The organism is Pseudomonas sp. NBRC 111138 (genome assembly GCF_001320835.1).
In the GTDB taxonomy this organism is placed as follows: Bacteria; Pseudomonadota; Gammaproteobacteria; order Pseudomonadales; family Pseudomonadaceae; genus Aquipseudomonas; species Aquipseudomonas paracarnis.
On sequence record NZ_BCBO01000063.1, the window covers coordinates 1 to 56,332 of the forward strand.

Genomic DNA, 56,332 nt, shown 5'->3' on the forward strand with positions numbered 1-56,332 from the left:
ATTCCCAAGTTGATCCAGGCCACGGGGACGGGTACCTCAGTTACCCTGGCGCCGCTGAATGCACAAAACGGTGGCACGGTGTCGGTGGAGTACACACCGATGTACACCACAGAAAGCATCAAGGTGACGATGGTGGGAACAGCCGGAGCGGGTTCTCCGGTGATCCCGGCCAAGAATGGGGTAGCGACGGGCAAGGTCACGTTCGATATTACCAAGGCCGCGATTGCCGCCAACGTCGGCAATGCCAACAAGACGCTCACGCTTAAGTACGACGTGACCCGTAGCGGCAAGGTGGTTGCGTCCAAGGTGTTGACGGTGACGGTGACGCCGATACCGGCTGCCAACCTACGACAGCCGTTGATTAATGGTGTTGCGCATACCGGAACTTTAGACGTTCCAAATTTGCCGGCGAACGCCAAACTCACGATTGCTCCATGGCCGCTGCAATACTCAGGCATGAAAATCTGGCTGCTTTATCGCTGTGCAGGCGCCAATCCTAACCCGCATGTCATTTGGACTGGCGCGCAACATCATTCGGCTGATGGGTTGGAGTATGGAGCGCCACTGGCTTGGTTGAAAACTTGCCCGAATGGCGCTACGGTCAGTGTTGAATTCAAGGTCGCCTATGACCCTAATACCGATGAAGCTGGTGCGGTAAGTTTCCCAATTACTCAATATACTGTGTTGAACGTGGATGAACTGATTGTTGACACAAGCCCAGTTTATCTCTCTAGGACGACCTACCTGATCCCCAGCCACCCCACGGTGCTACCGGTATTCATTTCGGGTAACTCTATTCGACGTTCGGTGAGCGGCGGCAAACCGCCTTATTATTTCAGTTCAAGTAAACCGTCTATTGCCCATGTCGATGAAACGGGGCGTGTCACCTCGCGAGGCAATGATTCGGCAATCATCACAGTGACTGACAGCTCTCAACCGCCACAGAGCAAAAGTTACAGTGTGACTGTCAGCAATGTCATTAACTGTCATGCATTAGCAGGCAAGGCGACGTGGTCGGCCACCGTATCCAACGCAAGCAGCCGTGGCCTGCGAGTGCCAGATATTTACGAGTTGCGCGCATTGAGCCGGGAGTACGGGAATCGATGGCCACTTGGAAATGATCTTTATTGGTCAAGCTCGCTATATGATTTTGTCACTTCTTACCAATACCTGAGAAATATCATTACTGGCGGGGAAATAGTGCTTAAGCCGGATATATCTACTCTCGCTCTTGGCGTCGGGTTCAACTAGAGAAAACAAGGGGCAGACTTGTCACTATGTTGATTAAGGAAATACGGAGCGAAATACCGAAATACGGGGCAGATTTATTTAAAAATTAAATCTGCCCGATCTGGCGCCCCTTCAACGATCAACACGGGCCGGCGTATTATTGTGCTGGTACCAAGGGGTTGGTCACCCCACCCAGTATCAATCAAACGACTTCCAGATAAGAACTCTGCACCGCCCGCGCCAACTTCCGCACAGCCTCAATAAACTCCGTCAACCGACTATGCAACCCATCCTCCAGAATCTCATCAATCCCCGTATACCGCAGCCGCGCTTCAAACTCGGCAGCCAAGCGCTGCGCCGTGCGCCCATAACTACCCGGCAGATCCGCGAGAATATGGCTCAACTCCTCGATACACGCATGCAGCGAGCGCGGCACGTCACTGCGCAACAGCAGCAGTTCCGACACCGAGCGGGCGTTCAGGGCATTGGGGTACAGCTCGGTATACGCCTCGAATGACGACAACGCGCGGAGCAGGGCGCTCCACTGGTAATAGCCGCGGGCCGACAGGTCGCTGACTTCTTCGGACTCTTCGCCGAACATCTCGTAGCGTGCATCCAGCAGGCGCAGGGTGTTGTCGGCGCGCTCGACAAAGGTGCCGAGGCGGATGAAGCGATAGGCGTCATTGCGCATGATGGTGCCCGAGGTCGCGCCGCGAAACAGGTGCGAACGTTGTTTGACCCAGTCACAGAAGTGGCTGATGCCATGTCGCGCCAGGCCGCCGGCGGCAATGCTGCGCATTTCCAGCCAGGTGGCATTGAGGTTTTCCCACATGTCGGCGGTGATGCGTCCGCGCACGGCGTGGGCATTGCCCCGGGCGGCGCGCAGGCAGTTGTAGATGCTCGCCGGGTTTTCTTCGTCGAGGGCGAAGAAGTGCAGCATGCGCTCGGCATCCAGGGTGTGGTGGCGTTCGAGGTAACTGTCCAGGGTGCCGCTGCTGAGCAACGACATGGCCAGTTCATCCAGGCCATCGCTGCGCCCGGCCTGGGGCATCAAGGACAGGGAATAACTGACTTCCAGCATGCGTGCCAGGTTCTCGGCGCGCTCCAGGTAGCGGGACATCCAATACAGATCTGCAGCGGTTCTACTCAACATAGTCAGCCCTCCACCACCCAGGTGTCCTTGGTTCCGCCGCCTTGCGACGAGTTCACGACCAGCGAGCCTTCCTTCAGCGCCACGCGGGTCAAGCCGCCGGGCACCAGGCGGGTTTCCTTGCCCGAGAGTACGAATGGGCGCAGGTCGATATGCCGGGGCGCAATGCCGTTTTCGACGAAGGTCGGGCAGGTGGACAGGCTCAGGGTGGGTTGGGCGATATAGGCATGGGGACGGGCCTTGATGCGCTGGCGGAAGTCTTCGATCTCGGCGGCCGTCGACGCCGGGCCCACCAGCATGCCGTAGCCGCCGGAGCCCTGGGTTTCCTTGACCACCAACTGCTCGAGGTTGGCCAGCACATGAGACAGTTCATCGGGCTTGCGGCATTGGAAGGTCGGCACGTTCTGCAGGATCGGTTCCTCGTCCAGGTAGAAGCGGATCATCGCCGGTACATAGGGATAGATCGACTTGTCGTCAGCCACCCCGGTGCCGATGGCGTTGGCCAGTACCACATTGCCGGCGCAGTAAGCCGCCACCAACCCCGGCACGCCGAGCATCGACTCGGGGTTGAACGCCTGGGGGTCGAGGAAGGCGTCGTCGATGCGCCGGTAGATCACGTCCACGGGCTTGGGGCCGTCGGTGGTGCGCATGAACACCTTGAGATCGTGCACGAACAGATCGGCACCTTCCACCAGCTCCACGCCCATTTCCCGGGCAAGGAACGCGTGTTCGAAGAAGGCGCTGTTGAAGCGCCCAGGCGTCAACACCACCACATTCGGGTTATCGAGGCGGCTGGCGCTCTTGAGGGTCTTGAGCAACAGGTTGGGGTAGTGGTCCACGGGTGCAATGCGCTGCTTGGCGAAGACTTCCGGGAACAGCCGCATCATCATCTTGCGGTCTTCGAGCATGTAGCTCACGCCGCTGGGGGTGCGCAGGTTGTCTTCCAGCACGTAGTAGGTACCGTCGCCGTCGCGCACCAGGTCGACACCGGAGATGTGCGAGTAAATGTCGCGGTGCAGATCCAGGCCGACCATCGCCTTCTGATAGCCCTCGTTGCCCAGCACCTGCTCTGCCGGAATGATCCCGGCCTTGATGATGCGTTGGTCGTGGTAGATGTCGGCGAGAAACATGTTCAGTGCATTGACCCGCTGGATGCAGCCACGCTCGATCAGGCTCCATTCACTGGCGGGGATGCTGCGGGGAATGATGTCGAAGGGAATCAGGCGTTCGGTGTCTTGTTCGTCGCCATACAGGGTGAAGGTGATCCCGGCGCGATGGAACAGCAAATCCGCTTCACGGCGACGCTGGGCCAGCAGTTCCGGCGGCGTATTGGCCAGCCAGCGAGAGAAGTCCTGATAGTGCGCACGGCATACGCCGTTTGCGTCATTCATTTCATCGAAGAAAGATCGAGCCATTCCAGTACCTTGTCAGTGCCCAGTGTGGCTTTGGGTGGCACTGCCGCTTAAAAAAACGCATGTTTTTATGAGCCCGTGGCTGAAGGTGCCAACAGGCCTGGTCCTTACTTTCTTATGGGGGCGGCTCTGGGTCGGGGGGTAACGTATGCTCCTGTTTTCCGGGTGGTGAATGGATATAGCAATGCCTGTGCCGGAATGCGAACTAGGCATCAATAACCTGTGGCGAGCGAGCTTGCTCGCGCCGGGCTGCGCAGCGGCCCCAATAAAAGCGGGAGCGCTGCGCACTCCAGCGCGAGCAAGCTCGCTCGCCACAGGAGGGGGCTCACCACAATGGGGCGCGGCGTGTTTCAGATTGGTGCGTCAACCCACTTGAACTTCACCGAGCCCCGATTCTTCTAAGGAGTTTCGTCACCTTGTGGAGCACCGTCGTGTCCAGAATCATCTCACCCCACACTCCGGAAGCGGCCCTGAATGACCACAGCGAACACAACGCAAAGATTTTCGGCTCGCCCAAGGACCGCCTCGACTTTTACCGGCGCGAGATCCAGTACGAAACCAGCATCCTGGCCAACCGCACCGACGCCTACCTGACCGCGCAATCCTTCCTGGTGATTGCCTTTGTCTCCGGCATGGGCAACCTCAACCCGGAATGGGGCAAGCTGTTCACGCTGGTGGTGCCGATCTTCCTGGTCTCGCTGGGTATTCTCAGTTCGCTGAATGCCTGGCCCGGTATCCGTGCGGCGTATGAAATCATCGACCACTGGCACTACAAGCAAAGCGAATTGCTGCGCAGCGAGCCGGTGATGGGCATGGCCTACGATGAGTCGCCACTGTTTTCCGAGGTGGAGTCGAGCCACAAGGGCTATCGCAAGTCGTTGTTGTTTTCCATGCGCGCGCCGTGGTTGTTCATGGTGTTCTGGCTGGTGCTGGGCATCTATGCGTTTTATATCCAAGTGGACAATCCACTGCGCTGACCACGCGGACGGAACTTCAGCCGTGGCCGTGACGCCTTAGCTCTATGCGGTACAGATTTTTCACCGGCCTGCAGAGAGGTGCCTCATGACCCAATCTAACGATCCACAGACTAACAATCGCAACGACCCCGCCATCGACGGCGGCGAGCCGGCCCCTGGCACTGCCGCCGATGCGCCCAAGGATCCAACGCCTGCGAGCGACCCCAAGGCCAAGGAAAACGACTACAGTCCAGACTTCAGGCCTGAGCGTGAGCACAAGCCTGAAACCGATGCCGATATCGATACCCAAGGCGGTTAGAGGAGACGCACATGTCAAAAGAACTGGACGATGAACTCAACGACCCGGGCAACGAAGACCCGGGTTCGCTGATGGACGATGCCGAGGTACCGCTGAACGACCTGGATGAAGCGGCGGACGTTGGCAACACTGAAAATCAGGACTGATCCGGCGGCGGGCCCGAGGGATTGCTGAGCTTGAAGTAGACGTCTTCCTCGGCCCCGCCGTCCAGCGACACCTCCTGGCCCACCACGCGGTTATCGATCAGCGTCTGCGCCTGATCGCGGCTGATATTGACCACTGTGCTGCGCTTGCCAGTGATCACATACACCACATCCACCCCATGCTCGGCCAAAGCTGCCAGGTAGTTGGCATGGGGCAGGTCTTCGCCCAGTTCATATTGACGTTGCTCGCGTGTGGTCACGCCGCCTGCCTGCGCCAGGTATTGCTGCGAATATCCCAGGCGTTGGCGTTCCTCAAGCAATCGTTGGGCGATGTTTTTCATTAGTTGACTCGCACTGTGGGTCCTGACTGTTTGAAACCCCGGCGCGGTGCAGGATTCAATTTTTTTGCGCAGCCTGACGCTCATACCACGCCAGCATGGGCTGGGTACTCAACCCGTGGGCCAGGATGCTCAACGCGATGACCGACAACGTCAGGTTGACCGCCACCGCACTGCTGGTGCCCACCAGCCCGTGGTTGAGCGCATAGAACAGGTAGTAAATGCTGCCGATCCCACGAATGCCGAACCAACTGACCAGGCTGCGTTGCCGCCGGTCCAACAGGCGGCCCCAAGGCATGGCGAATACACTGGCGGGGCGAATCACACAAAACAGCAACGGTGCCACCGCCAACGCGGCCCACTCCCAGTGGCTGACCAGCACGATGCCCAAGACTGTCACCAGGAACACCTCCATGGCCCGCTCCACCAGGCTGCCGAAGGCCAGCATGTCGCCCATCATCACGCCTGCCGCGATCTGGGTGTCCTTCAACTGGCTGACGTCACCATGCAAGGCTTGCTCGGGCTCGATTTCAAGGTGGCCCACCACCGGTTGCGCCAGGTGCTCGGCGGGTGTCTGGGCGTTGCCGGTGGACTTCACCTCGGCCTGGCGCAACCCCAGGCCCGCCGCGAATACCGACAGGAAGCCATAGCCGCCCACGGCTTCGGCGGTCACATAGGCAAGGGCGATCAATGCCAGTGTCAGGTAATCATTGGGCGAGAGGGTGCTGTCGGCATTGATCAGGCGCAGGCGCAACGTCACCCGGCCAATACCTCGGCCCATCCAGTAGCCGATCAATAGCCCGACCGGCACCGCCCATACCAGGTTTTTCAGCACCCAACCGCCGACCCAGTCGCCATCGAAGCCGCCGTGTTGCATGAACAGCAGGCCGAAGATCACAAACGGGAAGGCGCTGCCATCGTTCAGCCCCGCTTCGCCTGACAGACCGAAGCGCAGCGCGTCGTAGTCCTGGGCATTGTTGACCTGAACCAGGCCCGCCAGCACCGGGTCGGTCGGCGCCAGGATCGCGCCCACCAGCAGAGACACCCCCCACGATAGATCAAGCAGGTAATGCAGCAACAGCCCGGTGCCGAGGATGGTCAACAACATGACCGGGCCGGCCAGGCCGAAGGCAATGCGCCAGGTGCGATGCTTGAGCGGCAGGCGCAATTTCAGGCCGCTGACAAACAGCGAAAACAGCACTGCCACTTCGGTCAGGTGCTCCATCCAGCGCGCCGAGCCCTTGATGTCCAGGTGCAGCAGGTCCACACCCAGAGGGCCGATGGCGATACCCAGCAACAGGCACACCGCCGAGGTGGTGACCGGCATCCAGCGCAAGTATGAGGAGGTGAGGGCCAGGGTAAGCAGTACGGCGCCCAATACGGCCAGCCATAGAATGAAAGTCATTGTGCGTGTTCCAGGGCCGTGGTCTATGCAGCTTTGAGAACGGCGACCGGAAGGGGGTTCAATGTGATTGCCTGCCATGGGGGCAAGGCCTTATTTAGCCATTGAACGAAGGTTTGCCATGCACTAAGTTGGCCGCTTGTCGCCCGCGCATCTACGGATCTGCGTCTTTCTTCTTTCACCAGAGGCTCTGGCATGAAGTTTTCCCCCTTCGTCGAGCGAATTGCAGGGCAGGGCGTTGCCGCCTGGGACATCCACCACGCCGCGTTCGACGCCGCCAGCCAGGGCGAAGACGTCATCATCCTCAGCGTCGGCGACCCGGATTTCGCCACGCCGCCCTTTATCACTGACGCCGCCGTCAATGCCTTGCACGCGGGAGATTCTCACTACACCGAGATCGCCGGTCGCCCCGCACTGCGCGAGGCGATCGCCGCCCGTTACAGCCGAACCCTTGCCCGGCCGTTGGCCGCCGACAACGTGATCATCGTGCCCGGTGCGCAGAACGCGCTGTTCATCAGTTCGCTGTGCCTGTTGCAGGCCGGCGACGAAGTGCTGGTGCTCGACCCGATGTATGTCACCTACGAAGCCACGCTCAAGGCCAGCGGCGCCACTCTGGTGCGGGTGCCCTGCAGTGCTGAGGCCGGCTTTCGCCTGAATCCGCCCCTGCTCGCGGCCGCGATCACCCCGCGTACCCGGGCGATATTCTTTTCCAATCCGAACAACCCCACTGGCGTGGTGCTTGACCTGCAGGAGCTGCAAGCCATTGCCGACTTGGCCATCGCCCATGATCTGTGGGTGGTGGTGGATGAGGTCTACGAAAGCCTGGTGTTCGACGGTCAATACCACAGCCTCGCGGCATTACCGGGCATGGCGCAGCGCTGCATTGTGATCGGCAGCTTGTCCAAATCCCACGCCATGACCGGCTGGCGTATCGGCTGGCTCATCGCTCCAGTGCAAATGGTGCAGCACGCCGAAACCCTGCTGTTGAGCATGATGTACGGCTTGCCCGGCTTCGTGATGGAGGCGGCGACCGCCGCGGTGTTGGCCCACGATGAAGTCACTGAAGGTATGCGGGAGACCTACCGACGCCGACGTGACCTGGTAGTGACCGCCTTGAGCACCTGCCCAGGCATCCGGGTGCAGGCGCCGCAAGCCGGCATGTTTGTGCTGGTGGATGTGCGCGGCACGGGGCTGGGGTCGCTGGATTTTGCCTGGCGCCTGTTTCGTGAAGCGGGCGTGTCGGTGCTGGACGCAGCAGCCTTCGGCGAGCCGGCCCAGGGGTTCGTTCGACTGTCCTTTACCCTGGGCGAAGAGCGCCTGGCGCAGGCCTGTCGGCGGATTGTGGGGTTTGTGGAAAAGCTGACCAGTGAGCGCGCCGTGCACTGGGCATGAGTACCTGAACAACCCATTTAGTCAGCCAACGGCGGCAAACGCCGTTTCACCGGGGTTTTCTTGACGATAGCGGTGTTGGTTTCGGCATAGGTATTCAGCCGGTCCAGCAGCGTGTCGAGGTGCTCCATGGTGCGTACATGCAGGCGTGCGATGAAGCAGTCGTCCCCGGTAACCTTGTCGCACTCTGTGAACTCGGGGATCGCCTGGATCTGGCGCTCCACTTCCTGCAATTTGCCGGGCAGGGGGCGGATGCGCACGATGGCCTGCAGCAGGTAGCCGAAGTGCTTGGGGTCTATGTCGACGGTGTAGTGGGTCAGCACGCCGCGTTCTTCCAGGCGGCGCAGGCGTTCGCTGACGCTGGGTGAAGACAGCCCGGTGATGCCTGCCAGGGCTTTGAGGGACAACCGCGAGTCGTCCATCAAAGCGGCGATCAGTTGCTGGTCGATGGTGTCGATCATGGTCTGTGCCTAATAAGAAAAGGTGATTTCGGGCTTTTGCCTTTTTTAGTCGCTGTAGCCGTCGCCAACAGATTGCCATACTGGAGCCTCACTTGAGGAGCCTCAATCATGGATTCATCCATCCGTCGTGGGTCGTGGGAAATGGTCGCCGCCATGCTGATCTCGGGCAGCATTGGCTGGTTTGTGCTGGTGTCTGGCGTGTCGGTGATCGAGGTGGTGTTCTGGCGCTGCGTGATCGGTGCGCTGACGCTGGTACTGGTGTGCGCCTGGCTGGGTTACCTGCGCCTGGACCTGCTCAGTTGGGCAAAACTGGGGCTGGCCGTGCTCAGCGGCGTGGCCATTGTCGGCAACTGGTTGCTGCTGTTCGAATCCTATTCCCGTGCCTCCATCGCTATCAGCACCGCGGTGTACAACGTGCAGCCGTTTATCCTGGTGATGCTGGCGGCGGTGTTTCTCGGTGAAAAAATCACCGTGCAGAAATTGGCATGGTTGAGCGTGGCGTTCCTGGGCATGTTGGCGATTGTCACCGCCCATGGCGAGCAAACGGGTGGAGGAGATTACCTGGTTGGCATCGCGCTGGCCCTGGGTGCGGCATTTTTGTATGCGGTCGCGGCGTTGATCATCAAGCGCCTCAAGGAAGTACCGCCGCATTTGATGGCATTGATCCAGGTGACGACTGGCGCGCTATTGCTGGCGCCACTGGTGCCCTGGAATGGCCTGCCAGCATCCACCACGACGTGGGCGGCCTTGGTCACCTTGGGGGTGGTGCACACAGGTTTGATGTATGTACTGCTGTATGGCGCGATCCAGAAACTGCCGACGGCCATTACCGGCGCACTGTCGTTCATCTACCCGATTGCGGCGATCTTTGTGGATTGGATTGCGTTCGGGCATCGCCTGGGGTGGCTGCAATGGCTGGGCGTGGCGGCGATTCTGTTGGCAGCGGCAGGGTTGCAGCGGGGCTGGTGGTGGCCCCGCAACCTCGGTAGGCGCGAGCTTGCTCGCGAAGAAGGTTAACGATGACGCCGCGTATCAGGGTTGAAACGCGGCGTTCTCTCGTTCTTCGCGAGCAAGCTCGCTCCTACAGGTGAGGGTTAGTGCGTGCCCTGGTAGATAAGGTTTTCCGGGTTGAAATGCTCCACCGCACTGCCAGGCTGCGGCAGACCGAGGATATGCCCCTTGATCTTGCCCACCACATGCATTTCGCAGGGTTTGCAGTCGAACTTCAGGGTCAGCACTTCGTCACCGTGGATCAATTGCATGGGTGCCACCTTGGTCTTCACTCCGGTCACGCCCTTGGCCTGTTTAGGGCACAGGTTGAACGAGAAACGCAGGCAGTGCTTGGTGATCATCACCGGCACTTCGCCGGTTTCTTCGTGGGCTTCGAAGGCCGCATCGATCAGCTTCACGCCGTGACGGTGGTAGAAGTCCCGGGCCTTCTGGTTGTAGACGTTGGCCAGGAACGACAAGTGCGCCTCGGGATACACCGGCGGCGGCGAAGTTTCAGCCTTGCGCCCACCCCGCGGATGTGCGGCGACGCGTGCGGCGGTCAGTGCTTCGATCACTTCACGGCGTAACGCCTTGAGCTGCGAGTTGGGGATGAAGAACGCTTGCGGCGCATCCAGTTCGATACGGGTGGCGTGGTACTCGGTGGTGCCGAGCTGGCCGAGCAGGTCGCGCAGGGTGTCCAGCGCCTGTTCCGGCTTGTTGGCCACGCCAAACGGGCCGGGCAGGGTGACACTGGCGCTGATGCCTTCTTCGCTGGTCGCGGTGATTTGCAGCTGCTCTTCACGCAGGCGCGCGACCCATGACAAACCGATACGGCGCTCGGCCGAGGTCTTGAGCAGGGCCTGTTGCCAGTTGTGGTCCAGGTTGCGATTGAGCGGGTGATGCGGGCGCAGCTGGTGCAAGCCGGCGGGCATTTCGTTGGGCTCGACGCGGTAGCGGTAGCGCTTCTCACCGTCTTCCTCGAACTCACCCTTGGGCTCGGCGATATTGGCGCGAAAACCCACCACTTCACGCTTGATCAGCACATTGAGGCCGTCGCCGTTGGACAGTGGCTCATGGGTGACCACCTGCAAGTCGCGCTTGCCGGCTTTTTCCACGGTGCCCACGGGCAGGCCGGTAAAGGTCGGGGTGTCAAAGGCACCGATGTCGATCTTGCGGTCGCTGACAAAGTAATCGGTGCTGCCACGGTGGAAGGTTTTTTCCGGGTCGGGCAGGAAGAAGTGCGCGGTACGGCCGCTGGAAGCGCGGGCCAGGTCCGGGCGGTCTTCGAGGATCTCGTCGAGGCGCTGACGGTAGTAGGCGGTGATGTTCTTCACATAACCCATGTCCTTGTAGCGGCCTTCGATCTTGAACGAACGCACGCCCGCTTCGACCAGGGCACGCAGGTTGGCGCTCTGGTTGTTGTCTTTCATCGACAGCAGATGCTTTTCAAAGGCCACCACGCGGCCCTGGTCATCTTTCAGGGTGTAGGGCAGGCGGCAGGCCTGGGAGCAGTCGCCACGGTTGGCGCTGCGGCCATTTTGCGCGTGGGAGATATTGCACTGCCCGGAGAACGCCACGCACAGGGCGCCGTGGATAAAGAACTCGATGGCGGCATCGGTCTCGTCGGCAATGGCGCGGATCTCTTGCAGGTTCAGCTCGCGGGCCAGTACCAACTGCGAGAAACCGGCCTTGTCGAGAAACCTGGCCCGGCCCAGGGTGCGGATGTCGGTCTGGGTGCTGGCGTGCAGCTCGATCGGCGGAATATCCAGCTCCATCACGCCGAGGTCTTGCACGATCAACGCATCCACACCGGCATCGTAGAGCTGATGGATCAGCTTGCGCGCAGGTTCCAGCTCGTTGTCATGCAGGATGGTGTTGATGGTGGTGAAGACGCGGGCGTGGTAACGGCGGGCGAATTCCACCAGTTGAGCGATATCGCTCACCTCGTTACACGCATTGTGGCGGGCGCCAAAGCTCGGCCCGCCGATATAAACGGCGTCGGCGCCGTGCAGGATAGCCTCGCGCGCAATGGCGACATCGCGGGCAGGGCTGAGCAATTCCAGGTGATGCTTGGGCAAGGACATAGTTTTTTTAGTCAGGCTTGTCACGGTCGAGGCGCGCATTGTAGCCGTGAAATGCCTGGGCGGCATCTACCGCAGGGCTGTCGGGCCTAATGCAAGTCCGTTAAGCGAACGCATTCCTCAACGCAACGAAGCCCCAATGTGGGAGCTGGCTTGCCTGCGATGGCGATTGAACATTCACCACCGCTATCGCAGGCAAGCCAGCTCCCGCCTTTTTGACCGCGTTCAACATTCCGATCAGTTCGGTTCTAAAAACGTCACAGATTCAAGCCTTGGCAGCCATCGCCGTCACTTCCACCCGCATACCTTCCACCGCCAAGGCGGCAACGCCCACTGCCGCCCGCACTGGCCAGGGCTTGGCGAAAAAGCGCTTGTAGACCTCGTTGAACGCAGCACGGTCGGCCATGTCGGTGAGGTAGATGGTCAGGTGCATGACCCGGTCCATGGAACTGCCGGCTTTTTCCAGCGCGACTTTCAGCGCTTGCAGGGTGCACTCGCTTTGCAGGGTGATATCGCCCAGTTCCAGGCTGCCATCGGCATGGGTGGGAATCTGGGTGGAGACCAGGATGCCGTTGAAGCCGATTACGTCGGAGGAGATGGAATCGGCGTCCGGGTCAGGGGTATAGGACAGGTCGTGGTTGGCCATGGGCACCTCGTGTTGGCAGGAACAGAAAGGCGCCATGGTCGGTGAAATTCACTCCAGGGGCAAACCCCGGCTTATATCCAGCGTCGGAACAGCACGCTGGCGTTCACGCCGCCAAAGCCGAAGCCATTGGATAGCGCATATTCAATCGGCATGGGACGCGCCTCATCGCGCACCATGTCCAGGCCGTCGGCGAGGGCGTCCGGGTTTTCCAGGTTGAGTGTCATTGGCGCGATCTGGTCACGCAGGGCAAGCACGGTGAAGACGGCTTCGATGCCCCCCGCAGCACCGAGCAAGTGGCCGGTGGCGGATTTTGTCGAGCTGATCGCCGGGCTACCGCCAGTACCGAATAGCGTCCTGATTGCCGCCAGCTCGCCTTTGTCTCCCACAGGTGTGGAGGTCGCGTGGGCATTCAGGTACTGCACCTGCGACGCCTCGATGCCCGCCTGGCGCAACGCTTGAGTCATTGCCCGGCGCGCACCGTCACCGTCTTCAGGCCCTGCGGTCATGTGATAGGCGTCTGCACTGGTGCCATAGCCCACCAGTTCGGCAATCGGCTGCGCGCCCCGCGCCAGGGCATGTTCGAGTTCTTCAATTACCAGAATGCCGGCGCCTTCGCCCATCACAAAGCCGTCGCGCGCCTGATCGAAGGGTCGCGAAGCGCGCTGCGGGGTGGCATTGAAATCGCTGGACAGCGCCCGCGCTGCGGCGAAGCCGGCAAGGCTGACGCGATGAATCGCCGCTTCGGCACCGCCGCATACCGCGACGTCCACTTCCCCGGCGCGAATCATTCGCGCTGCGTCGCCGATAGCCTGAACCCCGGCGGCACACGCGGTTACTGGCGCACCCAGCGGGCCTTTCAAGCCATAGTTGATCGACACATGCCCGGCGGCCATGTTGCTCAGAAACGATGGAATGGTGAAGGGCGACAAACGACGCGGGCCCTTGCTGTCGGTGGTGCGCACCGCATCGGCAATGGCCGGGAAACCGCCGACGCCGGAGGCGATGATGGTTGCCGTGCGTTCCTGCTCCTCGGGTGTTCTGGGGGCCCAATTGGCCTGCTTCAGGGCTTCATCCGCCGCCGCCAGGGCAAACAGGATAAAGCGGTCCATCTTGCGCTGTTCCTTGGCTGCCAACAGTCGATCAGGATCAAAACCGGCTTCGGGGTCTTGCAACACACTTTGCACCTGGCCGCCGATGGTGACCGCAAGATCACCGATCAATTCTTCCGGCAACCGGCGGATGCCCGACTGCCCGTCCAGCAAGCGCTGCCAAGTGGATTCCACGCTCGACCCCAGCGGCGTCAGCGCGCCCATGCCCGTCACGACGATACGTTTACTCATGCTCAATCGACTCCTGTTGCTTGAAGGATACACAGCGTATGGACGTCACTATCATCATGAAAGTAACATGGCGTCATACAAGTTTGTACTCGCACACAGGAATACTTATGCAGCGCAAATCCCTCATCAGTGCCGAATGCCCCATCGCCCGTAGCCTTGAACGGGTAGGGGAGTGGTGGAGCATGCTGATCATGCGCGACGCCTTGCACGGCTTGCGCCGTTTTGACGAGTTCTCGCGCAGCCTGGGCATCGCGCCCAACATGCTGACGCGCCGCCTTAATGGCTTGGTAGACGCGGGGATGCTGGAGCGCCGCGCCTACAGCGAGCGGCCGCCACGGTACGAATACGTGCCGACGGCCAGAGGCGAAGACTTTCGTATGGTGCTGATGGCGTTGGTGGCGTGGGGCAATCGGCATTACGCCGAGGAGGGCATCAGTGTCGAGGTGGTGGAACGCGAGACGGGCCGGCCGGTGCAGCCGATGATGGCGACGGAGGAAGGTGCGTGGGTGGCGATGGATCAGTGCGTGGTACAGCCCGGCCCGGCCGCCAGCGCAGGGATGCGCCAACGGCTGAGCCGTGAGTGATTGATTACTCTTTTACATCCATGAACTCTTCGGCCCACGCCACATAGCTCTCAGGCAAGGTGTAGGTGTGGGTCAACTCCGTCGCACTGAGGTTCGAGGTGCTGTGGGTCAGTTGGCGCTGGGCACGCAGGCTGTCGTAAGTGGCCTTGATCGCGGCGAAGTAGGCGCCATGCCCGGCCACCACGATGCGTACGCCCAGGCTGGCCAGGCGCTCGCTGTCGTGCAGTTGTGGGTTGCCGTAGGTCACCAGCATCAGCGGAACGCTGAGGTTCTCCGCGATCTGCTCCAGGTGGTCGAAGTCCTTGACGCCGACCATGCAGATGCCGTCAGCACCGGCCTTTTCGTAGGCCTTGGTCCGCGCAATCACGTCGCTGGTGGGCAGCACGCCGGCATTGGTGCGCGCAATGATCGACAGCGCCGGGTCGACACGCGCCTCCAGCGCGGCCTTGACCTTGCCGATGCCTTCTTCGACGGAAATCAGGTCCGTGGATTTACGCCCGAATTGCGCGGGCAAGAGGGTGTCTTCGATGGTCAGCGCTGCGACGCCGGCACGTTCCAGTTCTTCGACGGTGCGCATCACGTTCAGGGCGTTGCCGTAGCCGTGGTCGGCATCGGCGATGAAGGGCAACTGGGCCACACGGCCGATGCGGGTGGCTTGCTCGACGAACTCACTCAGGGTAATCAACGCAAAATCGGGGGCCGCCAGCACCTGCAGGGAGGCGACCGAGCCGCCCAGGATTCCCACTTCAAACCCCAGGTCGGCCGCGATGCGGGCAGACATGGGGTCGAATACGGAGGCGGTTTCAACGCACAGGGGCGTTGCCAGCAGGTCACGGAAGTTACGGCGTAGCGCTGAGTGAGAAATCTTGGGCATGGTCTTTCCTGGCTTTGGTCATCGTCAAGTGACGATCAATGTCTATTCGTGGTGCCGGGAGATTACCACGCAGATGCCCCTGTGATTATGACGTTTGAGCGCGGCGAGGGTTATCGAGCGACTGCACTGTACGACGTACCCAGGTCGCGGGCCCAGCCGTCGAGCACGTCCTTGACGTTGTCGGCGGTCATGACTTGCTTGTCATTGGCCAGGGGGGCGCCGGTGCCTTTACGCACCATGGCCGCCACGACATCGCCGGTCGAACCATCTTCCAATGACAGCTCCGTGGCGATTTCACTGTCTCGATCGCGTATGCCTGTGGCGGCGCTCACGCCCGCTGCGACCAGGGTGATCGGCAGCCACTCATACAACCGCAGTCCCTGTGGGCTGGTGGCGATGCGGGTGATGGCAGGGCGTACTGTGAGGGTGTCAGGGCCAGGTTTTGAGGCCAGGTAAACGTATTTGCCAAGTTCCGAGCGCAGTACCAGGTCGTAGTAGCCGGTGACGTGGGAGAGCGTGCTTTGGGGGATCTGAGCGGTGGGTTCAACAGCCGGGAAAAACTGGCTAGGCGCCAGGTAGACCTGCTTGTAGCGGCCGCGCTTCAAGGCTGGGCTGATCCAACTCAGTACGGTCTGGCCCGACGGGCTCTGTTGTTCTTTAAGCAGGCTGTAGTCATGAAGAAAGCCCGTATATCGCTCGGGTTCGACCTTGTTGCTGCTGCAAGCCATCAGGCTCAGGGTGGCCGCCATCAGTAGCAGGAGTGAGCATTTACGGGCCATCAATGGGTTGCCTGTTCGTTTGGAGTGTCGTGTGACGATTCGATATGCAACTGGCCATGGGTCATGATCCAGTGGATAAGGTCGGCGATGGGAATGGAGTGGGCGTACTCGACCCAGCGCCCGGCGTCGGGGCTGTAGTGTTCGAAGTAGCGACGCAGCACGATACGGTCCAGGTCCGCGTTCAGCCCCAGGCAGGATTCCTGGAACAGCATCGGGCTGTCCTGAGCCGGGGAAGAGGTGCGCTGGCTCAGTACCAGTGGCCGCGCATCGCCTGCTGCTTGCTCGGTGTACCTGCTGCTCGAAACTTTCATAGGCGTCTTTCGTGAGTGGGAGATGTGCAGAATGCCCGACAGGTTTTGCCCAAAGATGTCCGGGTTGTGTCCGTGGCGAAGGAATGTTGCTCGATTGAAATAAATGACCCCGGCGCCGGAATGGTTTTAGATGTCGTTCTTTTTTTGGCCTGGGAATCTGTGAACGTGAGCAGACTGCTGATCGTCGATGACGACGTGGAAGTGCTGGCATTGCTGAAGAAATTCTTCGTCCAGCACGCCTATGAAGTCGACGTGGCTGCCGACGGCGAGGCCATGTGGGCGGCCATCGCACAGCAACGGCCGGACACGATCATCCTCGACCTCATGTTGCCCGGCGAAGGCGGCCTCAGCCTCTGCCAGAAAGTGCAGGCGCAGGTCGGCATCCCTATCATCATGCTCACGGCCATGGGCGAGCTGAGCGACCGCATTGTTGGCCTGGAACTGGGCGCCGACGACTACCTGACCAAACCCTTCGCCCCACGCGAATTGCTGGCCCGCCTGCGCGCTGTGCAACGGCGTGCGGGACAGTCGGTCAGTGCGGCCGACGAGCGCTCACGCCCGGTGATTGCCTTCGCCGGTTGGCATCTGGATATCACCTGTCGCGAGCTGCGTTCGCCGGAGGGCGTCATGATCCCGTTGTCCGGTGGCGAGTTCGACCTGCTGGTAGTGTTTCTTGAACACCCCCAGCGCATTCTCACCCGCGACCAGTTGATCGACCTGACCCACGGCCAGGGCCACGACGCCTTCGACCGCAGCATCGACGTGCAGGTCAGCCGGCTGCGGCGCAAGATCGAGCCCGATTGCAAGCGCCCGGACCTGATCCGCACCGTGCGCAATGGCGGCTATCTGTTCACTGCCCCGGTGACCCGCGCATGATTCGCCGCCTGCTGCGCCGCGACACCCTGAATCGGCGGATCGCCCTGACCATTCTCGCCGCGATGCTCGCCTCACTGGCCCTCAATGCCTTGTTCGTGCAGGTGGCCGGGGTGTGGGCGCGTCCGCCCATCGACCGCACGGGGTTGCTGGAGCAAATGGCCGCGACGTTGAAAGTGATCGAGGCGGCGCCTGCGCCGTTGCGCTCGCATCTGGCTGCAGCGGCCAGCGATGCGCGGTTGCAGGTGACGTGGCATACCGACCCCGTGGATTTCGGCCTGCCCAGCGGCGGCAACGTGCTACAGGCGGGCGAAGTCCCTGGGATACAGGCGTTGTTTGGCACGGGGCGCATCATTCAGGTGTACAGCCCGGACGATTGGCCCCGTGGCAGCCCCGACGCGCATTATGTCGCGCTGGTGCAGTTACTTGATGGCAGCTGGTTGTCCTTCATCCCACCCGAACGCAGTTGGGGCCTGAGCGCACCCACGCGGATTGCGGTGATCATCATCCTGGGGTTGATCGCCACCTTGCTGGTCGCCTGGGTGGCCACCCGGCAATTGGCCAAGCCGTTGCAGCGTTTCGCCAGTGCCGCCAGACGCTTCGGCGGCGATCTGCGCGCACCGCCCATCGACATCGAAGGCCCCGACGAAATACGCCAGGCCACTATCGCCTTCAACACCATGCAGGCGCAGATCCAGCACTTCATCGGCGAACGCACCCAGATGCTGGCAGCCATTTCCCATGACTTGCGCGCGCCTTTGACGCGGATACGCCTGCGCTGTGAGTTCATGGAGGATCTGGACCATCAGCACAAGCTGATTCGCGATGTCGAGGAAATGCAGTCGATGATCAACGCCGCGCTGGCGTTTTTCCGCGACGATACGGTACTGGAGCACAGCACGGCATTCGATTTGTCTGAATTGCTGCAAACCATCATCGACGACTATCGCGACCAGCAGTTGGCGGTCGACTTCCGGGGGCCGCCCCATCTGGTCTATCACGGCCGGCCATTGGCGCTTAAACGGGTGGTGGTCAACCTGCTGGAAAATGCCGCCAAGTACGCCCGGCACCCCAGCATTGCTCTGAGTGTTGACGATCAGCGGGTACGCATCGAGGTCAGCGACGAGGGCCCGGGGATTCCCGAAGCGGACCTGGAGCGTGTGTTCGACCCTTTCTTTCGTCTCGAGACCTCACGCAACCGCAATACCGGTGGGGTAGGGCTTGGGCTCTCGGCAGCGCGGGCCATTGTGCGCGAGCAGGGCGGTGAGCTGAGCCTGAGCAATCGACGTGGGTCGGGGTTGGTGGCTCGGGTTGAATTGCCGCGCTAGCGTGATGCGATATGCGCATTATTAATGAATTAGGTTATGCGTTATCAGTATTTTACATCTCGCCTTCAACACCACGAAAATAGCCCGGAAACCAAAAATCTGTGGCGATTGAGCTTGCTCCCGCTGGGGCGCGAAGCGGCCCTGCTCTTGTCAGGAGCATGGGGCCGCTACGCAGCCCAGCGGGAGCAAGCTCCCTCGCCACAGATAAAAGCTTTTTAAAACCGAGACCGTGCGTGCGGATCGATTTGAATGCCCCACAAGGCATCTGGAGACGAACGTGCGTTACCTCAAAACCCTGGCGGCCGGGTTGGCCGCCTCTTTGCTGTGCCTGACGGCGCAGGCCCAAACCCTGGTGGTCGGCGACCAGAGCTACAACGCGCAGGCCGTGATGGAAGCGGCGGGGGTGCTCGATGACCTGCCTTACACGCTGGACTGGAAGCAGTTCACGGCCGGGTCGCCGGTGGCCGAAGCGCTCAACGTCGGCAGCCTGGACCTGGGCCTGCTCGGGGATGCCCCGGTGTTGTTCCTGGGCGCCTTGGGTGCACCGATCAAGGTGATTGCCGTCAGCCGGCAAAATCTCGACGGCGTAGCCATCCTGGTAAAAAAAGACTCGTCGATCCACAGCCTGGCCGATCTGGCAGGCAAGCGCGCTGCGATCTGGAAAGGTTCCTGGAGCCAGCAACTGTTGCTGACCGCACTGGACAAGGCCGGGGTTGCGCGGGATTCGCTGCAATGGCGCTACCTCAGCGCCCTGGATGCCTCCCACGCGCTGGAAGGCGGTGCAGTTGACGTGATCGCCACCTGGGAACCCTACGTCACGCAACAGGAACGCCAAGGTGCGCGGGTGCTGGCAACCGCTGAAGACTTGATCCCGGCCCAGAGTTTCATTGCCGCCAACGCCAGTGCTGTCGAGGCCAAGCGTGAACCCATCAGCGACTTCCTCCAGCGCCTGAAAAAAGCCCGCGACTGGGCCCGCCAAAGCCCGGCCAACGCCAACGCGTATGCCGATGCCTGGGCCAAGCGCACCCGCGCTGATGCCGACATCGCTCGCGTCTGGTTTGCCCGCGCACGCACCACCGTCGAGCCGCTGACGCCTCAGGCGCCCATCGAGGCGCAAAAGACCGTGGACTTTTTTGCCGGCCTGGGCCTGGTCAAGTCTTACTCGGCCGCCACGTTGTTCGACCCTTCATTTGCAGCCGCCTTGCAGCCCACCGTCGCCACCACCCAGCCCTGACCGCTTGAAGGACTACTGCGCAATGACTAAAAGACAGCTCAAACTGGGCGCCCTGACCATGGGCTGCGGTGGGCCGGGCCGCCATAACCTGTGGCTTGATCCGCAGTTGCCGGCCGATGCCAGCGTCAACGTCGATTGGTACATCGAGATAGCGCGCCAGGCCGAGGCGGCGCTGTTCGACCTGCTGTTCATCGTCGACAGCCAGTTCATCACCGAAGGCTCGCCTTCCCATTACCTCAATCGCCTGGAGCCGCTGACCTTGCTGTCGGCACTGGCCGTGAGCACGCGGCATATCGGCCTGGTCGGTACGCTGACCACCTCGTATAACTCGCCCTATAACGTCGCCCGGCGCCTCGCCTCCCTGGACCTGATCAGCAAAGGCCGCGCCGGCTGGAACGTGGTGACCAGTGGCGATGCCGGTACCGCCGGCAATTACAGCCGCGACGAACATTACGACTATGCCACCCGCTACGGGCGTGCCGTCGAACACGTTCAGGTGGTACAGGGGCTGTGGAACTCTTACGAAGACGATGCGTTTGTGCGTAACCGTGCCACTGGGCAGTTTCTCGACCCGAGCAAGCTGCACAGCCTGAATCACCAGGGCGAACACTTCTCGGTGGTGGGCCCGCTGAATATCCAGCGCTCGCCCCAAGGCCAGCCGGTGATTTTCCAGGCCGGCGACTCGGAGCAAGGCCGCGACCTGGGCGCCGCCACCGCCGATGTGATCTTCACCCACGCGGCCAGTATCGAGCAGGGCCAGGCGTTTTACCGGGATATCAAGGGCAGGGCGGCACAACGGGGGCGCGATCCGGAACAGGTACTGATCATGCCCGGTGCGGAAATTTATGTGGGCGACACCGATGCCCATGCTCGGGAAATCGAGCAGCACTATCATCAGCTCGACCACAGTTTTGCGCTGGCACTCAAGGAGTTCGGGCGCAATTTTGGCTGGCATGATTTCAGCCAATACGACCTGGATGCGCCGTTCCCGCAAGAGAGCCTGGAGGCCGCGCGCAGCAGTTTTTTCACCGCTGCCAAACGCATCGCCGACCAGGCGCGGGAGCAGGGCTTCAGCCTGCGCCAGGCCGTCGAATTTGGCCGGCAATTGCGCCCAGGCGCGTTCGTGGGCAGCGCGGCCACGGTGGCGCAGAAAATGGCGGATTGGTTCGAGGCACGGGCGGTGGACGGGTTCAATATCTACATCGGGCACCCTGGGCAATTTGATCGCTTTACTCAGGAGGTGATCCCTTTGCTGCAAGAGCGCGGTGTTTATCGCACGGCCTACGAGGGCTCGACCTTGCGCGAAAGCCTGGGCTTGGCGATTCCGAGGTTCCAGCGCACCCCCTCACCCTAAGGGGTGATTTCGATGACTTTGCGGGTGTGGGACTATCACTTCAGTCCCCGGCGCCAGTGATCTGGTGTCGCACCCAACCGTTATGACGGCGAGTCTTCGAAGTGGATAATGATCGACTGTCTTCAGCCCAGTGGTTCGAACAGATAGCCAGGGTGACCGAGAGCATCGGGCACGCGGGGTTTGCCGCCACGTTGTTCGATGCCCTGGGGTGTATCCGCCCCATTCAGGCCACGACCTTGTACCTGTACCCCCACGACGGCATGCCCAGCGCATTGTTCGAACTGGACGGGCCATGGCTGCCCCAGGGCAATGTGCGCCAGTACCTCTCCGGTTTTTACTTGCTCGACCCGTTCTACGGCGCCTGCGTGGAGGGCGCCACTTCCGGCTGCTACGACCTCGCCGATGTGGCCCCCGACCACTTTGAGCACAGCGAGTACTACCAGTCGTTTTACCGGCATTCGCACTTGGAGGATGAGCTCAACTACATCCTGCAGGCCAGCAACGGCTTGAGCCTGGCGGTGTCGCTGGCCTTTACGCAGAAGCTCGACGCGACCACCACCGAGCAATTCAAGCGCATAGCACCTTGGGTACTGGCGGTGCTGGGCAAGCACTTCGTCGGCCTGGAGACTCAGGGCGCGCGTTTCGAAAGCCTGTTGGAACAGCGTATTCACTCGGCACTCAACAACTTCGGCTCCTCGCTGCTCACCGAACGCGAATGCCGAATCACCCAGTTGATCCTGCGCGGCCACTCCACACGTTCGCTGGCCGAGCGCCTCGGGGTCTCCGAAGACACCATCAAGTCCCACCGCAAGCACATCTACAGCAAGCTCGACATCGGCACGCAATCGGAACTGTTTTCCCTGTTTATCGACTCGTTGGCCGAGGCCCAGGGCGGGCTGAGCAAAGACCCCCTCGAACGCTACATGAGCAAAGGCCGTTGACCGGCTGCATGACTACCCACAACAAGAGAAAAAGCCATGAACCTACCCTTTGAACCGCAACGCCAGACCCAGGACTACCAGGCCTCGGACGCGGCCCACCATATCCATGCCTTTGTGGATCAAAAGGCGCTGAATGCCGAAGGCCCGCGCGTAATGGTCCGCGGTGAGGGCCTGTACCTGTGGGACAGCGAGGGTAAGCGTTACCTGGACGGGATGTCGGGCCTGTGGTGCACGCAGCTGGGTTATGGCCGCAAGGACCTGACCGCTGCGGCGGCTGCGCAGATGGATCAGCTGGCGTACTACAACATGTTCTTTCACACCACTCATCCGGCGGTGATCGAGCTGTCCGAGTTGCTGTTCAGCCTGTTGCCAGGGCACTACAGCCATGTGATCTACACCAACTCCGGTTCCGAAGCCAATGAGGTGCTGATCCGCACCGTACGCCGCTACTGGCAAGTGCTCGGCAAGCCCGAGAAGAAGATCATGATCGGTCGCTGGAACGGCTATCACGGCTCCACCCTGGCGGCGTCTGCCCTGGGCGGCATGAAATTCATGCATGAAATGGGCGGCTTGATCCCGGACGTCGCGCACATTGACGAGCCTTATTGGTACGCCCAGGGCGGTGACTTGACCCCGGCCGAGTTCGGGCGGCGCTGCGCCCTGCAACTGGAAGAAAAAATTCTGGAGTTGGGCGCGCAAAACGTCGCCGGTTTTATCGCTGAACCTTTCCAGGGCGCCGGCGGCATGATTTTTCCGCCAGAAAGCTATTGGCCGGAGATCCAGCGTATCTGTCGCCAATACGATGTGCTGCTGTGCGCTGATGAAGTGATTGGCGGTTTCGGTCGTACAGGTGAGTGGTTTGCCCATCAGTATTTCGGCTTCGAACCCGACACGTTGTCGATCGCCAAGGGCCTGACCTCAGGTTACCTGCCCATGGGCGGTTTGGTATTGAGCAAGCGCATGGCCGAAGCCCTGGTGGAGCGGGGCGGGGTGTTTGCCCATGGTCTGACGTATTCCGGGCACCCGGTTGCGGCGGCGGTGGCCCTGGCCAACCTCAAGGCCTTGCGTGACGAAGGGATCGTGCGCCAGGTAAAGGACGACACCGGGCCGTATTTGCACAAGCTCCTGCACGAAGTCTTTGGCAACCACCCGCTGATCGGCGAGATCCAGGGCACCGGCCTGCTGGCAGCCTTGCAGTTTGTCGAGGACAAAGGCACGCGCAAACGCTTTGCCAATGAAAACGACCTGGCCTGGCAATGCCGCACTTTTGGCTTTGAAGAAGGCGTGATCATTCGCTCGACCCTGGGCCGCATGATCATGGCGCCGGCCCTGGTAGCCAGCCGCGTGGAGCTCGATGAACTGGTCGACAAGACCCGCATTGCGGTGGACCGCACCGCACGGATCGCGGGAAAACTGTGAAGGGCTGAGCCCCCGCATGCCGCTTCGGTTGAACAGGGTGGGCGGCCCATAGCGGCCTGCCCACCGCTCCCAATGGATGACTCATCAAAGGTGTCGATTTGATCGAACGCCGCGGCGCCCTGCATTCCACTTTCCAGGAGTCAGCAATGAATACAATAACAAACGTAGCCGATACTCCCGTCCATCAAACCCCAACCCAACCAACCTCATCGCGCCGCTTTCGACAACCCCTGGGCCTTGTCGGGCTTGTACTGTTCGGGCTGGCGTATATGGTGCCGCTGGCGGTGTTCACCACCTACGGTCTGGTGACCCAAATGACCAAGGGGCACCTGCCCACCGCCTACCTGTTGACCCTGGCTGCCATGCTGCTGACGGCCTACAGCTATGGGTGCATGGTCAAGGCGCACCCGTATTCGGGCTCGGTCTACACCTATACGCGCAAGGCGTTTGGCGCCTCCTTCGGCTTTATCGCCGGCTGGACCTTGCTGCTGGACTACATCTTCCTGCCGCTGCTCAGCTATTTGCTGATCGGCATCTACTTGTCCGAATACTTTCCTACCGTGCCCACCGCGGTATGGGTATTGGGCTCCATTGCCCTGGTGACGGCGCTGAATCTGGTGGGTATCGAGTCGATTACCCGGGTCAATTGGGTGCTGATCGTGGCCCAACTGGTGTTCATCGTGGTGTTCGTGGGGTCGTCGATCCACAACCTCAGCGGGCAAGCCGAGCCGGTGTCGCTGCTCAAGCCGTTTCACCATGAAGGTTTCAGCGTGCCGCTGATCATGACCGGCGCGGCGGTGCTGTGCTTGTCGTTCCTGGGGTTTGATGCCGTGTCGACCATGGCTGAGGAGACACCTGACCCGCGTCGTACCATTCCGCAGGCGATCATGGCGGTGTCGCTGATCGGTGGGTTGCTGTTTTTGGTGGTGTCGTATTGCGCCCAGATGGTCTTCCCGGAATGGAATAGTTTTGCCGATCCCGACTCGGCTTCGGTCGATGTGATGCGCCGGGTCGGCGGCGAGCTACTGGTGAGTGCGTTTACCGCCACCTATGTGGCGGGCTGTTTCGCCTCCGCGATGGTCTCCCAGGCCAGCGTGTCCCGCGTGCTGTTCGCCATGGGCCGCGACGGCGCGTTGCCCAGGGTATTCGGCAAGCTGGTGACGAAAAAACGCGTGCCGGCCAACGCGATCATGCTGGTCAGCCTGTTTTCGCTGATTGCGCTGTTCATCAGCCTGGACACCGTGGCCAACATGATCAGCTTTGGCGCGCTGTTCGCGTTTTCGGCGGTGAACCTGGCCGTGATCAAACATTACTTGGGCGACCAGAAGCTGCGCGGTACACGCAACTATCTGCTGTACGCCGCACTGCCGGGCCTGGGGTTTCTCAGCACGCTGTGGTTGTGGACGAGCCTGTCCGGCCTGTCGTTCACCATCGGCCTGTGCTGGATGGCCCTGGGGCTGCTGTGTTTGTTCTGCGTCACGCGTGGGTTCCGGGTACGCATGCCGGAACTGCAAATGGCCGAATGAACAGGCCCCACCTCGGTTCATCCGTAGGAGCGAGCTTGCTCGCGAAAAACGTCAACGATAACGCGTTCTTCCTGGATGAACGCGGCGCCTGTGAGTTTTTCGCGAGCAAGCTCGCTCCTACAAAAGCCTTACGGCCCAATTCAGGAGTACAGCATGTTCAACCTCGACTATTGGCAGCAACGCGCTGCCCGTCAAACCTTCATCAGCACCGCCCTGATCGACGGCCAGCCCGTAGGTGCACTCTCCGGGGCGACCTTCGACACCATCAACCCGGCGACCAACCGCTTGCTTGCGCAGGTCGCCGCCTGCGGTGCAGCGGAGGTCGACCTGGCAGTGCGCTCCGCACGCCGCGCCTTTGACAACGGCCCCTGGCGGCGCATGGCTCCAGGCGAACGCAAAAAAGTCCTGATCAAACTCGCCGACCTGTTGATGACCCACCGCGAAGAACTCGCACTGCTGGACTCCCTGAACATGGGCAAGCCGGTAATGGACGCCTATAACGTCGACGTACCCGGCGCGGCCCATGTTTTCGCCTGGTACGGTGAAGCCCTGGACAAGCTCTACGACCAGGTCGCGCCGACGGCCCACAACGCGTTGGCGACCATTACCCGCGAAGCATTGGGCGTGATTGCAGCGGTGGTGCCGTGGAATTTTCCGCTGGACATGGCCGCCTGGAAATTGGCACCCGCCTTGGCGGCAGGCAATAGCGTGGTACTCAAGCCCGCTGAGCAATCGCCGTTTTCCGCCCTGCGCCTGGCCCAACTGGCGCTCGAGGCGGGCGTCCCCGAGGGCGTGCTGAACGTGGTGCCAGGCATGGGCGAGGGCGCCGGCAAGGCACTGGGGTTGCACCCGGACGTCGATTGCCTGGTATTTACCGGTTCGACCCAAGTGGGCAAGTACTTCATGCAGTACTCCGCGCAGTCCAACCTCAAGCAGGTGTGGCTGGAGTGTGGAGGCAAGAGCCCGAACCTGGTGTTTGCAGACTGTCAGGACCTGGACCTGGCGGCGGAGAAGGCGGCCTTCGGGATATTCTTCAACCAGGGCGAGGTGTGTTCGGCGAATTCGCGCCTCTATGTGCAACGCTGCATCCACGACGAGTTCATCGAACGCCTGATCGATAAATCCCACGCCTGGATGCCCGGCAACCCACTGAACCCTGCCAGCGCAGCCGGTGCAATTGTCGACAGCGGGCAAACCGCACGCATCATGCAGGCCATCGGCCGGGCGCACGCAGACGGTGCCACGCTGTTGACCGGTGGCCAACCGTTGAACATCGAGGGTTGTTCAAACTTCATCCAGCCGACGATATTTGCCAACGTCACCGCTGACATGCGCCTGTCCCGTGATGAGGTGTTTGGCCCCGTGCTGGCGGTGAGTGCCTTCGATACCGAAGAACAGGCGATACAGCAAGCCAACGACAGCGTCTACGGCCTGGCGGCATCGGTGTGGAGTGATGACCTGAACCGTGCGCATCGCGTGGCGCGTGCCCTGAATGCTGGTACCGTGTCGGTCAACACCATTGACGCCCTGGACGTGACCGTGCCGTTTGGCGGCGGCAAACAGTCGGGGTTCGGGCGCGATTTGTCGCTGCATTCGTTTGATAAGTACACCCAGTTGAAAACCACCTGGTTCCAATTGCGTTAACTGCCCCGTTTCGCATAACTGCTGTGCCGTTACAGGCATTCATCCGCCAATGGGCAATGCCTATAGTCCACTTAGCCCGTGCAGCGCTTCAACCGTGCTGCGCGATCCAGCCCAAGACTGAGGTGAGCCTGATGAACCGTGAATTCGACCCCGCACTGACGGATATCAACCAAGTGGACGCCGAGTACTTCGAGTACAGCAAGGCGGCGAATCCCATCAGTGCCAACCTGATTTCCCGCATTCCCTACCACAGCTTTCCGGCCTCGCTGTATGACAATGGCCCCTCCCGCGTGGTACCGCTGGACCTCAGCGACGCCTTGGGCTGCGAAGGCCCTGCGACAGGCCCCGGGCTATGCGCGAACTTCATGCGCCTTAACCGTGGCGACACGCTGACCCTGCAACCCAACGCCACTTCCCAGGTGTTCTACGTGATTGCCGGAGAGGGCAGCGTGGTTCAGGAGGAGTATGAGATTCAATGGTCCAAGGGCTGCTTTATCGCCCTGCCGGGATTACAGCAAGCGCACTTCAGCGCCCGCGAGGATGCACGTCTTTACTATGTGCACGATGAGCCGTTGCTGCGTTACCTGGGGGTGACACCCCGCGCCGATCGCTTTGCGCCGACCCTGTACCCAGCAGCACTGGCCAACGCGAAGTTGCGTGAAGCGGCCGATGATCCCAGGGCACAGGACCGCAGCCGCATCAGCATCCTGCTGGGCAACCGTCATTTCCCGCAGACGCGCACGGTGACCCACGTGCTGTGGGCCATGTACGGGATTCTGCCGGCGGGATCGGTGCAGAAACCCCATCGGCATCAGTCGATTGCACTGGACTTCATTATTGATTGCCCCAAGGGCTGTTATTCATTGGTGGGCACCGAGCTGGACGCGGATGGGCAAATCCGTAACCCGCAGCGGGTCGACTGGTCTCCCGGCCTGGCGTTTGTCACGCCACCGGGTTACTGGCATGCGCATTTTAATGAATCGGATAGCGAGGCGTTCCTGATCCCGATTCAGGATGCGGGGCTGCAAACCTACTTGCGTGCGCTGGATATCCGCTTCAGTTGAGTCACTTCCAGTCCGGTGTTTCGCCCAGTCGTTCAACGATAAAGTCGATAAAACACCGGACCTTGGACGATACGATGCGCTTGGGCGGATACACAAACCACACCGCAAACGCCCGCTCCACGCCCTGGATATGCCATTCGGGCAGCCACACTGCCAAGTCGCCGGCCTCGATACTTCGCGCCACCAGCCAGTCCGGCAACAGCGCAAAGCCCAGGCCCTGGCGCACGGCGATGAGTTGCGCGTCCAGGTCATTGATTCGAATAACGCCGTCATGCAGCAACGGGAACGCGCGGCCGGCGGATACAAAACTGATATCGCCGGTGGTAGCCGTGCCCAGCACCGCAGGCAAACCGGCCAGGTCGGTGGGCGTGGAAGGAGGAGGGTGCTGCATGCCAAACGCCGGGCTGACCACCAAGCGGTAGTGGCCGTCGCTGAGCTTGCGTGCCTTGAGGGTCGAATCGGCCAGCTCGCCAATGCGTATGGCTAAGTCGACGCCGGCATGAATCAAATTGACCTGGGTGTTATCCAGCACCAGCTCCACACTGATCTGCGGGTAGCGCACCAGAAAGTCATTCAACGCCGGCAGGATGTGATGCCGAGCAAACGCCGGCGGCAGGTTGAGTTTCAACACGCCCCGGGGATGCTGGTTCAGCGCAGACGTGGCGGCCTTGGCGTGTTCCAGTTCATCCAATACCCTGCGTGCGTGTATCAGGAAGGTCTGACCGCCTTCGGTCAGATGCAGCGTGCGTGTGGAGCGGTTGAACAGCGCGATGCCCAGGTCTTGCTCGAGGTCCTTCACATAGCGTGAAACCGTTGAGGCCTTGATCCCCAAGCGTTCGGCGGCACGCGAGAAATTGTTGCCTTCAGCGGCTTCGATGAAGGCGGTGAGCGCGGTGAAATAGTCCAAGGGCAGCCTCAGGGCAGGGCGGTGAGACGTGCAGGTTGTTGAGTTTTGCCGGGGGCTGTCAACTGCTAGACCCTAGAGCCACGATGCAGCCCCCGTTTTCCTAATGGGTCTGAATGATCAAGGCGATATGGGATCGCTCGCAGGAAAGGTTTCTTCGATCGCCTCGTCGAGCTGGCTATCGCTGACAGCGCGGTCTTGCACCTTCACATTCGACTCGCAATGGCAATCGGCACTGGGGCACGCTTGACCCTGGGGGTGCAAGTCGGCGCATGCCTGGCTGCAGTAGGCTTTGCCGTTGCGCTGGTGACGCGTGTCATGGGTCACCTGGCAGGTGCAGCCTGGGCAGGCGCAGGTCCAACCTTGAGTTGTCGGGTTCATAGGTCCTCCGAATATTCAGTGATTGATAAACGGGCAGCGGTTTTCTGATACGTAAATCAGGGCTGCTGGTAATGCCCTGGGATGTCATGGCCTTCATCGGCCGGCTTGTTGCGCTTTTGCACCTGGACGTCGCTCAATTTCGCGTCCTTGAGCTCTGCGAAGCGCTGCCTGAGCAGGGACTCGGCCCATTGCGGGTCCAGCGTGTCTGCATCGTGCTCAAGCGTGCGGCTTTGTGGCTGGTTGTCGAGGATGAAACTGATGAGGTAATGCGCTTTCTCGAACATGAACGTGGCTCCGTTACGGTTAACAAGGCGTACCCGAGCAGGGCATGTTCATTTGATGAGTGGGCTGCGCAGTGATTCAGAAAATATAAGCCGCTTTCACCGGCCGAACCTTGAGAACAACAGAACCCGACTATTGATCTCGATCAGGTGGCCGTGCTGGCCCGCTCTATAACCTTGGGCGCTTATCGATGGCCAGGGACGGCTCAACGAGCAGCTCTGGTCGCACATTCTCAAGGAAGAGTCAGCCATGCGATCACTCAAGATCCTGTTGTTATCATCGGCATTCAACGGTTTGACCCAACGAGCCTGGCTGGATCTGCGCCAGGCGGGTCACGACCCCAGCGTTGTGGTGTTCACCGATCAAGCCACGGTGTGCCAGCAGGTCGAGGCGTCAGGTGCCGACCTGGTGATCTGCCCATTTCTCAAGGACCGTGTGCCGCACCAACTATGGAGCCATCCGCAGCGCCCGGTGGTGATCATCCATCCGGGCATCGTTGGTGACCGCGGTGCCAGTGCGCTGGATTGGGCTATCACCCAGCAGGCTCGCCGTTGGGGCGTCACCGCCTTGCAAGCGGTGGAGGAAATGGACGCAGGGCCGATATGGTCCACCTGTGAATTCGACATGCCCGACCAGGTGCGCAAATCCGAGCTGTACAACGGCCTGGTGAGCGACGCCGCGATGGTTTGCATCCGTGATGTAGTGGCGAAATTCGCCAAAGACTTCGTCCCGACACAGCTCGATTACACCCAACCCAGCGTCATCGGACGCTTGCAGCCGAACATGACCCAGGCCGACCGCACCTTCAGTTGGTTCGATTGCGCAGGCTTTATCAAGCGCAGCATCGACGCTGCCGATGGCCAGCCCGGCGTGTTGGCCAGCCTGTTGGGCGGGCAATATTACCTCTACGACGCGCACTTGGACGCTCGCCAGGGCACCCCGGGAGAAATCCTCGCAGTGCAGGACGATGCCGTGCTGGTAGCGGCTGGAGATCACAGCCTGTGGATCGGCTCGCTCAAACCCAAAGGCCCAGAGACCTTCAAGCGACCGGCACGGCACGTTCTGGCTGAGCAGTTGGCCGGGGTGCCGGTGCTGGACAGTTCAATCGCCTGCCAGGCGTTCAACGAGCGGGTCTATCAACCCATTCGCTACCAAGAGTTCGGCCACGTCGGCGAACTGACGTTCGAGTTCTACAACGGCGCCATGAGCACCGAACAATGCCAGCGGCTGGTCGCAGCGTTGCGCTGGGCCAAGGCGCGAGATACCCAGGTGTTGCTGATCAAGGGCGGGCGCGGCAGCTTTTCCAATGGGGTGCACCTAAACGTCATCCAGGCCGCCGACGTGCCGGGGCTGGAAGCCTGGGCCAACATTCAAGCCATCGACGATGTGTGCCTGGAGCTGCTCACTGCCAGGCAACTGGTGATCAGCGGCCTGACTGGCAGCGCGGGCGCAGGCGGCGTGATGCTGGCGCTGGCCGCCGACATTGTATTGGCTCGCGAAGGTGTGGTGCTCAATCCGCACTACAAGACCATGGGACTCTACGGCTCCGAATACTGGACCTACAGCCTGCCACGGGCGGTGGGCAGCGAAATCGCGCATAAGCTCACCGAAGAATGCCTGCCCATCAGCGCCATCCAGGCCCAGCAGTACGGCATGGTCCAGGGCATCGGGCCCCGCTGTCTGCAGGCATTCGGCCTGTGGCTTTTGCAAGAGGCTGACCGTGCGTTGACCGATGATAAGTACCTTCACGCACGCACGCGAAAAGCCATGCTGGATACTCAGCAAGTTGAACGCTGTCGCGAGCAGGAGCTGGCACAGATGCGACTCGACATGGTGGAAAACCGCCAGCAGTTTGCCGAGAAATGCCGCAACTTCGTGTTTAAACGCAAAGCCTGCCAGACCCCGCAGCGGTTGATTGCGCCATGGGCGTTGAGGTATGAGGCTGGTGTGCCGGAAAGCCGGATGCTGAATGACTGACCGTCGACGCGGGGAGGGCGCGTCGGCCAGTCCAGCCTCGCATTGGGCAATAGGGTTGCCCATAATGGAGGCCAACTCGCCCAAACGCTCAGACCCCGAGGCCCCATGGAACTGCACAACCTGAACGATGATGCAGCGCCCGTATGACTCGTGCGCTGTTTATTTCGATGGATGGCCCCAAAGGCACCGGTAAAACCACGCTGTTGGAGGCCGTTACGACAGCGTTGAGGGCCGACAACCTAAAGGTCGTGCGACTGTGCGAGCGCAAGAGCGATCCCTGTCGAGCGCAAACGATGGCTCTGGTTAACACGTTCGCCCGAGATCCCAGCCGGGATCTGGAACTTGAGGTGTGTGAGCGCTTTGCCGACAGCCGCAGCTGGATTACTCGGAACGTACTGGCCGCGCAGCCACCTGACAGCATCATCCTGATGGATCGCTGGTACCCGTCTGATGCCGCGTTTCGTCGGTTGATACCCTTTGCAGACATTCTTGAGCTGAACATTAATCGGCAGGTGCAAGTGCCGGACCTGCACGTGGGGGTTGTCACCGCGGCGCAAATATCCTGGGCGCGGGCGGCAGCACGACGGCGGGGGTTGAGCAGTACGGTGATGTTTAAGCTGGAGGAGCAAGTTGTGTGTACCGAGGCTTTTGAACGAGCGGCGGTGGGGCAGGGGTGGGTGATGTGTCGCAATGAAGGGACGATTGAGGAGGCGATGAGGCGGGTGGTTTTGCAGATATATAAGGTCCTTCATCCCAAGCATCAGGAGTAACGGAGTGCCGTTGAACCAGCAAGATCAGGATGATGTTGGTCATCAGAACAAACGTCACCGAACGAAGAAACTCTATGAAAACGTCGTGATAGGAAACTTCCTGTACGGTCTCGGGTTCGCCGTGCGGTCATGTCTAGACGCAAACACCTCGATCCCAAGCGTGGTCAACCTGCTACAGCAGACGCCTGCAGACAAAGAGCTGGCTGACGTACTGCTGAGTTTTCCAGGTGTCGTGCGCTTGATCGAATTCAAGATGAAGGGCGCCAGCCTGAAAAAAGAACGGCTGCGACATCGTTTACTCATGGCCGCCCTGACAGGTGAGAATCAGGTATTGGTCGAAACGTCCAGAAGCCTGCACTGGTATGTGGAGGTGGGCGCCAATGACACCGACACGCCTTTGGTTTCGCGAGCCGTGCCTTATCTGGACGCCTTCGACGAAGAACACTTGGCGTTGTCCGCGGGAAGCCTTGAACGACTCGTGGAGCAAACCGCGCGCGAAGCTGTTCGCGGCCTGGACCCGATGATGCGCGAGCGTTCACAGATATACCTGCGATTTTTACGCAATATTCAAGCTGACGACCCGGTGGGCGCAGGTGGCGTGCTTCTGGTCATGGGCGCAGGTGGAGCAATGCATTTTGTTCAGCTGCGAGACGTCTGTGATTTGAGTATGCCGCACAGGCAATGGCTTGAGCTGGAAATGAGCGGTCCCCAGCTGGAGCTATCTGTGCCTGCATTGGAGCGAAGCATGAAGCGTCCCAAACACCGCGACGGCCCCGAATATGGAAGGTAATGACCCATGGACGAACACGTGAACGAAAATGACCTCAGCCTGCGGGCCATGGCCGTTGCTGCCAAGGGCATCATGAGCGCAGCGGAAAATGACAGAAAAGCCGCTGAGCAGGCGATTGCGCGTCTTGGCTATCTGGAAAAACGTGTTGAGCAGAGCCTGCAACAGATTCCGACGATACTGGGCGCTTCAGCGGCGCAGATCGCAGATTCAGTGGCTTCAAAGGCGGCCGAGCAGTTGATTGGCAAGTTCAGACAGGCCGATGCCGCTGCGCTTGATGCGGCGCAAAAGTACCAGGCCGCCAGTGACAGCCTTAAGCGTCGATTCTGGCTCAGCATCTTCGCTATTCATCTAGGTGTGGTATTGCCTCTGGCGTTGCTGTTTTTCTTTGCGGTCCCCAGCACCGATGAGATTGCGCAAAGGCAACGAGAGTTAGCGGTGCTTGAGCAAAACATAGAAGCGTTGAAACGCCAGGGTGGTGACGCTGCCATTATTGACTGCGAGGGACGCCCGTGCGTGCGCACGCGAGAGGTCCCGGGCAAAGATCCCTATCACGATGCCGCTACAGGGAAGAAGACTTATCGGTTGATCTGGACCAAGTGAGCTTCATCAACTTTGAACTAATCACTAAGCCTGTCCACCTAACGCTTTGCACGTTGCCTCAAGCCCGGGGTTTTCCTGGGTTACCCAATCACACACGAAGGTTTGGTTAATCATGAAGAGCGAACAGGTAGAAGGCGTTGTAGAAAAGGTTGCTGGCAAAGCCCAGAGCGCAGTCGGGAAGCTTTTTGGCGATTCGAAGTTGGAAGCCGAAGGCGCTGGACGCCAGGCTGCGGGTCAACTGACGCAAACCTATGGCGACGCACTGGACAGCGTTTCTACATTCGTCAAAGAAAAACCGGTTGCTGCACTGGCAATCGGGGCTGTTGCTCTACTGGTGCTGAAGAGATTGCTTGGTCGCTGAACAGCAGTAGCTTCAATAAGATTGCTGGCACGGTAGAGACGATGGTGAACGCTAACCAGAATCAGGGGCAAATTTCTGGAGTTTCTTGCAGGCGTGGAAGGGCGTGAAGTGGAGCGGGGTATCTGCCTGTTCCTTGGGTAACCAAGTCATGCTGCCTGGCAATCGACGCGGTCTCTATGCCCTTTGCCGAGCTTGATGGGCTGAAAAGCCCTTATGTTTTCCAGGTCCCAGAAAAGCCAATGCCCCGACAAGTCGGGGCATTGGTTTTTTTATGAGCGAGTGGTCGGTTTGTATCGTTTTGTATCTGCGCTTTGGATAGATACACAGCGATTCCTTTAAGTCGGTTGATGACACATACGGGATACCTACGGGGCTTTAAATGAACCCATCGAGAAGGCGCAAACCTTCTCCAATGGATGACTCATTTAACTCGCGGCTATCTCTGCGCGTTTCGCGACGTTGTCGACCAATGACTTATAGGAAATTCAAAATGCCTGCAGCTACGTTCGGTTTCACCTGGCGCCCTTGTCTGGCTTCTTCCGTGAAAATGGGCGCTTTGGGGTTGGCCCTGATAGCCGGCAGCGGTAGTGCCTGGGCTGCTGGCCCGGCCGCCGATGCGTCAATTGCCTCGGCCTCGACCAATCCCGAATCGATTAGACCTTATCGAATTCACGTCGATGAAGCGCAATTGACCGATCTGAAAAAGCGCATTGCGGCGACCCGCTGGCCGGACAAAGAGACCGTCAATGACGTTTCCCAAGGCGTGCAGTTGGCCCAGGTCCAGGCGCTGGTGAAGTATTGGGGCAGCGGCTATGACTGGCGCAAGGCCGAAGCGAAGCTCAATGCGCTGCCTGAATTCATCACGACTATCGACGGCGTGGATATTCAATTCATCCATGTTCGCTCGCCAAACCCCAACGCGATGCCGCTGCTTCTGACACACGGATGGCCTGGCTCACAGTTTGAGTTCCTGAAGACGATCGGCCCGCTGACGGATCCCGTTGCTTACGGCGGTAAGGTTGAAGATTCGTTCGACGTGATCATTCCATCGATTCCGGGACACGGTTTTTCCGGTAAGCCAACTGAATTGGGCTGGGGGCCGGATCGGGTCGCGAAGGCTTGGGATGTGCTCATCAAGCGTCTGGGTTATACCCACTATGTCTCCCAGGGCGGAGATCACGGTTCGGTCATATCGGATGCATTGGGCCGCCTGAATCCGCCGGGGCTGTTGGGCATTCACTTGAACATGCCGGCCACCATCCCGCCCGAATTGGTCAAGCCGATCAATAGTGGTGACCCGGCCCCTGAAGGGCTCACTAAGCCTGAACGCAAGGCGTTTGATTCCTTGAGCACCTTCTTCGGCCGCAATGCAGCATACGGCGCGATGATGGTTACGCGCCCGCAGACTATCGGTTACCTGCTGGCCGATTCGCCTACCGGAACTGCGGCGTGGATGTACGAAAAAATCGCCGCGTGGACGGACAGTGATGGCCAGCCTGAACGGGTATTGACCCGTGACGAGATGCTGGACGATATCAGCCTGTACTGGCTGACGAACGCAGGCGCATCGTCATCGCGTTTCTACTGGGAAAACAACAACAACAATTTCAGCGCTGCCGCGCAGAACACCGCAAGCATCAAGGTGCCGGTGGCGATCACGGTCTTCCCGCACGAGATCTATCAGGCGCCTAAAAGCTGGGCGCAACGCGCTTACCCATCACTTTCCTACTACAGCGAGGTTAACAAGGGCGGCCACTTCGCTTCCTGGGAGCAACCTCAATTGTTCAGCGAAGAGTTGCGGGAGGCCTTCCGGCCGCTGCGCGCCAAGCTGAGCGCAACGAAGACAGCCCAGTAGCTCACACGCAACCCAGCCAACACACCTGGCCGCTATTCGGCGGCTCGCTACGGAGAAATACCATGGAGATGACCTTGCTGAACAATCAAAATAAATCCAGCCGCCTGCGGGGTCTTGCCCCATCGCTGTTGGCAGCAGCGGTGCTGCAATTCGCGGCGGTGGCTGTCGGTTTTTCCCAAGCCAGCGCGGCTGATGTACCCGCGTCCACCATTGGGGCTATCACCCCGGGAGCTCACACCTCTCTCGGTGCACTTAAGCATGTGAAAGCGGGGCTGCTGAACGTTTCTTACGCGGAACTCGGCCCAGCCGATGGTCCTGTGGTCATTTTGTTGCACGGCTGGCCCTACGATATCAACGCATACGCTGATGTCGCTCCTGCTTTGGCGGGCAAGGGATATCGAGTGTTGATCCCTTCTGCGCGTGGTTATGGCGATACGCATTTTCTCTCGGCCAAGACTGCTCGCAATGGTCAACCCGCTGCGCTGGCGACCGACCTGATCGACTTCATGGACGCGCTGAAGATCAAGACCGCGGTGTTGGGTGGGTTTGACTGGGGCGCCCGCACTGCAGATATCGTTGCGGCACTGTGGCCGGAAAGAGTGAAAGCCCTGGTCGCTGTGAGCGGTTACCTGATAGGCAGCCAAGAGGCAGGCAAGGCGCCATTGCCGCCAGCCGCCGAACTGCAGTGGTGGTACCAGTTCTACTTCGCGACCGAGCGTGGGCGCCTGGGCTACGAGAAAAACACCCATGACTTCGCCAAGCTCATCTGGAAGCTGGCGTCGCCACAGTGGAATTTCGACGACGCCACTTATGAGCGCAGCGCGGCGTCCTTGCAAAACCCTGATCACGTGGCCGTGTCGATTTTCAACTATCGCTGGCGCCTGGGGTTGGTCAAGGGCGAGGCCAGATACGACGCGCTGGAGAAGAAACTCGCGGCATTTCCATCCATCAGCGTGCCCACCATCACCCTGGAAGGTGATGCGAACGGCGCACCGCATCCACCTGCCGAAGCGTACGCCAAGCGCTTCACTGGCAAGTATGAGTACCGATTGATCACCGGTGGAGTAGGCCACAACTTGCCGCAGGAAGCGCCGAAAGCCTTCGCCCAGGCGGTGATCGACGCCGATCATCTTTGAAAACCGGCTGAGAGGATGGCGATGATGAAGCTGGAATTTCTGGCCGCGATGTCGGCTGCCATTGCAATCGCAGCGTTGACGGCTACCGGTGTTGCCTCGGGCGACGCCAGTAAGGGCGACGCCTCGCCGATCTATGGCGTGAAACTGCCTGAAAACTACCGCCTATGGCCGCTGATTGCGCCGGCGCAGGAAGCGGCCCCCCTGAACGAACTGCGAGCCGTGGTGGGCAATGACTTGGCCATCAAGGCTTATCAGGATTCAACGCTGCCGTTCCCTGATGGCACGGTGCTGGTAAAGCTGGCCTGGAAACATGTGCAGTCTCCGGAATTCGAGCCGGCGTCCATCCCGGGGCCGGCCACGACCGTGCAGGTGATGGTCAAGGACTCGAAAAGATATGCAGCAACCGGTGGCTGGGGATTCGGGCGGTTTATCAACGGTAAACCGGCCGATGAAGCCCAACACGAAACCTGCTTCGCCTGTCACCAGGCGCGAGTGCGTAATCACGACTTTGTCTTCACGCGCTTCGCTCCCTGATTTCCCGTCAAACCCGGAGTCAACAATGAAAAAAGTATTAACCGCACTGGCCGTCGCCGTCAGCCTGAGCATGGCGACACACGCCTGGTCGCAAACTGAAAAACCCACGATTGTGCTCGTACATGGCGCCTTTGCCGATGCGTCGAGTTGGAATGGCGTCGTGAAGATTCTCGAGAAGGACGGTTACCCGGTGGTTGCCGCTGCCAACCCATTGCGCGGTGTAAAGAGCGATGGTTCGGCAATCTCGGCATTGCTGACGAGCATTCATTCGCCGGTGGTGTTGGTCGGCCACTCCTATGGCGGCAACGTTATCAGTGATGCGGCCAACGATCATGCAAACGTCAAAGCCCTGGTTTACGTCAGTGCGTTTGCACCTGAGGCCGGGGAAACCGTCGCCGGGCTGGCCGGCAAATTCCCGGGCAGCACGCTGGGTCCAACGCTGGCTGCGCCTGTACCGTTGGCCGATGGGGGCAAGGACTTGTACATCCAGCAGGACAAATTTCACAACCAGTTCGCCGCTGACGTCCCCGCGAAAGAGGCGGCATTGATGGCCGCCACCCAACGCCCGGTAACGGAAGCGGCGCTCAACGAAGCATCCGGCAGCCCTGCCTGGAAGCATATTCCGTCCTGGTACATCTACGGCGACAAGGACAAGAACATTCCCCCGCAAGCCATGGCATTCATGGCCAAGCGCGCCGCTGCCAAAGCCGTGGAAGTGGTCAAGGGCGCTTCACATGTGGTGATGGTTTCGAACCCGGAACCGGTTGCCCGCCTCATCGAAAAAGCCGCCACGGCGAAATGACACGCCAAGGGCGAAGCGGCGCTTTCAGCGCTCTACGCCGAGGCGAGTTTTGCACGTCGCCCGGCGGGTTTCGTTTTGAAGTTGTGCAACGCTGAAACGCAAGAGAGGGGGGTATTCGACGCGGCCAACGCCTGGGCACACCGGGCGTTGTGCTTATCGCGGGCAACCGCAATCAATCAGGTACGCCACGATGTGGAAGATCAATCACAGTTACATTGACGGAGCATTCGTTCCTGTTCATGGCAATGAAACGGTGCAATGCATCAATCCGGCTACCGAGGCGGTCATCGGTACGCTCACTCTGGCTGATCGTGAAGATGCCAGGCGCGCTATCGCGGCGGCTTCGCATGCTCAAGTCGCGATGGGCCGCACCTCCAAGGCCGAACGTATCGACATGCTCGAGCAGTTGCAGGCTGCCGTGCTGGCGAGCACGAATGAAATTCGCGATACCGCCATCGAAGAGTACGGTGCGCCGTTTGCCCGTGCGCAATGGGTCAGTCGCTACGCTTCACAGTCATTTACCAATGCGGCGCAGGTGTTGAAACACTTCGACCTGAGTCGTTCGGTCGGTGACGCTACCGTGGTGATGGAGCCGGTCGGAGTCGCGGCGCTGTTTGCCCCCTGGAACAGCACCGCCGGGACGATATGCAGCAAACTGGCATCGGCCATCGCGGCGGGTTGTGCCTCGGTCATCAAACCGAGCGAGTTGAGCCCCTTGCAAACCACCGTGCTCGCCCAAGCGCTGCATCGCGCAGAGTTGCCCAACGGGGTTTTCAATATTCTGTTGGGACGCGGCAGTGATGTGGGTGACGAAATCAGCGCCAGCCCACTCATCGCGAAAATTTCATTCACCGGGTCCACCGCCACCGGAAAGCTCATTGCACGTGCCGGAATCGAGACCATGAAGCGAGTGAGCCTGTCGCTCACGGGGAAGTCGGCCTCTATCATCCTGGATGACGCCGATCTCGACATCGCCATTCCCCTGGCTCTGAATGCTGCGTTCATGAACAACGGTCAGGCATGTGTCGCTGGCACACGTCTGCTGGTGCCACGCTCGCACGCCGAGGACATTATCGAGCGCGTGAAAAGCCTGGTTGAAGCGATGGTCGTCGGCGATCCGCAGGATCCGGCCACTGCTCTCGGGCCGCTGATCAATCGCGCCCAATTCGACCGCGTACAAGCTTTCATCCGCCGCGGGCAGGCGCAAGGCGCGACGTTGATTATCGGCGGGGAGGGCAGACCGACCGGCTTGGACAAGGGCTATTTCGTCAGGCCTACGGTCTTTGCCGACGTCAGCAATGACATGGACATCGCGCAAGAGGAGATTTTCGGCCCGGTGCTATCGATCATTGCGTATGACTCGCAAGAACAGGCGATCGCTATTGCCAATGCCAGTCTCTACGGTTTGCAGGCTTATGTATTTTCCCGGCAACCGGAGCGTGCCCAACGCCTGGCGACCCAGTTGCAGGCCGGCTCGGTGTTGATCAACAGAATTTCGCCAGAGCTGCTGGCGCCGTTCGGCGGGGTAAAGCAGTCCGGTGTCGGCCGGGAGTTTGGAGTCTTTGGGCTGGAAGCATTTCTTGAGGCCAAAAGCATCGTGTCAGATTAGCTTGGGGTTGGCGGGAGAGGGTGGTCGCGCAACCCAGGCCGCAGGAGAAAAAGCTAATGGCCCACAGCACGTTGCCTGTGGGCCATGGGTTTTCAAGGGTTACGCGGCTGGAGCTTTCGCCTCCTGCAGCAGTTGCTGAATCATCTTTTCCTGCGTCTCGTAGCGACCTTCTCCGAAGTGGGTGAAACGCACTTGCCCTTTGGCGTCGATCAGGTAGTGCGCGGGCCAGTACTGGTTATCGAAGTTGCGCCAGATCGCGTAGTTGTTATCGATGGCTACCGGGTAAGTGATGCCGAGCTTTTTCACCTCATCCCTGACATTGCTGATGATGCGTTCAAAACCGTATTCCGGGGTGTGGACGCCGATTACCACCAAGCCATCCTTCTCGTACTTCTGCGCCCAGTCCTTCACGTACGGCAGGGTGCGCTGGCAATTGATGCAGTCGTAAGTCCAGAAATCGACGAGCACCACTTTGCCTCTGAGCGATTCACTGGTCAGCGCGGGCGAATTGAGCCATTCCACCGCGCCGGACAGCGACGGCATCGGGCCTTGGGCGTTGTCGAGGGTGGGTTCGGCCTTGGCCTTGCTTACCAGGTATTCGACGACTTTGGGGACGCTTTGCAGCACGCCTTTTTCCAGCACGCTGACGCCTTCGGACGACGCCCCGGCCAACAGCGTCTTGTCGGCACCGGTAGAAATCATCAGCGCTGCGGCCAGGACCGCAAAACCGGTGACGCGCCGCAGCCAACCAGTGACCGGAATCGAGGCCTTCAGGCGATTGACTAAACCGCGTCCGGCGAAAATCAGCGTACCCAACGACAGTGCACTGCCCAGGCCGTAGGCCACCAGCAGCAGGCTGGTTTGCGCATTGGCGCCTTGCAGCATGGCGCCGGTAAGGATCACCCCGAGGATCGGCCCGGCGCACGGCGCCCAGAGCAGGCCGGTGGCGACGCCGATCATCAGTGAACCCAGCGGCCCGGACATTTTGCGCGTCTGGGGGTCGAGGCGATTGCCCAGTAACACGAACGGGCTGGCCAGCCAGCCACTGATTCGTGCCGAGATCAGCGACAAGGCAAACAGCGCCATCACCACAAGTGCCACATGACGCCCGGCGTTGTTGGCCTGAATCACCCATTCACTGCTGACCACGGCCAGGCTGGAAATCAGCGCGAAGGTCAGAACCATGCCACCAAGGGTAAGCAGGATCGAGGAGCGTGTGCGGTCGATACCGGCGAACAGAAATGGCACGACCGGCAGGATACAAGGGCTGAGGACGGTCAATAAGCCGCCCAGTAATGCGATGAGGAACATAAGGGTCTCCTGATGAAATGTGGGCAGGGCTCAGTTATCGCTGTGGCATTCGGCAAATTTGCGGTAGTTCAAGATCTCGGTCTTGCCCTGCGAATTCAGGTAGGTCAGCTGGGCATCGACAATGCCGCAGGCAGCCCCGGCATCCTGTGTCAATGCCACCACTTTCTGGATGTCCAGGTGCGTGCCGTAGGTGTAGGTCTGCGGCGTGACGTCGGCTTCGGCGCGGGCCGAGAAGGTGCAGATATTCAGGGCGGCAAACAGGCAAGTGGCATAGAGGGTATTGGTGTTCATGGTCGTTTCCTCAAGGCTTCATGGGTTGGGTCGTTCGGTTGAGCCGAGGCGCTAGGGTTGGCCTCGATGTGGCTCATTAGAAGCCCGCGAGGTATCTCGTCTGTGTCAAAAACAGGCGCGGATAAATCGGTTCGTATCAGGACCCCGTCCCGATACACAGCCATACAAAACCTAGGAAATTGTTGTTTTTGCCTCTGCATGTATCCTTCGCCACAGCAGATACACTGCAATACAAACCGCCGCGGGCGAACGGGCTCAGCCTCTATAGACTGAGCCGCAATTTCCAATGACAGAGGCTTGGCCCATGGAACACGTTGATCACATCCTCATCGTGGACGATGACCGTGAGATTCGAGAGATGGTAGGCAACTACCTGAAGAAGAACGGCCTGCGCACCACCGTGGTTGCGGATGGCCGCCAGATGCGCTCGTTTCTCGAGGCCACGCCGGTAGACCTGATCGTGCTTGACATCATGATGCCCGGCGACGATGGCCTGGTGCTCTGCCGCGACATTCGCGCCGGCAAACACAAGGCTACGCCGGTGCTGATGCTGACCGCCCGCAACGACGAAACCGATCGCATCATCGGCTTGGAAATGGGCGCCGACGATTACCTGGTCAAGCCGTTCGCTGCCCGTGAATTGCTGGCGCGCATCAACGCTGTGCTGCGCCGTACGCGCATGCTGCCGCCCAACCTGGTCGTTACCGAAACCGGAAGGTTGCTGGGGTTCGGGCGCTGGCGCCTGGACACCTCCGCCCGCCATCTGCTTGATGAAGACGGCACCATGGTCGCCCTCAGCGGCGCTGAATATCGCCTGCTGCGGGTGTTCCTCGACCATCCGCAACGGGTACTCAATCGCGACCAGTTGCTCAACCTGACCCAGGGCCGTGACGCCGACCTGTTTGACCGTTCCATTGATCTGCTGGTCAGCCGCCTGCGCCAACGCCTGCTTGACGATGCCCGCGAGCCGGCTTACATCAAAACCGTGCGCAGCGAAGGGTATGTCTTCTCGCTGCCAGTGGAAGTGCTTGGAGCACCGGCATGAAGCCTTCGCTGCATTGGCCTCGTACCCTCATCTCGCGGCTGTCGCTGATCTTTCTGGTCGGGTTGACCCTGGCGCAGGCCTTGTCCTTCGGCGTGCAGTATTACGAGCGTTACGAAACCGCGAAAAACACCATGCTCGGTAACCTGGAAACCGATGTATCGACGTCCATTGCCATCCTTGACCGCTTGCCCGCCGAGGAACGCATGAGTTGGTTGAAACAACTGGATCGACGCAATTACCGCTATTTGCTCGGCGAAGGCTCGCCAGGCGTCGCTCTGCGTGACACGCCGATTGCAGTGACCTCGATCAAGGAGGCCATCGGCAAGGATTACCCGATGACCGTGACAGACATTCCGGGGCCTATCAAACATTTCCAGGTCCATCTGAAACTGGCCGACGGCAGCCCGGTGACCATCGACGTGCGCCCCTCGATGGTGCCGTTGTCGCCGTGGCTGCCGGTGGTTTTGCTGGGCCAGTTGGCCTTGATGATTCTATGCACGTGGCTGGCTGTGCGTATTGCCATACGCCCGCTGACCCGCCTGGCCCAGGCCGTGGAAAACCTTGATCCCAACACTCACCCGGTGCATCTGGATGAACAAGGCCCGACCGAAGTCGCACACGCTGCCATCGCCTTCAATGCCATGCAGGCGCGCATTGCGGCCTATCTGAAAGAACGCATGCAACTGCTGGCGGCGATTTCCCACGACCTGCAAACCCCGATCACGCGCATGAAGCTGCGTGCCGAATTGATGGACGATTGCGGCGACAAAGACAAATTGTGGAACGACCTCGGCGAGATGGAGCATCTGGTGCGTGAAGGCGTTGCCTATGCCCGCAGCGTGCATGGCGCCACCGAGGAAAGCCGCCGTACCGATCTTGATTCATTCCTCGACAGCCTCGTGTTCGACTACCAGGACATGGGCAAGGACGTGCAGCTCAGCGGCAAAAGCAACGCAGTGATTCACACGCGGCCCCACGCGCTGCGCCGAGTGCTAGTAAACCTCACGGATAACGCGCTCAAATTCGCCGGTGCAGCGCAACTGCGGGTCGAGCCGAAGGAGGGCGACAGCCTCTCGGTGACCGTGATGGATCGTGGTCCCGGCATTGCCGAAGAGGAGCTGGCCCGTGTGATTGAGCCATTTTACCGCGTGGAAAATTCGCGCAACCGCAGCACCGGCGGCACGGGCCTGGGCCTGGCTATCGCCCAGCAACTGGCACAAGCACTCGGCGGCACCCTGACCTTGAGAAATCGCGAAGGCGGCGGACTGTGCGCTGAACTGAGATTACCGACGCGCTCATCGTAGGAGGAGCGAATAATGCAGGATTCGTTCAATCTGTCCCGTTTCGTCGAGGCGCAGCGCCGGGTGTTCAGTCGGGTCATGGACGAGCTGCGCGCGGGCCGCAAGACGAGCCATTGGACGTGGTTTGTCTTCCCCGCAAACGCAGGGGCTGAGTCGCTCCGCTCAAAGCTGATCTTTCATCCGGCTCGTAATCAATAAAGGCTGCCTGCTCACCCCCGACTGGCTGCACCACTCAAGCGCAGACATACCAAACCAGCGATGAAACGCCCGCGAAAAAGTGCTGACATCGGCGTAACCCAGCAGATGCGCCACGTGTGTAAGACTGACTGTCGGAACCAGCAGGTAATTGCGTGCCAGTTGTTGGCGAGTCTCATCCAGCAACTGCTGAAAAGACGTATTTTCTTGAGCCAAGTGGCGCTGCAAGGTTCTTGGGGTGACTGCCATGCAATCGGCCACCTTGTCGATCGTTGCACGTCCGCTGGGCAACAAGTTACGCAGCAATTGCCTGACGTAGCCAGGCATCACGTCTGTCGACAAGCGCTCTATACCTGATAGATGTGTAGCAAGAATCTGATGTAGTGCTTCGCTGGAGCGATCCAGTGGTTGCGCCAGCACGCATGCGTCAAATAGCAGACCAGTACGTGCTGCTGAGAACGTTGGTGTAATACCCAGTGCCTGGCGATAGCCCCACTCATCGGCAAGGGGCGGATGACGAAGCATTACCGCCTCAGGTTGCCATTGATCCCCCGCCAACGCGAGCATCAGTTTTAAACCGACACCACACGCCAGTTCTTCTGCTTGAGGCAATCCGACAATCGACATCTCATCGGTTCGATAACTCAGCAACGCGACGCCTTCGACAACCTCCAAATCAACCTGTGCCGCGCCGTTGTACAGCCCGAAATTCGCGCGCAGTTCGAGCAATGCATCGCCGATGGTTCGAGCGTTGTGGATCAGGAAAAACATATCACCGAAGACGTCGACACCTTGGTGGAGCCCGAATTTCAGGCCGAACAATGCGTTATTCGAACGCTGCCGGCACATTTGCAACAAGCTGCAATATTGTTGGAAGGAGAGGATATCTTCCGGGCGCTGCAGCGACATCGCAGGCACACGGGCCTGTCGCAGTATACGGCTCGGGTCCAGACCCTGACGCCGGGCAAATTGATCGAACCCCTGTCAGACTGATTGCACGAATGAATGGATTGGACGCCATTTTTTACCCAAGAGTTTGTTGCATGCGCTGCTTCCACTTCTGCGGGCTGACGCCATTCCAGCGCGTGAAAGCCCGGGAAAAGGTGCTCAGGTCGGCATAACCCAACATACCTGCCAGCTGTGTCAGGCTGATCGATGAGTCGCAGAGGTAGCGTGCGGCCATCGTCTGGCGCGTTTCGTCCAGCAGCTCCTGAAATCGCGTGTTTTGTGCCCGAAGATAGCGTTGCAAGGTGCGCGGGCTGATCATCATGTACTTGGCCATGTCGCGAAGGGTGACCGGACCATTGGCAAGCTCATTGCGTAGCCTTTTTTGCACATAAGACGGTAATTCTTGCAGTGTTACGCGCGCTAACTCGTCGATCTGTTGCTGGGCTAATAGTTGACACCTGACGTCTGTAGCTCCGAGAGGTCTCGCCAGTAATGACTCATCGAAAACCCAGGCATTGACGGTGCTGTCAAAGCACGGAGGGACACCCAGCAGCGTGCGATAGGCAATGCGGCTGGCCGGAGCGCTGTGGCGCAACATCAGAGCTCTCGGTTTCCAGGCGTACCCTAGCAGTTCGCGGAGCAAGCATGCGGCAACTCCCATCGCCAGTTCCACTGTCTGATGTACTGAGGACAACGTACCGTCAATGACTTCGTACACAAGAAGGGCACTGCCGCCTCGGCGTTCAAGGCGCACTAGTGCGCCGTCACTGTGTATATGGAAATAGCGTGTCAGCAGATTCAGCGATTCGCCCACATTGGCCGCGTTACGCATGGCGTACAGCAGAGTGCCTAGACTTTGCGTGCCTTGGTGCAAGCCTAACTGTAAGCCGAACAAGGGATTGCTCGACCGTAACGCACATAACTGGACCAACGCATTGAATTGAGCGCCGGATATTTGAGCGTTCAGCGGATCTTCGGGCAGGTCTACCTCCGCCAGCGCCGAAACCGGATCAATCCCCTGACTGGTAGCAAACGCCTTGAAACCAAGCAAAGCAACACCACGCACTGTGGACATCATCTGAGCCTCTCGAATGAAATACTGCCTTTGGCCTGAGAAGTATTGGCACGATATGCAAAATCTCTGGCGCGATATGCAAAGCTTTCACCCTTGTCCCGAGACCACACTCGAACGACCAATAACAAAAGACCTGCGTTCGGCCCAAGGCTGGACGATGGAGGTATACGATGCGTCGGTTTCTGTTCGCTTTGCTGGTGGTCGCGCTGATTTCGGGTGCGCTGTATGTTCAGCCACGGCCCGCTGACCACAATGTTGTTCATCATGCCAATCACCCGCCGGTTGCCAGCATCAGCGATGCCTTCACGCATTTCTGAGGACTGAAGCGTGCTCCTGCAAAGAGGCGTGCTCGCGGAACTCGCCACTAGAAAGTGCTCCGTGCAGGAACATTTGCTCCAGCGTTCGGGCCGACTCGGCGTTGGCTGCACGCCCGCGCTGTTCGGCATCCACCAAGCCGTAGACCAGGGTGATGAACAGCTCGGTAAAAATCGCTGCGGTAATGTCGATGCGAAACAGTCCTCTTTGCTGACCTCTGAGGAAGAACTCGTCTAGCGCCGCCAGGTAAAACTGCCAGCGTGTGTCACCCCGTTCGAAGTCGAGGAAGTCTGGGCGGTATTGCGCCATAAGAAAGGCAAGCAATTCGCGATGAGCCAAGTGCTCGCGGATCAATCGACGCAGCGCGTCCAAGGGCTGCAGGTGCTGCAAACCGGCGCTGCGGATAATCAGATTGAGCGTACTTTCGGCGTACTCCTCCAGTCTCTGCCCTAGATTTTCCCGTGTCCCACAGTAGCGGTGCAGGGTCGCTTTACTCATGCCCGCCAGTTGCGCCAGCTCTTTCATTGTCGCCCGGGGGCGATTGACAACCGCCATAGTCAGCGACTTGAGCATTTGTTCATCATGGGAATTGGGTGTCATCACCACGCCTTTAGCGATGTTTATACAGGGATCACAATATTCTCATATGAGACAATGTTGACTCATTAGAGTTTGCAAAGTAGCATCCGCACCAAGTTCAATCAAGCCTTGGGTGAGAGATGGGAAATTTGCGTGCGATAGGGATGGCAGGCTCGCTGGCAGCGGCCATTGCGCTGGCCGGGTGTGGGCCGTCGAATGAACAAACGGATGTGGCCGAAGTGGCGCGTGCTGTAGAGGTGCTGGCAGTAAAGACGGAGCCTCTGGCTCTGACTTCGGATTTGCCGGGCAGGGTAGAGCCCATGCGAGTCGCCGAGGTGCGCGCGCGCGTGCCAGGCATCGTGATGCAAAAGCGTTTTGAAGAGGGCGCGGATGTCAAAGCCGGGGACCTGCTGTTCCAGATCGACCCGGCGCCGCTAAAGGCGGCCTTGTCGCGAGCAGAGGGTGAATTGGCCCGCACCCAGGCCGTCGCACTTGAGGCACAGGCGCGGGTCAAGCGCTATGAACCGTTGGTGAAGGTCGAGGCGGTCAGCCAGCAAGACTTCGACAGTGCCATGGCCGACCTGCGCAGCGCCCAGGCGGCCACGCGCTCGGCTCAGGCCGATCTGCAAAGCGCGCGCTTGAACCTTGGTTATGCTTCGATGACTGCACCGATTTCCGGGCGTGTCGGCCGTGCACTGGTAACCGAAGGTGCGTTGGTCGGTCAGGGGGACGCGACGTTGATGGCGCGGATTCAACAGCTTGATCCGGTCTATGTCGATTTCACTCAGTCGGCCGCCGACGCGCTGCGCCTGCGCGAATCGCTCAATGGCGGAAAACTCTCCGCTGATGACAGTAAGACGTTGTCGATTCGTGTCGACGGCACCGCTTTTGAGCGTCAGGGCGCACTGATGTTTACCGATATCGCCGTTGATCGCGGCACCGGGCAGGTGTCATTACGCGGCAAGTTCGCCAACAGCGACGGCGTGTTGCTGCCGGGCATGTTCGTGCGCGTGCGCACGCCTCAAGGCACCGACAAACAGGCCATTCTCGTGCCCCAGCGCTCGGTGCAGCGCGGCAGCGATGGCGGCGCGCAGGTCATGGTCGTCGGCGCCGACGGCCGCGCCGAAGCGCGCAATGTGGCGACCGGTTCCATGCAGGGTTCGCGCTGGCAGATCAGTGAAGGCCTGAAGGCTGGCGATCAGGTGATTGTCAGCGGACTGAGCGGCCTGCAACCAGGTGCCAAGGTCGTACCCGCCCAGCCCCAAGCCCAGGCTCAGTCGCCTGAGTCGCACCAGTAAGGGCGCCGTCGCCGCGAGGATATTCCGATGTCTCTGTTTTTTATCAAACGCCCGAACTTCGCCTGGGTGGTAGCGCTGTTCATTTCTCTGGCCGGTCTGCTGGTCATTCCGATGCTGCCGGTAGCGCAGTACCCCAACGTCGCGCCGCCGCAGATCAAGGTGACGGCGACCTATCCCGGCGCCTCCGCGAAGGTGCTGGTGGACTCGGTCACCAGCGTGATCGAAGAGTCGCTCAACGGTGCGAAGAACCTGCTGTATTTCGAGTCGACCAACAACTCCAACGGTATCGCCGAAATTGCAGTGACGTTCCAGCCGGGCACAGATCCGCAGCTCGCTCAGGTTGATGTGCAAAACCGCTTGAAAAAAGCCGAAGCGCGGATGCCGCAAGCCGTGCTGACCCAAGGTCTGGAGGTGGAGCAAACCAGTGCCGGTTTCCTGCTGATCTATGCGCTGAACTATAAGGAAGGCACCCAGCACAGTGACACCACCGCATTGGGCGACTACGCCGCGCGCAACATCAACAACGAGCTACGCCGGGTTCCGGGCGTCGGCAAGCTGCAGTTCTTCTCCTCTGAAGCGGCGATGCGCGTCTGGCTCGACCCGCAGAAACTGGTGGGCTACGGGCTATCCATCGACGACGTCAGCGCGGCCATCCGTGGCCAGAACGTGCAAGTGCCGGCTGGCAGCTTCGGCAGTACGCCGACCAGCAGCCAGCAGGAACTGACCGCCACCCTGGCGGTGAAAGGTACGCTGGATAATCCGGAAGAATTCTCTCGTATTGTCCTGCGTGCCAACGAGGACGGTTCGACGGTCAAACTGGGCGACGTCGCCCGCGTGGAAATCGGTCAGGAAAGTTACAACTTCAACTCGCGCCTGAATGGCAGACCCGCCGTGGCAGCGGCGATCCAGTTGTCGCCGGGCGCCAACGCGATCCAGACCGCAACTGCGGTCAAGCAGCGCCTGGCCGAACTGTCGGCCTACTTCCCGGATGACGTGGAATATTCCGTTCCTTACGACACCTCGCGTTTCGTTGATGTCGCGATCGAGAAGGTTATTCATACCCTGATCGAAGCGATGGTCCTGGTATTCCTAGTGATGTTCCTGTTCCTCCAGAACATCCGCTACACCTTGATTCCGTCGATCGTGGTACCGGTGTGTCTGCTGGGCACGCTGCTGATGATGTACGTGCTGGGCTTCTCGGTGAACATGATGACCATGTTCGGCATGGTGCTCGCCATCGGCATTCTGGTGGACGACGCCATTGTCGTGGTGGAGAACGTCGAACGGATCATGGCCGAGGAGGGCTTGTCGCCGGTCGACGCCACGGTGAAAGCGATGGGGCAGGTATCGGGCGCGATCATCGGTATCACCCTGGTGCTTTCGGCGGTGTTCATGCCGCTGGCATTCATGTCCGGCTCGGTCGGTGTGATCTACCAGCAATTCTCGGTATCGCTGGCGGTGTCGATTCTGTTCTCCGGGTTCCTCGCGCTGACGTTCACCCCGGCGCTATGCGCCACGCTGCTCAAGCCGATTCCACAAGGGCACCATGAAAAGCGCGGCTTCTTCGGCGCCTTCAACCGTGGCTTTGCCAAGCTCACCGATCGCTATTCAGTCCTGAACAACGGGCTGGTGGCGCGTTCCGGCCGGATGATGTTGGTGTACCTGGGCATTATCGCCATGCTCGGTTACTTCTACCTGCGCCTGCCGGAATCGTTTGTGCCGGTGGAGGACCAGGGCTACATGATCGTCGACGTCCAGCTGCCGCCGGGCGCGACCCGTACCCGTACCGAATCGACTGGCGAACAACTGGAGCGTTACCTGGCTACCCGTGACGCGGTTCAGTCGACGTTCCTGGTGTCCGGCTTCAGCTTCTCCGGGATGGGCGATAACGCAGCGCTGGCATTCCCGGTGTTCAAGGACTGGTCGGAGCGTGGCGAAGATCAATCGGCCATGGCAGAAGTCAATGCGCTGAACGAGCAATTTGCCGTGGCCAACGACGGTGCGGTGATGGCCGTGCCACCGCCGCCGATTGACGGTCTGGGCAACTCCGGTGGTTTCGCCCTACGCCTGCAGGATCGTGCCGGCCTGGGTCGGGAAGCGTTGCTCGCTGCTCGTGATCAGGTGCTTGGTCAGGCCAACGGCAACCCGAAAATTCTCTATGCGATGATGGAAGGTCTGGCGGAGTCGCCGCAATTGCGCGTAGTGATCGACCGTGACAAGGCGCGCACCCTGGGGGTGAGTTTTGAATCGATCAGCAGTGCGTTGTCTGCCGCTTTCGGTTCGGAGGTGATCAACGACTTCACCAATGCCGGCCGCCAGCAGCGCGTGGTGGTGCAGGCCGAGCAGGGCGACCGGATGACTCCGGAAAGCGTGCTCAAACTGTACGTACACAACAGCGCGGGCGATCTGGTGCCGCTCAGCGCTTTCGTCACCACGCATTGGGAGGAAGGTCCGGTGCAGGTAGTGCGCTACAACGGTTATCCGTCGGTGCGCATCGTCGGTGATGCCGGGCCGGGCTACAGCACCGGTGAAGCCATGGCAGAAATGGAGCGTATCGCCGCGCAGTTGCCGGCCGGTTTCAGCTACGAGTGGACCGGTTTGTCCTACCAGGAGAAGGTCTCCAGTGGTCAGGCCACGCAACTGTTTGCGCTGGCCATTCTGGTGGTGTTCCTGCTGCTGGTGGCGCTGTACGAGAGCTGGGCGATTCCGTTGACCGTGATGCTGATTGTGCCGATCGGCGCCATCGGTGCGGTACTCGCGGTGATGGTCGCTGGCATGCCTAACGATGTGTACTTCAAGGTCGGTTTGATCACCATCATAGGTCTGGCGGCGAAGAACGCGATTCTGATCGTCGAGTTCGCCAAGGAACTCTGGGAAAAAGGTTACAGCCTGCGCGACGCCGCGATCGAGGCTGCACGGCTGCGCTTCCGGCCAATCGTGATGACCTCCATGGCCTTCATTCTCGGTGTGGTGCCGCTAGCACTGGCGACCGGGGCAGGGGCTGCAAGTCAGCGGGCAATCGGTACCGGGGTGATCGGCGGCATGCTCAGCGCGACACTGCTGGGTGTGTTGTTTGTACCGATCTGTTTTGTGTGGGTGCTATCGATGTTGCGCAGTAAACCGGCTCCCATTGAACAACCCGCTTTGGCTCAGGAGTGACGCATGCGTATTTCAGGATTTTCTACGCTGGTGATCGCCATGTTGTTGGCCGGTTGCTCGTTGGCGCCGACCTATGAGCGGCCCGTCGCACCGATTGCGGACAACTGGGCGGGCGAGTCGTTGAAACAGGGCGCTCCGATCAACCAGTTGGCGTGGCAGTCGTTCATCGTCGATCCCGACCTGCGCCGTCTGGTGGGTGTTGCGCTGGATAACAATCGCTCGTTGCGCCAGACCCTTTTGGACATCGAGCAGGCCCGGGCGCAGTACCGCATTCAGCGGGCCGATCGGGTTCCGGGGCTGAATGCAAGCGCGTCCGGCAACCGCCAGCGCTTGCCGTCGGACCTGGCCAGTGACGGCCGGGCAGGGGTGGCCAGCCAGTATCAGGTCGGTCTGTCGCTGCCCGAATACGAGCTGGATCTGTTTGGCCGGGTAAAGAGCCTCAGTGACTCTGCGCTGCAGGAATACCTGGCCACCGAAGAAGCAGCCCGCGCCGCGCAGATCGCGCTGATCGCTGAAGTCAGCCAGGCCTATCTGGTTCACGACGGCGCCCAGCGTCGGCTGGAGTTGACCCAACAAACCCTGAGCAGCCGCGAATACTCGTTCGCGCTGATCAGTCAGCGCCGCTCCAGCGGCACGGCGACAGCGCTGGATTATCAGGAAGCTCTGGGGCTGGTGGAACAGGCGCGGGCCGAACAGGAACGCAATCTGCGCGAGAAGCAGCAGGCGTTCAACGCGCTGGTTTTGCTGCTGGGCACAAAGGACGCGGGCAAGGTGATTCCCGAGCGGCTGACGACGCAGCCGATGCTGGTGCAAGACATCGCTGCGGACACCACATCGACGCTGATCGAGCGCCGGCCGGACATTCTTGCGGCCGAGCATCGACTGCAAGCGCGCAATGCCGATATCGGCGCGGCACGGGCGGCGTTCTTTCCGCGTATCAGCCTGACCGGCAGCTTTGGTACTTCCAGCGCGCAGATGTCCGGTCTGTTCGACGGCGGTTCGCGCTCCTGGAGTTTCGTACCGAACCTTTCGCTGCCGTTGTTCGATGCTGGTCGCAACAGTGCCGGGCTGAGTCTGGCCGAAGCCCGCAAGGATTCAGCTGTGGCGGCCTACGAAGGCACGATTCAGACGGCGTTCCGCGAGGTCGCCGATGCATTGGCTGCCACCGACACCTTGCGCCGGGAGGAGGCCGCGCGCCGCGCGCTGGCCAATACCAGCACTGAAACCCTGAGTCTGGCCAAGGCCCGATATGAAGGCGGTATCGACAGCCACCTGCGTTATCTCGATGCGCAGCGCACCAGTTTCGTCAATGAAACAACGTTTATCGAGGTCAGCACGCAACGCCAGATTGCTCTGGTCGATCTGTTCCGTTCGCTGGGCGGAGGTTGGTCCACGCCGACAACCGTTAGATAACGCCTGACAAGAGCTCCTTTGGTTGGCGCATCCAACCGCCTTTGCCCCGCAGACCGAAAGGTCTCGGGGCTTTTTTTTCCAGGAAAACCGAGTAAGGCTTACAACGCACTCGCTGCGCCGGCCGCGCCATGCAGGAACATCTGTTCCAGCACATTGGCCGAGTTGGCACTGGCCGCGCGCCCACGGCGCTCGGCATCAACCATGCCGAAAATCATGGTCAGGAACAGCTCCGTGAAAACCGCGGCGGTGACATCGATACGAAACGCGCCCAGTTGCTGGCCACGCAGAAAAAAAGCATCCAGAGCGTCAGCATAAGTCTGCCAGCGGTCGCCCTCACCATTGACCGCAAACGTGTCGGGGCGGTACTGAAAGAGCAGGAAAACCAGCATTTCCCGATGCGCGAGATGCTCGTTGATCAAACTGCGCAAGGCCTGTACCGGCTCGCCGTGCAACAGGTCGGTGGTGGTGGTGATCTGGTTCAGCACCGTCTCACCGTGGTTTTCCATCATCTGCACCAGGTTGTCACGGGTGCCGCAAAAGCGATGCAGCGTAGCCTTGCTGACGCCAGCCGCTTCAGCCAGTTCCTTGAGTGTCGCCCGAGGGCGATCCACGATGGCCAAGGCCAGCGCCTTGATAAGTCGTTCGTCTTGAGGAGTCAGGGTCATCAGTCGGTCTCGAATCGAATTTCAATCCGCCGAATTGTGCAGGAAAAGCTCATTACTGCAACGAAAACCACCGAAATAGAGCAAATGACTTCATCTGAGACAGTTTTGTTCATCACGGGATCGGCGTTGCGCACCGTTCGAATGTCATGAATTGTAAGAAGCCTGCGCGATCTGATCCCCATGCGGCGCCTGGGCAAGGATCGACTCAGTGACTGGCCACCAACAAGGCCAGCGCAGTGCAAGCAGTCTCGGTTTCGGCTCGCAATCGATCCAGATCACCGTGGGCCGACCAGGCAATGGTCAGCCCGTCTACCAGTTGAATCAGCAAGCGGCTGGACGCCTTTAAAAACGCTTCGCTCAACTCAGTTCCCATGGCTCGCTGCAGCGCCTGCTCGGTGGCTTCAATGGCCACCGAGTAAATCTTGCTGGCCATTTGCGGGTCATTGCGCATTGCCCAGAAGAACAACTCGGTCTGCGCCCTGGCCGCATCCGGATGATCGATGAACCAAGTGATCAATTGCCGCAGAACTTCGGCTGCCGTCGCCGCAGCAGTGGCCCCGGCCGGTACCTGTTCCAGCGCTTGCGGTGGCAGGCTGAACAGCGATTCGTAGACCGCATAAAACAGGTCGTTCTTGGTATGGAACACGTAATGCAACGAAGCTAACGGACAGCCGGCTTGCGCCGCAATACGGCGGGTCGTGGCATTGGCTACGCCATGCTCGGCGATCACTCTGATCGTTGCCTCGACGAAATCCTGCCGGCGTAATTCAGCGCCCATTCTGGCCATGGTTCAGCAATCTCCTTTATTCCTGGCGCCCTATAACGACAAGGGCGATGTCGACGCTTGCGGATCCTACAGCAACAAATCACCAGGCGTCATGAATGGAAAGGGGACATGAAACGGCTGCACCAATAATAGTAACAACTGTTTCGTTATTTCCCGAATCGGTGCGTTTCGGCGAAACAAACGGAAACATCCTCCGGCAGTTTTATCGCGCTGTGTACCCCGCGATCGCGCAATCGATTGATAAGAAACGACTAATTCCCGCTCTGTGGATCTTGGCACCGGGCTTGCTTTGATTACTCGACTTGGTCATTTGATCAAGTCAGTTGATTAGGTTAGCGCAGGCAACGGGTTGCCACCGTAAAGACCACCCCGTTGCTGATCAAGGCCCACGAGGATCCCTCCCATGAACACAGTGATTGAGCGCCCCCATAACAATTTTTCTATTGGCGTCGTAATCCGGCATCTGGTCGCGGCCGTCGCTGCCTCGGCGTTTTTCTGTACGGCACAGGCAGCAGATAAGGATCCAGCATTACTCGGCACCAAACTGACTCCGCTGGGAGGCGAGGCGGCGGCCAGTGCCGACGGGGTGATTCCCGCGTGGACAGCACCCGGTCCTCAAGGTGGCAGTTGGACCCATGGCCAAGTGCGCGGCAAGCAATGGACGTTCAAGGATGACAAGCCGCTGTTCAGCATCGACTCGGGCAACGTCGATAAATACGCCAGCAAGCTTTCACCGGGCCAGGTAGAAATGTTCAAGAAGATTCCCGGCTACCGGATGGACGTGTACCCGACACGACGCAGCTGTGGCGTGCCGGATTTCGTCGCGCAGAACACGAAGAAGAACGTCGGTTTCGCCAAGCTCGACGGCGACGGCCTGGCGTTGCAGGAAGCCTATGTTCCAGGCATTCCGTTTCCATTTCCAGCCTCGGGTGCCGAAGTGATGTGGAACATGAAAATGCGCTATCGCGGCGTTGGCTTCGATATGTCGAAAACCGTTTCCGGAATTTCGCCACGCAAGGGCAGTGAAGACTGGCTGCGCACCTCCACCGACTGGTTCATGTACACACCATGGGGCGTGAAGGGCAGCGCGCTGTTCTCGTCATTCGATCGCCTGGAAGTCGCCACCTACTTCAGCTACACCGACCCCGCCGCGCTTGCCGGACAAGCCGGGGTGGTCACCACCAAGGCCGGCGAGCAAGCCACCACGTTCTATTACTTCCCGGGCCAGCGCCGCGTGCGGCGCATGCCGGCGTATTCCTACGACGCACCGCAAATCGGCCTGGACAATCAATACACCATCGATGAATCCAACGTGTTCTTCGGCCCCATGGACCGCTTCGACTGGAAGCTGCTGGGCAAGCAGGAAATGCTTGTGCCCTACAACTCGTTCGGGGCCTACGACAACTCGGCGAAGATCGAGGAGGTGGCCAAGCGCGACTTCATCGCTCCCGAATCGCGTCGCTATGAGCTGCACCGCGTGTGGGTGGTCGAAGCGACCGTCCGCCAAGGCATGCGCCATCAGGCACCGAAGCGTCTGTTCTACATCGACGAAGACAGCTGGAACGCGCTGATGGCGGTGGACTACGACAAGCAGGGGCAAATCTGGAAGGTCCGCGAGGGTTACACAATCCCGGTGTACGAGACCGGCACCTGCGACATGGAAGCCCAGGCGCAATACAACCTGGTTGACGGTCGCTACCTGTACGACATGACCTCCATTGGCACCGGCAAGAACGACCATCGCTGGCTGACCGACGGGGCGAGCAATCCGCGCCTGAAACGCGACTTCTACACCTCCGACAACCTGCGCGCCAACAGCGAACGCTGATAGCGGCTTTCGGGAGCAGACATGAAAAAAATAATCAGTAGAACCTCAGGTCTTGTCATCGCGTGTGCAACCCCATTTGCCATGGCGTTCACCTTTGAAACCGAAAACATTCGCGGCTCTTTCGACTCCACCATCGCCGTGGGCATGGGACTGCGCACCGAATCGCGCGGCTGCAACCTTATCACTAGCGGCCCCGGCGGGCACAATCCACCCAGCGGCTGTCTGGCGCCCAGCGCAGGTGTTGGTGACCAGGGCGACTTGAACTACGACCGGGGCGACCTGTTCACCAACTACATAAAAGGCATCCATGAACTGGTGCTGAAGTTTCCCGAA

General features: G+C 60.1%; 54 protein-coding genes and 3 pseudogenes (1 of these 57 cut by a window edge). 36 read left to right on the forward strand and 21 right to left on the reverse strand.

Annotation, left to right across the window (positions count from 1 at the left end; genetic code table 11):
• Window positions 1–1,251 (forward strand): annotated as a pseudogene (locus APH41_RS29040) (hypothetical protein); the annotation flags it as partial.
• Window positions 1,252–1,432: 181 nt separating this feature from the next.
• Here the strand turns inward: APH41_RS29040 and APH41_RS11020 are convergent.
• Window positions 1,433–2,383, reverse strand: coding sequence for an alpha-E domain-containing protein (locus APH41_RS11020; RefSeq protein ID WP_054918909.1), 951 nt, complete (start codon window positions 2,381–2,383; stop codon window positions 1,433–1,435).
• Between the two features lie 2 nt (window positions 2,384–2,385).
• Window positions 2,386–3,795, reverse strand: a complete 1,410-nt coding sequence (locus APH41_RS11025) for a circularly permuted type 2 ATP-grasp protein (RefSeq protein ID WP_034127666.1) — start codon at window positions 3,793–3,795, stop codon at window positions 2,386–2,388.
• Between the two features lie 428 nt (window positions 3,796–4,223).
• Between APH41_RS11025 and APH41_RS11030 the strand changes: the two genes are divergently transcribed.
• The 3 genes from APH41_RS11030 to APH41_RS29345 all read left to right on the forward strand — a co-directional run bounded on the left by APH41_RS11030 (window position 4,224) and on the right by APH41_RS29345 (window position 5,213).
• Window positions 4,224–4,769: a hypothetical protein gene (locus APH41_RS11030; protein ID WP_014718415.1), complete on the forward strand. Its 546-nt coding sequence runs from the start codon at window positions 4,224–4,226 to the stop codon at window positions 4,767–4,769.
• Window positions 4,770–4,854: 85 nt separating this feature from the next.
• Window positions 4,855–5,067 (forward strand): hypothetical protein, encoded by a 213-nt coding sequence (locus APH41_RS11035; protein WP_054918911.1) that lies wholly within the window; start codon window positions 4,855–4,857, stop codon window positions 5,065–5,067.
• Window positions 5,068–5,078: 11 nt separating this feature from the next.
• Window positions 5,079–5,213 (forward strand): hypothetical protein, encoded by a 135-nt coding sequence (locus tag APH41_RS29345; RefSeq protein ID WP_014718417.1) that lies wholly within the window; start codon window positions 5,079–5,081, stop codon window positions 5,211–5,213.
• On the opposite strand, the gene APH41_RS11040 is transcribed toward APH41_RS29345, so the two are convergent.
• Both APH41_RS11040 and APH41_RS11045 read right to left on the reverse strand, forming a co-directional pair.
• A complete protein-coding gene (locus APH41_RS11040; protein ID WP_054899059.1) occupies window positions 5,204–5,551 on the reverse strand; it encodes a helix-turn-helix domain-containing protein in 348 nt (115 codons plus the stop codon). The two genes, APH41_RS29345 and APH41_RS11040, sit on opposite strands and share 10 nt — an antisense overlap.
• Window positions 5,552–5,606: 55 nt before the next feature.
• Complete coding sequence (locus APH41_RS11045) at window positions 5,607–6,953, reverse strand: sodium:proton antiporter (RefSeq protein WP_054899060.1); 1,347 nt, start codon at window positions 6,951–6,953, stop codon at window positions 5,607–5,609.
• 192 nt (window positions 6,954–7,145) lie between these two features.
• Between APH41_RS11045 and APH41_RS11050 the strand changes: the two are divergent.
• Window positions 7,146–8,321 (forward strand): annotated as a pseudogene (locus tag APH41_RS11050) (pyridoxal phosphate-dependent aminotransferase); the annotation flags it as partial.
• Between the two features lie 38 nt (window positions 8,322–8,359).
• On the opposite strand, the gene APH41_RS11055 reads toward APH41_RS11050, so the two are convergent.
• Window positions 8,360–8,800 (reverse strand): Lrp/AsnC family transcriptional regulator, encoded by a 441-nt coding sequence (locus APH41_RS11055; RefSeq protein WP_034119698.1) that lies wholly within the window; start codon window positions 8,798–8,800, stop codon window positions 8,360–8,362.
• Window positions 8,801–8,908: 108 nt separating this feature from the next.
• On the opposite strand from APH41_RS11055, the gene APH41_RS11060 reads away from it, so the two are divergent.
• Complete coding sequence (locus tag APH41_RS11060) at window positions 8,909–9,817, forward strand: DMT family transporter (RefSeq protein WP_034127661.1); 909 nt, start codon at window positions 8,909–8,911, stop codon at window positions 9,815–9,817.
• Between the two features lie 77 nt (window positions 9,818–9,894).
• On the opposite strand, the gene APH41_RS11065 is transcribed toward APH41_RS11060, so the two are convergent.
• The 3 genes from APH41_RS11065 to fabF all read right to left on the reverse strand — a co-directional run bounded on the left by APH41_RS11065 (window position 9,895) and on the right by fabF (window position 13,857).
• Window positions 9,895–11,874, reverse strand: a complete 1,980-nt coding sequence (locus APH41_RS11065; RefSeq protein ID WP_054918918.1) for a U32 family peptidase — start codon at window positions 11,872–11,874, stop codon at window positions 9,895–9,897.
• 262 nt (window positions 11,875–12,136) lie between these two features.
• Complete coding sequence (locus APH41_RS11070; protein ID WP_014718423.1) at window positions 12,137–12,517, reverse strand: RidA family protein; 381 nt, start codon at window positions 12,515–12,517, stop codon at window positions 12,137–12,139.
• Window positions 12,518–12,588: 71 nt separating this feature from the next.
• Complete coding sequence (gene fabF / locus APH41_RS11075; RefSeq protein WP_054918919.1) at window positions 12,589–13,857, reverse strand: beta-ketoacyl-ACP synthase II; 1,269 nt, start codon at window positions 13,855–13,857, stop codon at window positions 12,589–12,591.
• Between the two features lie 107 nt (window positions 13,858–13,964).
• Between fabF and APH41_RS11080 the strand changes: the two genes are divergently transcribed.
• Window positions 13,965–14,441 (forward strand): helix-turn-helix domain-containing protein, encoded by a 477-nt coding sequence (locus tag APH41_RS11080; protein ID WP_034127411.1) that lies wholly within the window; start codon window positions 13,965–13,967, stop codon window positions 14,439–14,441.
• A 4-nt stretch (window positions 14,442–14,445) separates the two neighbouring features.
• Here APH41_RS11080 and APH41_RS11085 read toward each other — a convergent pair whose 3' ends face one another.
• The 3 genes from APH41_RS11085 to APH41_RS11095 form a co-directional block, all read right to left on the reverse strand.
• Window positions 14,446–15,315 carry an oxaloacetate decarboxylase gene (locus APH41_RS11085; RefSeq protein WP_014718426.1) on the reverse strand — a complete coding sequence of 290 codons (870 nt, stop codon included), beginning with the start codon at window positions 15,313–15,315 and terminating at the stop codon, window positions 14,446–14,448.
• Window positions 15,316–15,425: 110 nt separating this feature from the next.
• Complete coding sequence (locus APH41_RS11090) at window positions 15,426–16,094, reverse strand: DUF3313 domain-containing protein (RefSeq protein WP_054898480.1); 669 nt, start codon at window positions 16,092–16,094, stop codon at window positions 15,426–15,428.
• On the reverse strand, window positions 16,094–16,405 hold the full coding sequence (locus APH41_RS11095) for a hypothetical protein (RefSeq protein WP_054918920.1): 312 nt from the start codon (window positions 16,403–16,405) through the stop codon (window positions 16,094–16,096). The genes APH41_RS11090 and APH41_RS11095 overlap by 1 nt, the downstream gene beginning before the upstream one ends.
• A 165-nt stretch (window positions 16,406–16,570) precedes the next feature.
• Here APH41_RS11095 and APH41_RS11100 point away from each other — a divergent pair, with 165 nt between their 5' ends.
• From APH41_RS11100 to APH41_RS11140, 9 genes are all read left to right on the forward strand, one after another.
• Window positions 16,571–17,281, forward strand: coding sequence for a response regulator (locus tag APH41_RS11100; RefSeq protein WP_034127602.1), 711 nt, complete (start codon window positions 16,571–16,573; stop codon window positions 17,279–17,281).
• The gene (locus tag APH41_RS11105) at window positions 17,278–18,606 is read left to right on the forward strand and encodes an ATP-binding protein (protein WP_034127414.1); all 1,329 of its coding nucleotides are present in this window, start codon (window positions 17,278–17,280) and stop codon (window positions 18,604–18,606) included. The genes APH41_RS11100 and APH41_RS11105 overlap by 4 nt, the downstream gene beginning before the upstream one ends.
• Window positions 18,607–18,883: 277 nt before the next feature.
• Window positions 18,884–19,840: an ABC transporter substrate-binding protein gene (locus APH41_RS11110; RefSeq protein ID WP_054918923.1), complete on the forward strand. Its 957-nt coding sequence runs from the start codon at window positions 18,884–18,886 to the stop codon at window positions 19,838–19,840.
• A gap of 22 nt (window positions 19,841–19,862) precedes the next feature.
• Window positions 19,863–21,194, forward strand: coding sequence for an LLM class flavin-dependent oxidoreductase (locus tag APH41_RS11115; protein WP_054918924.1), 1,332 nt, complete (start codon window positions 19,863–19,865; stop codon window positions 21,192–21,194).
• Window positions 21,195–21,295: 101 nt separating this feature from the next.
• Entirely contained in the window at window positions 21,296–22,135 is an 840-nt protein-coding gene (locus APH41_RS11120) for a helix-turn-helix transcriptional regulator (RefSeq protein ID WP_034127417.1), read from the forward strand.
• 36 nt (window positions 22,136–22,171) lie between these two features.
• Window positions 22,172–23,554 (forward strand): aspartate aminotransferase family protein, encoded by a 1,383-nt coding sequence (locus APH41_RS11125; protein ID WP_054918926.1) that lies wholly within the window; start codon window positions 22,172–22,174, stop codon window positions 23,552–23,554.
• Between the two features lie 146 nt (window positions 23,555–23,700).
• Complete coding sequence (locus APH41_RS11130) at window positions 23,701–25,080, forward strand: APC family permease (protein ID WP_054918927.1); 1,380 nt, start codon at window positions 23,701–23,703, stop codon at window positions 25,078–25,080.
• 153 nt (window positions 25,081–25,233) lie between these two features.
• Window positions 25,234–26,724 carry an aldehyde dehydrogenase gene (locus APH41_RS11135; protein WP_054918928.1) on the forward strand — a complete coding sequence of 497 codons (1,491 nt, stop codon included), beginning with the start codon at window positions 25,234–25,236 and terminating at the stop codon, window positions 26,722–26,724.
• A 131-nt stretch (window positions 26,725–26,855) separates the two neighbouring features.
• A complete protein-coding gene (locus APH41_RS11140; protein ID WP_054918929.1) occupies window positions 26,856–27,788 on the forward strand; it encodes a cupin in 933 nt (310 codons plus the stop codon).
• A 1-nt stretch (window position 27,789) separates the two neighbouring features.
• Here APH41_RS11140 and APH41_RS11145 read toward each other — a convergent pair whose 3' ends face one another.
• The 3 genes from APH41_RS11145 to APH41_RS11155 form a co-directional block, all read right to left on the reverse strand.
• Window positions 27,790–28,695, reverse strand: coding sequence for a LysR family transcriptional regulator (locus APH41_RS11145; protein ID WP_054918931.1), 906 nt, complete (start codon window positions 28,693–28,695; stop codon window positions 27,790–27,792).
• Between the two features lie 117 nt (window positions 28,696–28,812).
• A complete protein-coding gene (locus APH41_RS11150) occupies window positions 28,813–29,073 on the reverse strand; it encodes a metallothionein (RefSeq protein WP_034127423.1) in 261 nt (86 codons plus the stop codon).
• A gap of 56 nt (window positions 29,074–29,129) precedes the next feature.
• Entirely contained in the window at window positions 29,130–29,357 is a 228-nt protein-coding gene (locus APH41_RS11155) for a hypothetical protein (protein WP_034127424.1), read from the reverse strand.
• Window positions 29,358–29,604: 247 nt separating this feature from the next.
• Between APH41_RS11155 and APH41_RS11160 the strand changes: the two genes are divergently transcribed.
• The 11 genes and pseudogenes from APH41_RS11160 (at window position 29,605) to APH41_RS11205 (ending at window position 39,789) form a co-directional block, all read left to right on the forward strand.
• Window positions 29,605–31,332: a hydrogenase maturation protein gene (locus tag APH41_RS11160; RefSeq protein WP_054918934.1), complete on the forward strand. Its 1,728-nt coding sequence runs from the start codon at window positions 29,605–29,607 to the stop codon at window positions 31,330–31,332.
• A gap of 143 nt (window positions 31,333–31,475) precedes the next feature.
• Window positions 31,476–32,102: a dTMP kinase gene (locus tag APH41_RS11165; protein WP_054918935.1), complete on the forward strand. Its 627-nt coding sequence runs from the start codon at window positions 31,476–31,478 to the stop codon at window positions 32,100–32,102.
• Window positions 32,103–32,112: 10 nt separating this feature from the next.
• Entirely contained in the window at window positions 32,113–32,892 is a 780-nt protein-coding gene (locus APH41_RS11170; RefSeq protein WP_143517016.1) for a hypothetical protein, read from the forward strand.
• 6 nt (window positions 32,893–32,898) lie between these two features.
• Window positions 32,899–33,492 (forward strand): hypothetical protein, encoded by a 594-nt coding sequence (locus APH41_RS11175; protein ID WP_054918938.1) that lies wholly within the window; start codon window positions 32,899–32,901, stop codon window positions 33,490–33,492.
• A gap of 112 nt (window positions 33,493–33,604) precedes the next feature.
• Complete coding sequence (locus APH41_RS11180; RefSeq protein ID WP_014718439.1) at window positions 33,605–33,853, forward strand: CsbD family protein; 249 nt, start codon at window positions 33,605–33,607, stop codon at window positions 33,851–33,853.
• Window positions 33,854–34,343: 490 nt separating this feature from the next.
• The gene (locus APH41_RS11185; RefSeq protein WP_054918940.1) at window positions 34,344–35,708 is read left to right on the forward strand and encodes an epoxide hydrolase family protein; all 1,365 of its coding nucleotides are present in this window, start codon (window positions 34,344–34,346) and stop codon (window positions 35,706–35,708) included.
• Window positions 35,709–35,770: 62 nt separating this feature from the next.
• The gene (locus tag APH41_RS11190; RefSeq protein WP_054898501.1) at window positions 35,771–36,844 is read left to right on the forward strand and encodes an alpha/beta fold hydrolase; all 1,074 of its coding nucleotides are present in this window, start codon (window positions 35,771–35,773) and stop codon (window positions 36,842–36,844) included.
• A gap of 24 nt (window positions 36,845–36,868) precedes the next feature.
• Window positions 36,869–37,378: a cytochrome P460 family protein gene (locus APH41_RS11195; protein ID WP_054918941.1), complete on the forward strand. Its 510-nt coding sequence runs from the start codon at window positions 36,869–36,871 to the stop codon at window positions 37,376–37,378.
• Between the two features lie 25 nt (window positions 37,379–37,403).
• On the forward strand, window positions 37,404–38,180 hold the full coding sequence (locus APH41_RS11200; protein ID WP_054918943.1) for an alpha/beta fold hydrolase: 777 nt from the start codon (window positions 37,404–37,406) through the stop codon (window positions 38,178–38,180).
• A gap of 12 nt (window positions 38,181–38,192) precedes the next feature.
• Window positions 38,193–38,270, forward strand: a pseudogene (locus tag APH41_RS29350) (creatininase family protein); the annotation flags it as partial.
• A 100-nt stretch (window positions 38,271–38,370) separates the two neighbouring features.
• Window positions 38,371–39,789, forward strand: coding sequence for an aldehyde dehydrogenase family protein (locus APH41_RS11205; RefSeq protein ID WP_054918944.1), 1,419 nt, complete (start codon window positions 38,371–38,373; stop codon window positions 39,787–39,789).
• Between the two features lie 99 nt (window positions 39,790–39,888).
• On the opposite strand, the gene APH41_RS11210 is transcribed toward APH41_RS11205, so the two are convergent.
• Together APH41_RS11210 and APH41_RS11215 are read right to left on the reverse strand one after the other, a co-directional pair.
• The gene (locus tag APH41_RS11210) at window positions 39,889–41,100 is read right to left on the reverse strand and encodes a cytochrome c biogenesis protein DipZ (protein ID WP_054918945.1); all 1,212 of its coding nucleotides are present in this window, start codon (window positions 41,098–41,100) and stop codon (window positions 39,889–39,891) included.
• Between the two features lie 30 nt (window positions 41,101–41,130).
• Window positions 41,131–41,391, reverse strand: coding sequence for a DUF2790 domain-containing protein (locus APH41_RS11215; protein WP_014718446.1), 261 nt, complete (start codon window positions 41,389–41,391; stop codon window positions 41,131–41,133).
• Window positions 41,392–41,695: 304 nt separating this feature from the next.
• On the opposite strand from APH41_RS11215, the gene APH41_RS11220 reads away from it, so the two are divergent.
• From APH41_RS11220 to APH41_RS28085, 3 genes are read left to right on the forward strand one after another with little or no spacing between them, the layout of a single operon-like run.
• Entirely contained in the window at window positions 41,696–42,436 is a 741-nt protein-coding gene (locus APH41_RS11220) for a response regulator (RefSeq protein ID WP_054918946.1), read from the forward strand.
• A complete protein-coding gene (locus tag APH41_RS11225) occupies window positions 42,433–43,740 on the forward strand; it encodes a HAMP domain-containing sensor histidine kinase (RefSeq protein WP_054918947.1) in 1,308 nt (435 codons plus the stop codon). Before APH41_RS11220 ends, APH41_RS11225 begins: the two co-directional genes overlap by 4 nt.
• A gap of 12 nt (window positions 43,741–43,752) precedes the next feature.
• Complete coding sequence (locus APH41_RS28085; protein WP_371262621.1) at window positions 43,753–43,935, forward strand: DUF1810 family protein; 183 nt, start codon at window positions 43,753–43,755, stop codon at window positions 43,933–43,935.
• Here APH41_RS28085 and APH41_RS11230 read toward each other — a convergent pair.
• Together APH41_RS11230 and APH41_RS11235 are read right to left on the reverse strand one after the other, a co-directional pair.
• Window positions 43,900–44,841, reverse strand: a complete 942-nt coding sequence (locus APH41_RS11230) for an AraC family transcriptional regulator (protein WP_256220260.1) — start codon at window positions 44,839–44,841, stop codon at window positions 43,900–43,902. The genes APH41_RS28085 and APH41_RS11230 overlap by 36 nt on opposite strands.
• 115 nt (window positions 44,842–44,956) lie before the next feature.
• Entirely contained in the window at window positions 44,957–45,955 is a 999-nt protein-coding gene (locus tag APH41_RS11235) for an AraC family transcriptional regulator (protein ID WP_256220261.1), read from the reverse strand.
• A gap of 170 nt (window positions 45,956–46,125) precedes the next feature.
• Between APH41_RS11235 and APH41_RS29045 the strand changes: the two genes are divergently transcribed.
• Window positions 46,126–46,272, forward strand: coding sequence for a hypothetical protein (locus APH41_RS29045; RefSeq protein WP_169918921.1), 147 nt, complete (start codon window positions 46,126–46,128; stop codon window positions 46,270–46,272).
• Here APH41_RS29045 and APH41_RS11240 read toward each other — a convergent pair.
• Window positions 46,259–46,870 (reverse strand): TetR/AcrR family transcriptional regulator, encoded by a 612-nt coding sequence (locus APH41_RS11240; protein ID WP_054918951.1) that lies wholly within the window; start codon window positions 46,868–46,870, stop codon window positions 46,259–46,261. The genes APH41_RS29045 and APH41_RS11240 overlap by 14 nt on opposite strands.
• A gap of 119 nt (window positions 46,871–46,989) precedes the next feature.
• Here APH41_RS11240 and APH41_RS11245 point away from each other — a divergent pair, with 119 nt between their 5' ends.
• Genes APH41_RS11245 through APH41_RS11255 form a run of 3 tightly spaced genes read left to right on the forward strand, consistent with a single transcriptional unit; the run spans window position 46,990 to window position 52,719 of the window.
• Window positions 46,990–48,147: a MexC family multidrug efflux RND transporter periplasmic adaptor subunit gene (locus tag APH41_RS11245; protein WP_054918954.1), complete on the forward strand. Its 1,158-nt coding sequence runs from the start codon at window positions 46,990–46,992 to the stop codon at window positions 48,145–48,147.
• A gap of 27 nt (window positions 48,148–48,174) precedes the next feature.
• Window positions 48,175–51,306 (forward strand): efflux RND transporter permease subunit, encoded by a 3,132-nt coding sequence (locus APH41_RS11250; protein WP_054918955.1) that lies wholly within the window; start codon window positions 48,175–48,177, stop codon window positions 51,304–51,306.
• A gap of 3 nt (window positions 51,307–51,309) precedes the next feature.
• A complete protein-coding gene (locus APH41_RS11255; RefSeq protein ID WP_054896429.1) occupies window positions 51,310–52,719 on the forward strand; it encodes an efflux transporter outer membrane subunit in 1,410 nt (469 codons plus the stop codon).
• A gap of 98 nt (window positions 52,720–52,817) precedes the next feature.
• On the opposite strand, the gene APH41_RS11260 is transcribed toward APH41_RS11255, so the two are convergent.
• Together APH41_RS11260 and APH41_RS11265 are read right to left on the reverse strand one after the other, a co-directional pair.
• On the reverse strand, window positions 52,818–53,384 hold the full coding sequence (locus APH41_RS11260; protein WP_054918957.1) for a TetR/AcrR family transcriptional regulator: 567 nt from the start codon (window positions 53,382–53,384) through the stop codon (window positions 52,818–52,820).
• 205 nt (window positions 53,385–53,589) lie between these two features.
• Window positions 53,590–54,171, reverse strand: coding sequence for a TetR/AcrR family transcriptional regulator (locus APH41_RS11265; RefSeq protein ID WP_169918920.1), 582 nt, complete (start codon window positions 54,169–54,171; stop codon window positions 53,590–53,592).
• A 403-nt stretch (window positions 54,172–54,574) separates the two neighbouring features.
• Between APH41_RS11265 and APH41_RS11270 the strand changes: the two genes are divergently transcribed.
• Window positions 54,575–55,999, forward strand: a complete 1,425-nt coding sequence (locus APH41_RS11270; protein ID WP_054896431.1) for a DUF1329 domain-containing protein — start codon at window positions 54,575–54,577, stop codon at window positions 55,997–55,999.
• A gap of 21 nt (window positions 56,000–56,020) precedes the next feature.
• Window positions 56,021–56,332, forward strand: partial view of a DUF1302 domain-containing protein gene (locus APH41_RS11275; protein WP_054896432.1) — the 5' portion only. It continues 1,332 nt past the right edge of the window; the window shows 312 of its 1,644 coding nt (coding positions 1–312); its start codon is at window positions 56,021–56,023; its stop codon lies beyond the right edge, outside the window.

Excerpts from the sequence above, each read along its gene's own strand:
- APH41_RS11115 (WP_054918924.1), top strand. The coding sequence starts at position 19,863 with ATGACTAAAAGACAGCTCAAACTGGGCGCCCTGACCATGGGCTGCGGT.
- APH41_RS11085 (WP_014718426.1), bottom strand. The coding sequence starts at position 15,315 with ATGCCCAAGATTTCTCACTCAGCGCTACGCCGTAACTTCCGTGACCTG.
- APH41_RS11105 (WP_034127414.1), top strand. The coding sequence starts at position 17,278 with ATGATTCGCCGCCTGCTGCGCCGCGACACCCTGAATCGGCGGATCGCC.
- APH41_RS29045 (WP_169918921.1), top strand. The coding sequence starts at position 46,126 with ATGCGTCGGTTTCTGTTCGCTTTGCTGGTGGTCGCGCTGATTTCGGGT.
- APH41_RS11200 (WP_054918943.1), top strand. The coding sequence starts at position 37,404 with ATGAAAAAAGTATTAACCGCACTGGCCGTCGCCGTCAGCCTGAGCATG.
- APH41_RS11020 (WP_054918909.1), bottom strand. The coding sequence starts at position 2,383 with ATGTTGAGTAGAACCGCTGCAGATCTGTATTGGATGTCCCGCTACCTG.
- APH41_RS11065 (WP_054918918.1), bottom strand. The coding sequence starts at position 11,874 with ATGTCCTTGCCCAAGCATCACCTGGAATTGCTCAGCCCTGCCCGCGAT.
- APH41_RS11060 (WP_034127661.1), top strand. The coding sequence starts at position 8,909 with ATGGATTCATCCATCCGTCGTGGGTCGTGGGAAATGGTCGCCGCCATG.
- APH41_RS11270 (WP_054896431.1), top strand. The coding sequence starts at position 54,575 with ATGAACACAGTGATTGAGCGCCCCCATAACAATTTTTCTATTGGCGTC.
- fabF (WP_054918919.1), bottom strand. The coding sequence starts at position 13,857 with ATGAGTAAACGTATCGTCGTGACGGGCATGGGCGCGCTGACGCCGCTG.
- APH41_RS11265 (WP_169918920.1), bottom strand. The coding sequence starts at position 54,171 with ATGGCCAGAATGGGCGCTGAATTACGCCGGCAGGATTTCGTCGAGGCA.
- APH41_RS11220 (WP_054918946.1), top strand. The coding sequence starts at position 41,696 with ATGGAACACGTTGATCACATCCTCATCGTGGACGATGACCGTGAGATT.
- APH41_RS11210 (WP_054918945.1), bottom strand. The coding sequence starts at position 41,100 with ATGTTCCTCATCGCATTACTGGGCGGCTTATTGACCGTCCTCAGCCCT.
- APH41_RS11055 (WP_034119698.1), bottom strand. The coding sequence starts at position 8,800 with ATGATCGACACCATCGACCAGCAACTGATCGCCGCTTTGATGGACGAC.
- APH41_RS11245 (WP_054918954.1), top strand. The coding sequence starts at position 46,990 with ATGGGAAATTTGCGTGCGATAGGGATGGCAGGCTCGCTGGCAGCGGCC.
- APH41_RS29345 (WP_014718417.1), top strand. The coding sequence starts at position 5,079 with ATGTCAAAAGAACTGGACGATGAACTCAACGACCCGGGCAACGAAGAC.
- APH41_RS11255 (WP_054896429.1), top strand. The coding sequence starts at position 51,310 with ATGCGTATTTCAGGATTTTCTACGCTGGTGATCGCCATGTTGTTGGCC.
- APH41_RS11040 (WP_054899059.1), bottom strand. The coding sequence starts at position 5,551 with ATGAAAAACATCGCCCAACGATTGCTTGAGGAACGCCAACGCCTGGGA.
- APH41_RS11240 (WP_054918951.1), bottom strand. The coding sequence starts at position 46,870 with ATGACACCCAATTCCCATGATGAACAAATGCTCAAGTCGCTGACTATG.
- APH41_RS11155 (WP_034127424.1), bottom strand. The coding sequence starts at position 29,357 with ATGTTCGAGAAAGCGCATTACCTCATCAGTTTCATCCTCGACAACCAG.
- APH41_RS11150 (WP_034127423.1), bottom strand. The coding sequence starts at position 29,073 with ATGAACCCGACAACTCAAGGTTGGACCTGCGCCTGCCCAGGCTGCACC.
- APH41_RS11095 (WP_054918920.1), bottom strand. The coding sequence starts at position 16,405 with ATGAAAGTTTCGAGCAGCAGGTACACCGAGCAAGCAGCAGGCGATGCG.
- APH41_RS11080 (WP_034127411.1), top strand. The coding sequence starts at position 13,965 with ATGCAGCGCAAATCCCTCATCAGTGCCGAATGCCCCATCGCCCGTAGC.
- APH41_RS11165 (WP_054918935.1), top strand. The coding sequence starts at position 31,476 with ATGACTCGTGCGCTGTTTATTTCGATGGATGGCCCCAAAGGCACCGGT.
- APH41_RS11035 (WP_054918911.1), top strand. The coding sequence starts at position 4,855 with ATGACCCAATCTAACGATCCACAGACTAACAATCGCAACGACCCCGCC.
- APH41_RS11130 (WP_054918927.1), top strand. The coding sequence starts at position 23,701 with ATGAATACAATAACAAACGTAGCCGATACTCCCGTCCATCAAACCCCA.
- APH41_RS11250 (WP_054918955.1), top strand. The coding sequence starts at position 48,175 with ATGTCTCTGTTTTTTATCAAACGCCCGAACTTCGCCTGGGTGGTAGCG.
- APH41_RS11260 (WP_054918957.1), bottom strand. The coding sequence starts at position 53,384 with ATGACCCTGACTCCTCAAGACGAACGACTTATCAAGGCGCTGGCCTTG.
- APH41_RS11160 (WP_054918934.1), top strand. The coding sequence starts at position 29,605 with ATGCGATCACTCAAGATCCTGTTGTTATCATCGGCATTCAACGGTTTG.
- APH41_RS11090 (WP_054898480.1), bottom strand. The coding sequence starts at position 16,094 with ATGGCCCGTAAATGCTCACTCCTGCTACTGATGGCGGCCACCCTGAGC.
- APH41_RS11025 (WP_034127666.1), bottom strand. The coding sequence starts at position 3,795 with ATGGCTCGATCTTTCTTCGATGAAATGAATGACGCAAACGGCGTATGC.
- APH41_RS11125 (WP_054918926.1), top strand. The coding sequence starts at position 22,172 with ATGAACCTACCCTTTGAACCGCAACGCCAGACCCAGGACTACCAGGCC.
- APH41_RS11190 (WP_054898501.1), top strand. The coding sequence starts at position 35,771 with ATGGAGATGACCTTGCTGAACAATCAAAATAAATCCAGCCGCCTGCGG.
- APH41_RS11140 (WP_054918929.1), top strand. The coding sequence starts at position 26,856 with ATGAACCGTGAATTCGACCCCGCACTGACGGATATCAACCAAGTGGAC.
- APH41_RS11045 (WP_054899060.1), bottom strand. The coding sequence starts at position 6,953 with ATGACTTTCATTCTATGGCTGGCCGTATTGGGCGCCGTACTGCTTACC.
- APH41_RS11225 (WP_054918947.1), top strand. The coding sequence starts at position 42,433 with ATGAAGCCTTCGCTGCATTGGCCTCGTACCCTCATCTCGCGGCTGTCG.
- APH41_RS11070 (WP_014718423.1), bottom strand. The coding sequence starts at position 12,517 with ATGGCCAACCACGACCTGTCCTATACCCCTGACCCGGACGCCGATTCC.
- APH41_RS11195 (WP_054918941.1), top strand. The coding sequence starts at position 36,869 with ATGAAGCTGGAATTTCTGGCCGCGATGTCGGCTGCCATTGCAATCGCA.
- APH41_RS11180 (WP_014718439.1), top strand. The coding sequence starts at position 33,605 with ATGAAGAGCGAACAGGTAGAAGGCGTTGTAGAAAAGGTTGCTGGCAAA.
- APH41_RS11205 (WP_054918944.1), top strand. The coding sequence starts at position 38,371 with ATGTGGAAGATCAATCACAGTTACATTGACGGAGCATTCGTTCCTGTT.
- APH41_RS11135 (WP_054918928.1), top strand. The coding sequence starts at position 25,234 with ATGTTCAACCTCGACTATTGGCAGCAACGCGCTGCCCGTCAAACCTTC.
- APH41_RS11175 (WP_054918938.1), top strand. The coding sequence starts at position 32,899 with ATGGACGAACACGTGAACGAAAATGACCTCAGCCTGCGGGCCATGGCC.
- APH41_RS11235 (WP_256220261.1), bottom strand. The coding sequence starts at position 45,955 with ATGTCCACAGTGCGTGGTGTTGCTTTGCTTGGTTTCAAGGCGTTTGCT.
- APH41_RS11230 (WP_256220260.1), bottom strand. The coding sequence starts at position 44,841 with ATGTCGCTGCAGCGCCCGGAAGATATCCTCTCCTTCCAACAATATTGC.
- APH41_RS11185 (WP_054918940.1), top strand. The coding sequence starts at position 34,344 with ATGCCTGCAGCTACGTTCGGTTTCACCTGGCGCCCTTGTCTGGCTTCT.
- APH41_RS28085 (WP_371262621.1), top strand. The coding sequence starts at position 43,753 with ATGCAGGATTCGTTCAATCTGTCCCGTTTCGTCGAGGCGCAGCGCCGG.
- APH41_RS11215 (WP_014718446.1), bottom strand. The coding sequence starts at position 41,391 with ATGAACACCAATACCCTCTATGCCACTTGCCTGTTTGCCGCCCTGAAT.